At 68.0% G+C, this 54,855-nt stretch carries 58 protein-coding genes and 4 tRNA genes (2 of these 62 running past the window's edge); 25 read left to right on the forward strand and 37 right to left on the reverse strand.

Translation table 11 applies throughout. From position 1 onward, the window contains the following. From INQ48_23065 to INQ48_23085, 5 genes are all read right to left on the reverse strand, one after another. Window positions 1–3,490, reverse strand: the 5' portion of a protein-coding gene (locus INQ48_23065; GenBank protein QRF60852.1) for an amino acid adenylation domain-containing protein. The gene continues 1,811 nt to the left of window position 1, outside the view; the window shows 3,490 of its 5,301 coding nt (coding positions 1–3,490); it begins with the start codon at window positions 3,488–3,490; its stop codon lies beyond the left edge, outside the window. 39 nt (window positions 3,491–3,529) lie between these two features. After that, the gene (locus tag INQ48_23070; GenBank protein ID QRF56224.1) at window positions 3,530–4,273 is read right to left on the reverse strand and encodes a thioesterase; all 744 of its coding nucleotides are present in this window, start codon (window positions 4,271–4,273) and stop codon (window positions 3,530–3,532) included. Between the two features lie 4 nt (window positions 4,274–4,277). After that, window positions 4,278–4,517 (reverse strand): MbtH family NRPS accessory protein, encoded by a 240-nt coding sequence (locus tag INQ48_23075; protein ID QRF56225.1) that lies wholly within the window; start codon window positions 4,515–4,517, stop codon window positions 4,278–4,280. A gap of 174 nt (window positions 4,518–4,691) precedes the next feature. Then, the gene (locus tag INQ48_23080; protein QRF56226.1) at window positions 4,692–4,925 is read right to left on the reverse strand and encodes a DUF4880 domain-containing protein; all 234 of its coding nucleotides are present in this window, start codon (window positions 4,923–4,925) and stop codon (window positions 4,692–4,694) included. Between the two features lie 34 nt (window positions 4,926–4,959). Beyond that, window positions 4,960–5,484: a sigma-70 family RNA polymerase sigma factor gene (locus INQ48_23085; protein ID QRF56227.1), complete on the reverse strand. Its 525-nt coding sequence runs from the start codon at window positions 5,482–5,484 to the stop codon at window positions 4,960–4,962. A gap of 219 nt (window positions 5,485–5,703) precedes the next feature. Between INQ48_23085 and INQ48_23090 the strand changes: the two genes are divergently transcribed. Continuing rightward, complete coding sequence (locus tag INQ48_23090; GenBank protein QRF56228.1) at window positions 5,704–6,540, forward strand: plasmid replication/partition related protein; 837 nt, start codon at window positions 5,704–5,706, stop codon at window positions 6,538–6,540. Window positions 6,541–6,562: 22 nt separating this feature from the next. Here the strand turns inward: INQ48_23090 and INQ48_23095 are convergent, their stop codons facing one another. Beyond that, window positions 6,563–7,147 carry a twin-arginine translocation pathway signal gene (locus tag INQ48_23095; GenBank protein ID QRF56229.1) on the reverse strand — a complete coding sequence of 195 codons (585 nt, stop codon included), beginning with the start codon at window positions 7,145–7,147 and terminating at the stop codon, window positions 6,563–6,565. A 116-nt stretch (window positions 7,148–7,263) separates the two neighbouring features. Then, window positions 7,264–8,025, reverse strand: coding sequence for an SDR family oxidoreductase (locus tag INQ48_23100; GenBank protein ID QRF56230.1), 762 nt, complete (start codon window positions 8,023–8,025; stop codon window positions 7,264–7,266). A 99-nt stretch (window positions 8,026–8,124) separates the two neighbouring features. Here INQ48_23100 and INQ48_23105 point away from each other — a divergent pair, with 99 nt between their 5' ends. Then, on the forward strand, window positions 8,125–9,021 hold the full coding sequence (locus tag INQ48_23105; protein QRF56231.1) for an AraC family transcriptional regulator: 897 nt from the start codon (window positions 8,125–8,127) through the stop codon (window positions 9,019–9,021). Window positions 9,022–9,354: 333 nt separating this feature from the next. Here the strand turns inward: INQ48_23105 and INQ48_23110 are convergent. From INQ48_23110 to folC, 9 genes are all read right to left on the reverse strand, one after another. Beyond that, window positions 9,355–9,431: transfer RNA gene (locus INQ48_23110), tRNA-Asp, on the reverse strand. A 69-nt stretch (window positions 9,432–9,500) separates the two neighbouring features. Beyond that, window positions 9,501–9,576, reverse strand: a tRNA-Glu gene (locus tag INQ48_23115). Between the two features lie 55 nt (window positions 9,577–9,631). Next, window positions 9,632–9,707: transfer RNA gene (locus INQ48_23120), tRNA-Ala, on the reverse strand. A 72-nt stretch (window positions 9,708–9,779) separates the two neighbouring features. Beyond that, window positions 9,780–11,171: a glutamate--tRNA ligase gene (locus INQ48_23125; GenBank protein QRF56232.1), complete on the reverse strand. Its 1,392-nt coding sequence runs from the start codon at window positions 11,169–11,171 to the stop codon at window positions 9,780–9,782. An 11-nt stretch (window positions 11,172–11,182) separates the two neighbouring features. Beyond that, window positions 11,183–12,400: an O-succinylhomoserine sulfhydrylase gene (locus tag INQ48_23130; protein ID QRF56233.1), complete on the reverse strand. Its 1,218-nt coding sequence runs from the start codon at window positions 12,398–12,400 to the stop codon at window positions 11,183–11,185. A gap of 44 nt (window positions 12,401–12,444) precedes the next feature. Further along, on the reverse strand, window positions 12,445–13,944 hold the full coding sequence (gene purF / locus INQ48_23135; GenBank protein ID QRF56234.1) for an amidophosphoribosyltransferase: 1,500 nt from the start codon (window positions 13,942–13,944) through the stop codon (window positions 12,445–12,447). A gap of 12 nt (window positions 13,945–13,956) precedes the next feature. Next, the gene (locus tag INQ48_23140) at window positions 13,957–14,442 is read right to left on the reverse strand and encodes a CvpA family protein (GenBank protein ID QRF56235.1); all 486 of its coding nucleotides are present in this window, start codon (window positions 14,440–14,442) and stop codon (window positions 13,957–13,959) included. 22 nt (window positions 14,443–14,464) lie between these two features. Further along, a complete protein-coding gene (locus INQ48_23145; protein ID QRF56236.1) occupies window positions 14,465–15,367 on the reverse strand; it encodes an SPOR domain-containing protein in 903 nt (300 codons plus the stop codon). Window positions 15,368–15,439: 72 nt separating this feature from the next. Continuing rightward, window positions 15,440–16,759, reverse strand: coding sequence for a bifunctional tetrahydrofolate synthase/dihydrofolate synthase (gene folC / locus INQ48_23150; GenBank protein ID QRF60853.1), 1,320 nt, complete (start codon window positions 16,757–16,759; stop codon window positions 15,440–15,442). Between the two features lie 35 nt (window positions 16,760–16,794). On the opposite strand from folC, the gene INQ48_23155 reads away from it, so the two are divergent. The 4 genes from INQ48_23155 to argG all read left to right on the forward strand — a co-directional run bounded on the left by INQ48_23155 (window position 16,795) and on the right by argG (window position 19,758). Beyond that, window positions 16,795–17,166: an ArsC family reductase gene (locus INQ48_23155; protein QRF56237.1), complete on the forward strand. Its 372-nt coding sequence runs from the start codon at window positions 16,795–16,797 to the stop codon at window positions 17,164–17,166. A 131-nt stretch (window positions 17,167–17,297) separates the two neighbouring features. Further along, the gene (locus tag INQ48_23160; GenBank protein QRF56238.1) at window positions 17,298–17,945 is read left to right on the forward strand and encodes a hypothetical protein; all 648 of its coding nucleotides are present in this window, start codon (window positions 17,298–17,300) and stop codon (window positions 17,943–17,945) included. A gap of 128 nt (window positions 17,946–18,073) precedes the next feature. Beyond that, entirely contained in the window at window positions 18,074–18,397 is a 324-nt protein-coding gene (locus INQ48_23165; protein QRF56239.1) for a pyrimidine/purine nucleoside phosphorylase, read from the forward strand. A 20-nt stretch (window positions 18,398–18,417) separates the two neighbouring features. Further along, window positions 18,418–19,758, forward strand: a complete 1,341-nt coding sequence (gene argG / locus INQ48_23170) for an argininosuccinate synthase (protein QRF56240.1) — start codon at window positions 18,418–18,420, stop codon at window positions 19,756–19,758. 73 nt (window positions 19,759–19,831) lie between these two features. On the opposite strand, the gene INQ48_23175 is transcribed toward argG, so the two are convergent. Continuing rightward, window positions 19,832–20,671: a hypothetical protein gene (locus tag INQ48_23175; GenBank protein QRF56241.1), complete on the reverse strand. Its 840-nt coding sequence runs from the start codon at window positions 20,669–20,671 to the stop codon at window positions 19,832–19,834. A gap of 19 nt (window positions 20,672–20,690) precedes the next feature. Beyond that, complete coding sequence (gene murB, locus INQ48_23180; GenBank protein QRF56242.1) at window positions 20,691–21,749, reverse strand: UDP-N-acetylmuramate dehydrogenase; 1,059 nt, start codon at window positions 21,747–21,749, stop codon at window positions 20,691–20,693. A gap of 45 nt (window positions 21,750–21,794) precedes the next feature. Between murB and INQ48_23185 the strand changes: the two genes are divergently transcribed. Together INQ48_23185 and INQ48_23190 are read left to right on the forward strand one after the other, a co-directional pair. After that, window positions 21,795–22,280: a YajQ family cyclic di-GMP-binding protein gene (locus INQ48_23185; GenBank protein QRF56243.1), complete on the forward strand. Its 486-nt coding sequence runs from the start codon at window positions 21,795–21,797 to the stop codon at window positions 22,278–22,280. A 10-nt stretch (window positions 22,281–22,290) separates the two neighbouring features. Beyond that, window positions 22,291–22,941 (forward strand): retroviral-like aspartic protease family protein, encoded by a 651-nt coding sequence (locus INQ48_23190; GenBank protein QRF56244.1) that lies wholly within the window; start codon window positions 22,291–22,293, stop codon window positions 22,939–22,941. Window positions 22,942–22,954: 13 nt separating this feature from the next. On the opposite strand, the gene INQ48_23195 is transcribed toward INQ48_23190, so the two are convergent. From INQ48_23195 to INQ48_23210, 4 genes are all read right to left on the reverse strand, one after another. Then, window positions 22,955–23,308, reverse strand: coding sequence for a RidA family protein (locus tag INQ48_23195; protein ID QRF56245.1), 354 nt, complete (start codon window positions 23,306–23,308; stop codon window positions 22,955–22,957). Between the two features lie 10 nt (window positions 23,309–23,318). Next, window positions 23,319–23,957: a glycerol-3-phosphate 1-O-acyltransferase PlsY gene (gene plsY / locus INQ48_23200; GenBank protein ID QRF56246.1), complete on the reverse strand. Its 639-nt coding sequence runs from the start codon at window positions 23,955–23,957 to the stop codon at window positions 23,319–23,321. Between the two features lie 103 nt (window positions 23,958–24,060). Beyond that, window positions 24,061–24,555, reverse strand: coding sequence for an aminoacyl-tRNA deacylase (locus tag INQ48_23205; protein QRF56247.1), 495 nt, complete (start codon window positions 24,553–24,555; stop codon window positions 24,061–24,063). A 16-nt stretch (window positions 24,556–24,571) separates the two neighbouring features. Next, a complete protein-coding gene (locus INQ48_23210) occupies window positions 24,572–25,633 on the reverse strand; it encodes an aldo/keto reductase (GenBank protein QRF56248.1) in 1,062 nt (353 codons plus the stop codon). Window positions 25,634–25,759: 126 nt separating this feature from the next. On the opposite strand from INQ48_23210, the gene INQ48_23215 reads away from it, so the two are divergent. Further along, a complete protein-coding gene (locus INQ48_23215; GenBank protein ID QRF56249.1) occupies window positions 25,760–26,689 on the forward strand; it encodes an alpha/beta hydrolase in 930 nt (309 codons plus the stop codon). A gap of 159 nt (window positions 26,690–26,848) precedes the next feature. Here INQ48_23215 and INQ48_23220 read toward each other — a convergent pair whose 3' ends face one another. Next, window positions 26,849–27,550 carry an amino acid racemase gene (locus tag INQ48_23220; GenBank protein QRF56250.1) on the reverse strand — a complete coding sequence of 234 codons (702 nt, stop codon included), beginning with the start codon at window positions 27,548–27,550 and terminating at the stop codon, window positions 26,849–26,851. A gap of 108 nt (window positions 27,551–27,658) precedes the next feature. Here INQ48_23220 and INQ48_23225 point away from each other — a divergent pair, with 108 nt between their 5' ends. Then, entirely contained in the window at window positions 27,659–28,477 is an 819-nt protein-coding gene (locus INQ48_23225) for a methionine-binding protein (protein QRF56251.1), read from the forward strand. 7 nt (window positions 28,478–28,484) lie between these two features. Then, window positions 28,485–29,843: an LLM class flavin-dependent oxidoreductase gene (locus tag INQ48_23230; GenBank protein ID QRF56252.1), complete on the forward strand. Its 1,359-nt coding sequence runs from the start codon at window positions 28,485–28,487 to the stop codon at window positions 29,841–29,843. 136 nt (window positions 29,844–29,979) lie between these two features. Here the strand turns inward: INQ48_23230 and INQ48_23235 are convergent, their stop codons facing one another. The 4 genes from INQ48_23235 to INQ48_23250 are packed head-to-tail and all read right to left on the reverse strand — an operon-like array spanning window position 29,980 to window position 32,807. Then, window positions 29,980–30,351 (reverse strand): hypothetical protein, encoded by a 372-nt coding sequence (locus tag INQ48_23235; GenBank protein QRF56253.1) that lies wholly within the window; start codon window positions 30,349–30,351, stop codon window positions 29,980–29,982. 30 nt (window positions 30,352–30,381) lie between these two features. After that, window positions 30,382–31,206, reverse strand: a complete 825-nt coding sequence (locus INQ48_23240; protein ID QRF56254.1) for a metal ABC transporter substrate-binding protein — start codon at window positions 31,204–31,206, stop codon at window positions 30,382–30,384. Between the two features lie 52 nt (window positions 31,207–31,258). Then, complete coding sequence (locus tag INQ48_23245) at window positions 31,259–31,921, reverse strand: ABC transporter permease (protein QRF56255.1); 663 nt, start codon at window positions 31,919–31,921, stop codon at window positions 31,259–31,261. After that, on the reverse strand, window positions 31,914–32,807 hold the full coding sequence (locus tag INQ48_23250; protein ID QRF56256.1) for an ATP-binding cassette domain-containing protein: 894 nt from the start codon (window positions 32,805–32,807) through the stop codon (window positions 31,914–31,916). Before INQ48_23250 ends, INQ48_23245 begins: the two co-directional genes overlap by 8 nt. 286 nt (window positions 32,808–33,093) lie before the next feature. On the opposite strand from INQ48_23250, the gene INQ48_23255 reads away from it, so the two are divergent. From INQ48_23255 to INQ48_23285, 7 genes are all read left to right on the forward strand, one after another. Beyond that, a complete protein-coding gene (locus tag INQ48_23255) occupies window positions 33,094–33,915 on the forward strand; it encodes a MetQ/NlpA family lipoprotein (GenBank protein ID QRF56257.1) in 822 nt (273 codons plus the stop codon). Window positions 33,916–34,143: 228 nt separating this feature from the next. Continuing rightward, window positions 34,144–35,248, forward strand: a protein-coding gene (prfB, locus tag INQ48_23260) for a peptide chain release factor 2 (protein ID QRF56258.1) whose coding sequence is annotated in 2 segments (ribosomal slippage) — window positions 34,144–34,224 and window positions 34,226–35,248 — 1,104 coding nt in all. Because the reading frame shifts where the segments join, the coding sequence is not laid out codon by codon here. Window positions 35,249–35,308: 60 nt separating this feature from the next. Beyond that, complete coding sequence (locus INQ48_23265; GenBank protein ID QRF56259.1) at window positions 35,309–35,995, forward strand: HAD family phosphatase; 687 nt, start codon at window positions 35,309–35,311, stop codon at window positions 35,993–35,995. Further along, window positions 35,979–38,696, forward strand: coding sequence for an aminopeptidase N (pepN, locus tag INQ48_23270; protein ID QRF56260.1), 2,718 nt, complete (start codon window positions 35,979–35,981; stop codon window positions 38,694–38,696). The genes INQ48_23265 and pepN overlap by 17 nt, the downstream gene beginning before the upstream one ends. A 43-nt stretch (window positions 38,697–38,739) precedes the next feature. Continuing rightward, on the forward strand, window positions 38,740–39,753 hold the full coding sequence (locus tag INQ48_23275) for a class 1 fructose-bisphosphatase (GenBank protein ID QRF56261.1): 1,014 nt from the start codon (window positions 38,740–38,742) through the stop codon (window positions 39,751–39,753). Window positions 39,754–39,778: 25 nt separating this feature from the next. Beyond that, window positions 39,779–39,854: transfer RNA gene (locus INQ48_23280), tRNA-Thr, on the forward strand. Window positions 39,855–39,932: 78 nt separating this feature from the next. Continuing rightward, window positions 39,933–40,421: a DUF4124 domain-containing protein gene (locus INQ48_23285; protein ID QRF60854.1), complete on the forward strand. Its 489-nt coding sequence runs from the start codon at window positions 39,933–39,935 to the stop codon at window positions 40,419–40,421. 26 nt (window positions 40,422–40,447) lie between these two features. On the opposite strand, the gene INQ48_23290 is transcribed toward INQ48_23285, so the two are convergent. After that, entirely contained in the window at window positions 40,448–41,281 is an 834-nt protein-coding gene (locus INQ48_23290) for an HNH endonuclease (GenBank protein QRF60855.1), read from the reverse strand. A 257-nt stretch (window positions 41,282–41,538) separates the two neighbouring features. On the opposite strand from INQ48_23290, the gene INQ48_23295 reads away from it, so the two are divergent. Next, complete coding sequence (locus tag INQ48_23295) at window positions 41,539–41,871, forward strand: hypothetical protein (protein QRF56262.1); 333 nt, start codon at window positions 41,539–41,541, stop codon at window positions 41,869–41,871. Here the strand turns inward: INQ48_23295 and INQ48_23300 are convergent. From INQ48_23300 to INQ48_23315, 4 genes are all read right to left on the reverse strand, one after another. Next, window positions 41,849–42,121, reverse strand: coding sequence for a hypothetical protein (locus INQ48_23300; GenBank protein QRF60856.1), 273 nt, complete (start codon window positions 42,119–42,121; stop codon window positions 41,849–41,851). The genes INQ48_23295 and INQ48_23300 overlap by 23 nt on opposite strands. Window positions 42,122–42,364: 243 nt before the next feature. After that, window positions 42,365–42,604, reverse strand: coding sequence for a hypothetical protein (locus INQ48_23305; GenBank protein ID QRF56263.1), 240 nt, complete (start codon window positions 42,602–42,604; stop codon window positions 42,365–42,367). 268 nt (window positions 42,605–42,872) lie between these two features. Next, entirely contained in the window at window positions 42,873–43,355 is a 483-nt protein-coding gene (locus INQ48_23310) for a type VI secretion system tube protein Hcp (protein QRF56264.1), read from the reverse strand. Window positions 43,356–43,563: 208 nt separating this feature from the next. Continuing rightward, on the reverse strand, window positions 43,564–44,280 hold the full coding sequence (locus INQ48_23315; protein QRF56265.1) for an NAD-dependent deacylase: 717 nt from the start codon (window positions 44,278–44,280) through the stop codon (window positions 43,564–43,566). A 117-nt stretch (window positions 44,281–44,397) separates the two neighbouring features. Between INQ48_23315 and INQ48_23320 the strand changes: the two genes are divergently transcribed. Continuing rightward, a complete protein-coding gene (locus INQ48_23320; GenBank protein ID QRF56266.1) occupies window positions 44,398–45,234 on the forward strand; it encodes a hypothetical protein in 837 nt (278 codons plus the stop codon). Between the two features lie 115 nt (window positions 45,235–45,349). On the opposite strand, the gene INQ48_23325 is transcribed toward INQ48_23320, so the two are convergent. The 3 genes from INQ48_23325 to INQ48_23335 all read right to left on the reverse strand — a co-directional run bounded on the left by INQ48_23325 (window position 45,350) and on the right by INQ48_23335 (window position 48,420). Further along, window positions 45,350–46,183 (reverse strand): carbohydrate ABC transporter permease, encoded by an 834-nt coding sequence (locus tag INQ48_23325; protein ID QRF56267.1) that lies wholly within the window; start codon window positions 46,181–46,183, stop codon window positions 45,350–45,352. A gap of 5 nt (window positions 46,184–46,188) precedes the next feature. Next, on the reverse strand, window positions 46,189–47,010 hold the full coding sequence (locus INQ48_23330) for a sugar ABC transporter permease (protein ID QRF60857.1): 822 nt from the start codon (window positions 47,008–47,010) through the stop codon (window positions 46,189–46,191). A gap of 135 nt (window positions 47,011–47,145) precedes the next feature. Then, entirely contained in the window at window positions 47,146–48,420 is a 1,275-nt protein-coding gene (locus INQ48_23335) for an extracellular solute-binding protein (protein QRF56268.1), read from the reverse strand. Between the two features lie 170 nt (window positions 48,421–48,590). Here INQ48_23335 and INQ48_23340 point away from each other — a divergent pair, with 170 nt between their 5' ends. The 4 genes from INQ48_23340 (at window position 48,591) to INQ48_23355 (ending at window position 52,716) form a co-directional block, all read left to right on the forward strand. After that, entirely contained in the window at window positions 48,591–49,601 is a 1,011-nt protein-coding gene (locus INQ48_23340) for a LacI family DNA-binding transcriptional regulator (protein ID QRF56269.1), read from the forward strand. Between the two features lie 17 nt (window positions 49,602–49,618). Then, window positions 49,619–50,575, forward strand: a complete 957-nt coding sequence (locus INQ48_23345) for a phosphate acetyltransferase (protein QRF56270.1) — start codon at window positions 49,619–49,621, stop codon at window positions 50,573–50,575. 10 nt (window positions 50,576–50,585) lie between these two features. After that, entirely contained in the window at window positions 50,586–51,041 is a 456-nt protein-coding gene (locus INQ48_23350; GenBank protein ID QRF56271.1) for a GNAT family N-acetyltransferase, read from the forward strand. 178 nt (window positions 51,042–51,219) lie between these two features. Beyond that, window positions 51,220–52,716 (forward strand): carboxylesterase family protein, encoded by a 1,497-nt coding sequence (locus INQ48_23355; GenBank protein ID QRF56272.1) that lies wholly within the window; start codon window positions 51,220–51,222, stop codon window positions 52,714–52,716. 67 nt (window positions 52,717–52,783) lie between these two features. Here the strand turns inward: INQ48_23355 and INQ48_23360 are convergent, their stop codons facing one another. Continuing rightward, the gene (locus INQ48_23360; GenBank protein ID QRF56273.1) at window positions 52,784–53,539 is read right to left on the reverse strand and encodes a helix-turn-helix transcriptional regulator; all 756 of its coding nucleotides are present in this window, start codon (window positions 53,537–53,539) and stop codon (window positions 52,784–52,786) included. Window positions 53,540–53,713: 174 nt separating this feature from the next. On the opposite strand from INQ48_23360, the gene INQ48_23365 reads away from it, so the two are divergent. Next, window positions 53,714–53,986 carry a hypothetical protein gene (locus INQ48_23365; protein QRF56274.1) on the forward strand — a complete coding sequence of 91 codons (273 nt, stop codon included), beginning with the start codon at window positions 53,714–53,716 and terminating at the stop codon, window positions 53,984–53,986. Between the two features lie 13 nt (window positions 53,987–53,999). Here INQ48_23365 and INQ48_23370 read toward each other — a convergent pair whose 3' ends face one another. Further along, window positions 54,000–54,855: the 3' portion of a dimethyl sulfoxide reductase anchor subunit gene (locus INQ48_23370; protein QRF56275.1), read on the reverse strand. 77 nt of this gene lie beyond the right edge of the window; 856 of the gene's 933 nt are visible here — the last part of the coding sequence; its start codon lies off the right edge, out of view; it ends in the stop codon at window positions 54,000–54,002.

Raw genomic sequence — 54,855 nt, forward strand, 5'->3', positions numbered from 1 at the left:
CGCGCACCCGCGCTTCGAACAGGCGGTGCACGGGCTGCGCCTGCAGCGCCTGGCGCTCGCCGACCGACCAGGCGCGCAGCCGCTGCCGTTCTTGCGCGTCGAGCAGGAGGACATCGCCCAGCGGCTGCGCGGGATCGGTCGCCAGCGCCTCCAGCAGCGCCCGGTAGTGCGCGGCCATGCGCTCGATGGTGGCGGGCTCGAACAGCTCGGCGGCATAGGTGAACACCGCGCCGGTGCTGCCATCCGCGCGCTCACGGATATCGAGCGCGAGTTCGAACTGCGCGGTGCCCTCGGCCATGCGCTGCTCGCGCGCCTCGAGGCCCGGCAGCAGCCGCAGCGCATCCACGTCCTCGCGCAGATGGTTGAGCATCACCTGGAACAGCGGGCTGTGGCTCAGGCTGCGCCGCAGCTGCAGCGCCTCGACCAGTTGTTCGAACGGCAGGTCCTGGTGGGCCTGCGCGCCGAGCGCGGCCTCGCGCACCTGCGCCAGCAGTTGCGCGAGGCTCGTGCGGCCCCGCAGCGTGGCGCGCAGCACCTGGGTGTTGACGAAGAAGCCGATCAGGCCCGCGGTCTCGGGGCGATGACGGTTGGCCACCGGAACGCCGACGCGCACATCGTGCTGGCCGGTGTAGCGGTGCAGCAGCGCCTGGAAGCCGGCCAGCAGCGCCATGAAGAAGGTCGCGCCATGCGACTGCGCGGTGGCGCGCAGTTGCGCGACGAGCGCGCCGTCGAATTCGAAGGCATGGCTGGCGGCGCGGTAGTTCGCCACCGCCTGCCGCGCATGGTCCGTGGGCAGCGCGAGCACGGGATGCTCGTCGCCGAGCTGTACGCGCCAGTAGGCGAGCTGGCGCTCGGCCTCGCCGGCGGCGAGCCATTCGCGCTGCCACAGCGCGTAGTCGGCGTACTGGATCGGCAATGCCGCGAACTGCGGCGCCTTGCCGGTCGCATGCGCCGCATGGGCGGCACCGAGTTCGCCGACCAGCAGCTGCAGCGAGGCGCCATCGGACACGATGTGGTGCGTGACCACGACGAGCAGATGCCGCGCCTCGTCGACCCGGATCAGCGCCGCGCGCAGCAGCGGGCCTTCGCCGAGGTCGAACGGTTCCTCGTGGCACTGCCGTGCGCGCACGGCCGCGGCGGCGTCGCGCGCCGACGCGGGCAGCTCGCGCAGATCGATCTGCCGCAACGCGAAGCGCGAAGCGGGCTGGATCCATTGGCCGACCGCCCCATCCGCGCCCGTGCGGAACACGGTACGCAGGCTCTCGTGGCGCGCGACCAGTCCGTCGAAGGCCGCGCTCAGCGCAGCGGCATCGAGCGGCCCCGAGAGGTCCAGCGCGATGCCGACGTGATAGGCGGTGCTCTTCGGATCGAGCTGCCACAGGAACCACTGGCGCTCCTGCGCATGCGACAGCGCGAGCGCTTTGCTGCGGCGCTCGGCCGGCAGCACGCGGATCGGGTTGCGCGGCCTGCGCAGGCCGGTGGCGCGCACGCGGCGCACTTCGGCGGCGAGCTCCTGCAGCCGCGGCTGCTCGAACAGCAGGCGCACGGGGAACTCGATGTCCCAGGCGTCGGCGACCCGGGCCGCCACCTGAGTGGCGGCGAGCGAGTTGCCGCCGCTGAGGAAGAAATGGGCATCGCGTGCCAGCGCGGGCTGCTGCGCGCCGCGGCGCAGCACCTCGCTCCAGATGGCGGCCAGGGCCTGTTCGAGCTCGTCCATCGGCAGTGCTGCGACGGATGTCTTCGCGACGGTGCCGCCGCGCACGAAGGCGCCATGCGCATGCATCGCATAGGCATCGGCCGTGCGATCGATCCAGCCCTGGCGGCAGGCGCCGCGCTGCAGCTTGCCGCTGGTGGTCTTGGGCATGCCGCCCGGATTGAGCAGCATGACGACGGACAGCGGCTCGCCGAACTGCTCGCTCACGGCGGCGCTGAGCGTCTCGACCAGCGCCTCGGGACCGACCAGCTTCTGCACGCTGCGCGACACCTCGGCGGCCAGGCCGATGCCCTCGCCGGCGGGGCCATCGACCGCGAACGCCGCCACGCGGCCCTTGCGCACCACGTCGACCTCGAGTTCGATCATCCGTTCGATGTCCTGCGGATACAGGTTGTGGCCGCGCACGATGATCATGTCCTTGATGCGACCGGCCACGTAGAGCTGGCCGTCGTGCACGAAGCCGAGGTCGCCGGTGCGCAGCCAGGTGGCGCCGTCGCGATCGACGAAGGTCTGCCGCGAGATCTCGGGCTTGTTCCAGTAGCCGCTTCCGATGCTCGGGCCGGTGGCCCAGATCTCGCCGACGCGGCCGGCGTCGCAGGCCGACAGCGAGACCGGGTCGACGATGCGCACGGCATGGCCGGTGACCGATCGGCCGCAGCCGACCAGCACGGTTCCGCCGGTCTCGGCCTGCACCAGGCCGCGTGCCAGGGCAGCGCCCGCGAACTCGCGCGCGACCATGCCGTTGCCGCGCCGTCCGCCCGTCACGAACAGCGTCGACTCGGCCAGGCCGTAGCAGGGGTAGAAGGTGCGGGTGGAGAAACCGGCGGGCGCGAAGCGGCGCTCGAATTCGCGCAGCGTGTCGGCGCGCACCGGCTCGGCACCCGAGAACGCGAGGCTCCAGCGCGACAGGTCGAGCTGGCTCAGCTGCGCATCCGACACCCGCTCGAGGCACAGCCGGTATGCGAAGTCGGGGCCGCCGCTGACGGTCGCTCGCAGCCGCGAGATCGCTTCGAGCCAGCGCACGGGGCGTTCGAGGAAGTAGCGCGGCGACATCAGCGCGACGGGCGCACCGCGGTACAGGGGCTGCAGCAGGCCGCCGATCAGGCCCATGTCGTGGTTGAGCGGCAGCCAGGTCACGAAGCGATCGTCGGACCGAATCGAGAGCCCCTCCTCGATGGCGCGCATGTTCGCCATGAGGTTGCCGTGCGCGATCATCACGCCCTTGGGCGCGGAGGTCGAACCGGAGGTGTACTGCAGGAAGGCGATATCGGCCGCAGCGGGCACGTACGCCGTCCATCGGTCGGCGCCCTCGGCACCGATGCGGTCCACCGCGAGCAGCGGCACGCGGGCGAAGGCGTCCGCCGCATCGGCGAACGAAGCCTGGATGGCCGCATGGGTCAGCACGCAGCTGGCACCGGCATCGGCGGCGATGCCTTCCAGCTTGGCGAGGTGCCGCTTGCGCGTCGACTCGGGCGGGAACACGGGCACCGCGATCAGGCCCGCATAGAGGCAGGCGAAGAAGCTCACGACGTAGTCGTCGCAGTTGTCCAGCATGATCATCGCGCGCGCGCCGCGATCGAAGGACTGCTGCAGGTGCGCCGCCAGGGCGCGCACGCGCGTGTCGAGTTCGCGGTAGGACACGGGCGTGTCGAACGCCACGCCATCGCGATCGGTCACGCCGATCAGCGCGATGTCATCGGGCCGGCGCGCGGCCAGGTCGCGCAGGTGGCTCACGAAGTCCACGGGGTGCGTCGGGGTCACATCGATTCCTTGAATGGCGAAGCCGGCTCGGCCACGAGACCCGGCGATGACGGCTCAGGCGATGGCGGGCAGCACATCGGCCTCCCCCGCCGCCATGGATTGAGGCAGGCGCCGCATCAGGGCGGCCAGCACCTGGGCCTCGTGCTGCCGGATGAAGAAGTGGCCGCCCTCGAACCAGTCGAGCGAGAAGCCGGCGTCGAGGGTCTCCGCGGACCAGGCCTCCACGCGCCAGCGCTGGATGTCGTCCTCGCGGCCCGCGAACACATGCAGCGGAACGGGCAGCGGCGCGGCGCCGCGATGCGCGAAGCCCTCGCAGACGCGGTAGTCGGCCGCCAGCGTGTCGAGCGTCATGCGCAGCAGTTCGGGACTGGCGAACAGCGCCTCGGGCGTTCCGCCCTGCTTGCGCATGTCGGCGATCAGCGCCTCGTCGTCATCCATGTCGACGAAGCGATCGGGATCGCGCTGCGAAGGCGCGGCACTGCCCGAGACGAGCAGGGCCCGCGGCAAAGGGCGACCCGTCGCGCGAAGACGCTGCGCGATGCCCCACGCCAGCAAGGCGCCCATGCTGTGGCCGAAGAGCGCGAAGTTGCCGCGCAGCGCGGCCTCGTGCTCGCTGCACAGCAGCGAGACCAGTGCATCGAAGTCCTCGACGAAGTCCTCGCCCAGGCGGCTGCCTCGGCCCGGCAATTCCAGCGGCACGACCTCGATCCAGCGCGGCAGCAGGCGCCGCCAGCGCAGGTACATGGTGGCGCTGGCGCCCGCGCACGGCAGGCACAGCAGGGAGAGGGGCGCCGGCATGCGTTCAGGCGGAGGCCGCGGTGCCTTCCTGTTGCGCCATCCAGTCGCGCAGCGACTTGGGACGCATGTCGGTCCAGGTCGTCTCGACGTACGCGAGCACCGTCTTCTTGTCGCCCTGGACGCCCTCGACGGCCTTCCAGCCGCCGGGCACGGCCTTCCATTGGGGCCAGATCGAGAATTGCTCTTCGTGGTTGACGAGCACGATGAAGGTCTCGTCCTCACGGTCGAAGCAGCTGGTAGACATGTGCGGTCCTCTTGGGATGGTGGAGTTCGACGAACGGCAGGCGCCAGGCGCCCGTCCTTGCGATACATGACGGCGCGGGCGGGCGGCTGTTTAGTCGCCGAGGCATGGGCGATCGGCGCAATCGGGGCATGGCTGCGCCGCCACGCGAGCGGCACGAATCGCGGGGTGCGAGGGTCAGTGGCCTGCGGTGTCGCCCGGCAACGGGACGTCGTTGGCGGGCGGAACGAGGCCCACGAGCAGCCAGAGGCGGGCCGCTTCGTCGTGGGTCTTGCGGTGCACGGGGTCCGCGGCCAGCCAGCGCGCGAACTCGTCGCGCGCGGCTTCGTCGAGACCGCCACGCTCGTGCTGGCGGCGCACCCAGGTCCAGGCAGCCTGCCAGACCGGGTCGCGCTCCTTGTCCTTTGCCATCGGCCGATCGTAATCGCCGATGGGCCGCGCGCGATCAGTTGCCTTGCACGAGGTAGCGGCAGCTTTCGAGGGCGGCGTCGGCGTCCTTGATCATGAAGTTGACCAGCGTGGCGGAACAGCCGAGCCGCGCGGCGATCTCGCGCTGGGTCATGCCGCTCAGGCGGTTGAGTTCGAAGGCCAGCCGGGTGCGCGCCGGCAGCGCGCCGAGCACGCGGTCGATCACCGCGAGCGCCTGGCGACCGTCGAGCACGCGTTCGGGCGCATCGTTGCTCGGCGGACTGACGAGTTCGACGTCCTCGCAGTACGTGCGGTAGCTGGCCTCGACCGACTGATGGCGGTGATAGTCGAAAGCCACGTTGCGCACCACCTGGCAGCAATAGCCCAGCGGCTTGCGCACATCGCGCACGGCGGCGCCGTCGGCGAGCTTGAGATAGGCGTCCTGCAACACTTCGTCGGCAAGATCCGCGGTGCGCACGATCTTCTGCGCGACGCGCTGGAGCTGGGCGCGGTTGGCGATGAAAACCTCCCCCAGCGTGGGTTCGGATGAGTGCATCAACATGTCCACGGAGACTCCTGGTGTACGGATGTATTCAGTTCAACCGAATGCAAATGAGAACTATTACTACTTTCAGATGAAGAAAGGCCGCCCGCGCGATCAATCCTTTCCTGTTTCTTACCCCTTAGACGTTTGAACGGCGAAAACCGAGACAGGCCGGCGCCATCGAGGACGAGCCGGCCGGACCTCTAGAATTCCGCCCCTCAGTCCGATCGCGCATCCATGAACATCGTCGTCAACGAAGAACTCAAAGCCTATATCGACCCCCTCACGCCCGAGGAGCACGAAGCCCTCGAGCGCAGCATCCTCACCGAAGGCTGCCGCGATGCGCTGGTGCTGTGGGGCGACGTTCTCGTCGACGGCCACAACCGCTATGCGATCTGCCAGAAGCATGGCCTGCCGTTCCAGACCGTGCAGAACACGCGCTTCCAGTCGATCGAGGACGTGCACCTGTGGATGATCGACCAGCACCTGGGCCGGCGCAGCATCTCGGACTTCGTGCGCGGCGTGCTCGCGCTGCGCAAGAAGGACATCGTGACGGAGCGCCGCGCGCGCACCGCGAACGCGTCGTCCGCCACCGCGGATGCCGATGCGCCCGCGAGCTCAGCCGCGAGCAGCGACGATGCAAGCGTGCCGCCGCCCGCGCCGCTCAACAGCCGCGAGGCCATCGCCAAGGCCGCGCGCATCAGCAGCACCCAGGTGCAGATGATCGAGAAGATCCAGAAGCAGGCCGCGCCCGAAGTGGTGGCCGCGGTGAAGTCGGGCACCATCTCGATCAACGCGGCCGCTGCCGTGGCGAGCCTGCCCGCCGAGGAGCAGGTGGCCGCCGCGAATGCTGGCAAGGACGAACTGAAGCTCGCGGCCAAGCGTGCGCGCGAAGCGAAGCGCAAGCCGCGCGAGGACGAAGCCGAAGCCTCGTCCGACAGTGAATCGCCTTTCGAGGCCCCCGATTCCGAGCAGGTTCAGGCGTTGAAGCAGCGCGTGGCGGCGCTCGAAACCGAGAACAAGGCGCTGCGCGAGCAGATCGCCACGCTGCAGTTGCAACTGGCCGCCGCCTGAGCGCGCGGCGGCCGGCACCGCATCAGAGCGCGATCTCGGTCACCTTCGCGCCCTGCACCGAAACGCCGGCCTCGAGCCCCACGTTCGTCAGCACGAAGCCCACCACGGGCTGGCGGATCGTGTTGGTGTCGATGCTGCCGTTGGCACCGATCGTTGCGACGGCCACGGTGGCATCGGCACCGGCCGTCCATCCCTTGCTGCCGCGGAACTTGTCGAGCGCGGCCTGCGTGGTGAACAGGTAGATCACCGCCTTCGACTGCGCGCCCGCCTGGAAGCCGATCGATCCCGAGGTGGTGCTGTAGTAGGACTGCGTGCGGCCGTTCACGCGCAACGCGCCGCGGCCGTATTCGGCGCCCACGCCCATGCTCGCGCCGACCACCGCCGGGAACACCAGCACGCCGCTCGACTTGGCGACGAGTTCGCGCGAGCCGCGCACCGAGTCGTAGAGCTTGGACAGCGAAGCATCGACCTGCGCGTCGATCGATGCACGCGAAGACGCACTGCTGGCCTGGTTGTCGGGACGCGTGGTCGTGCAACCGACGAAGGCGAGGCTGCTCGCGGCCACTGCACAGGCGACGGCCACCGTACGAAGCGAAGAGATGGGCATGGCGAACTCCTTTGCTGAAAACATGACGCAAACCGCGCCCGCGACGATGCGGGCGTGGTCATGCTACGGCGCGCACTTCACCCTATCGCGCGCTGTGGAAGCCCGCCTACGCCAACTCAAGCCGATGCAGAAGGCGCCTTCGCGCGGGCCAGCGCCACCGCGTCGGCGCCCGCGGGGAAGCGCAGTTGCCCCGACTCGTCGTGCACGGCGCGCCACACGGTCTCGGCCACGTCCGATGCCGTGGTCACCTCCGAGATGCCTGCGAAGGACTCGAAGACCTGCTGCGCATAAGCCTCGTAGGCCGGCGGGATCAGGCCTGCCATGCGCGACTGGCCGTTGCTCGTGAAGTTCGTGCTCGGTGCATAGCCGGGCTGCACCAGCTTCACGCGCACGTCGAAGGCCGCGAGCTCGTGCGCCAGCGAGTCCGTGAATCCTTCGATCGCCGTCTTGCTGGCCGTGTAGACCGCGACCAGCGGCATCGGCGCCAGCGTGGCGCTCGAGGTCACGTTCACCACCACGCCGGCACGGCGCGCGCGGAACTGCGGCAGCACCGCCTGCGTCATCGCCATCACGCCGAAGGTGTTGGTCTCGAAGACTTCGCGCGTGGTGGCCATGGGCGTCGCCTCGAAGGCACCGAGCAGCCCGATGCCCGCGTTGTTGACGAGCACGTCGATGGGTCCGCTCGCCTCGAGCGCGGCGGTGATGCTTCGCGGATCGGTGACGTCGAGGGCCACGATGCGCAGTCGCTCGTCGCGCGGCAACAGGTCTTCGCGCGGCGTGCGCATGGTGGCGATCACGCGCCAGCCTTGCGCGAGGAAATGGCGCGCGGTCTCGAGGCCGTAGCCGGACGAGCAGCCGGTGATGAGGACGGTTTTCATGGAGGTTTGCTGAGGGGTCGACATGGAAGCGAACGATATCCATGGATAACCGGACTATCTACAATGAAAAGTCCACGATTCATTTGCAAACGTCCAGCCATGAGCGATCCACTTTCGGAGGTCATCGCGCTGCTCAATCCGCGCGCCGTGTTCTCCAAAGGCATCAGCGGCGCCGGCCGCTGGGCGGTCCGCTATTCGGATTTCGGCCAGCCCAGCTTCTGCGCGGTGATCGATGGCAGTTGCCGCCTCGCGGTCGAGGGACAGGAAGCCATCGCCCTCGAAGCGGGCGACTTCGTGCTCATGCCGGCAACGCCGAGCTTCACGCTGTCGAGCTTCGAGGCGGCCGCTCCCGTTCACATCGATCCCAAGCTCGCGCCCGCCCCCGAAGGCGAGGTGCGCCACGGCATGCGCGACGGCCCGCCCGACGTGCGCCTGCTCGGCGGCTATTTCGTCTTCGATTCGCCCGATGCGGCCTTGCTGGTCTCGCTGCTGCCGACGCTGGTGCACGTGCGCGGCGTCGACCGGCTCTCGGTGCTGGTGCGGCTGGTCGGCGAGGAGTCGAGCGAGGAGCGCTCCGGGCGCGAGTTCGTGCTCACGCGCCTGGTGGAAGTGCTGCTCGTCGAGGCCCTGCGTTCATCCTCCGGCGAGGACGCGCCACCCGGCCTGCTGCGCGGACTGGCCGATGCGAGGCTCGCGCTCGCGATGCGCCAGTTGCACGCCGATCCCGCGCGGCCATGGACCGTGACGCAACTCGCGCAGAAGGCCGCGCTGTCGCGCTCGGCCTTCTTCGATCGCTTCACGCGCGCCGTCGGACTGCCACCGATGGAATATCTGCTGGCCTGGCGCATGGCGCTCGCGAAGAACCTGCTCGGCGATCGCGAGCTCGCGATCGCCGAGGTCGCCGAACGCGTGGGCTACAGCTCGGCGAGCACCTTCAGCACAGCGTTCAGTCGGCATGTGGGACTGCCGCCGGGACGCTTCGCACGCCGTGCGTGATCCCTTGCGCGGGGTCGTATGCGCGTGCCTGCTACAATCCGGTCTCGCTCGGGCCATCCGGGCGTTGCCTGGCCAGGCAAGCTGAATCTCACACCAGCGCGTCGAAGTCACTACGACGAGAAAAACAACAATGACTTCCGCAAGGGAATCTTTGCCGTAGCGTGGACCGCGTAAGAGTTCACGACCATATTTCCAAAGCCCGCCTCGTGCGGGCTTTGTTCGTTTGGGGGTCTTGCGCGATGACCGCGTTGCACGAAGTCCGAGCAAGCAAGAAATCGAAGGTGGAAATGACAAACGGGCTACGCGATCGCTCGCGTAGCCCGTTGCTTTATGTGGCGGAGTGGACGGGACTCGAACCCGCGACCCCCGGCGTGACAGGCCGGTATTCTAACCAACTGAACTACCACTCCTGGTAGACAACGTTCACTCCTTGCGGAGTCGAGTGTTGACGACTCGTGCCTGCTTCACTTGCATGAAACTGGCGACCCTACGGGGATTCGAACCCCGGTAGCCACCGTGAAAGGGTGGTGTCCTAGGCCTCTAGACGATAGGGTCAAAACCTTAGGAACCGTGCTGCGATCAGCACTTCTTCTCTTCTCGACACTTTTGATGGTGGAGGTAAACGGGATCGAACCGATGACCTCTTGCATGCCATGCAAGCGCTCTCCCAGCTGAGCTATACCCCCTCTTTGACATTCCAGTGCTTCTTTTCAGAATCACCTTGTGTCGGTGTCGAGCCTCAAATTATAGACCGATTTTTAGGCCACTTTCAAACGCTCGATGATTTTTTCTTTAGAAAAAATCGCGAGGACCGCATCGAGCGATGGCGTCTGTGGGGTTCCCATCACGAGAACACGCACCGGCATCGCCAGAGCAGGCATCTTGAGCGAATGCGCAGCCAGGGTTTCCTTGATGGCCGCGGCGATCGTCGCCTTGTCCCACGTCGGAAGGGTGGAGAGTTTATCCGCAAGCGTGGCCACCGCCGGCTTCACCGCATCAGTGATGTGCTGCGCACGATCCGCGTCGCTCGCGTGGACGTCGGCATAGAAGGCCGCGGCCCAATCGGCCAGCGCGACCGTGGTCTCGCAGCGGTCCTTGAACAGCGCGCAGATCGCGACGAGCCGATCGTCGGCCTCGATGCCACGCTTCTTCAGTTGTGCGGCCACCAGCGGCGCGAGCGCGTCATCGGGCTTGGCCTTGATGTACTGCGCGTTGACCCACGCGAGCTTGGCCGCGTCCCATTGCGCCGGGCTCTTCGACAGGTGCGAGCCGTCGAACCAGCTCACCATCTGCTCGCGCGTGAACAGCTCGTCGTCGCCGTGGCTCCAGCCGAGGCGCGCGAGGTAGTTGAGCATCGCCTCGGGCAGATAGCCGTTGTCTTCGTAGGCGGTCACGCTCACGGCGCCGCGGCGCTTCGAGAGCTTCTGGCCGTCGTCGCCGAGGATCACGGGCACATGGCCGAACTGCGGCAGCGGCGCGCCGAGCGCGTGGAAGATGTTGATCTGCCACGGCGTGTTGTTGATGTGCTCGTCGCCGCGGAACACGTGCGTGATGTTCATGTCCCAGTCGTCGACCACCACGGCGAAGTTGTAGGTGGGCACACCGTCGGGCCGCAGGATGATCAGGTCGTCGATCTCGCGATTGTTGATGGTGATCTCGCCCTTGACGAGGTCGTTCCAAGTCACGTCGCCTTCGGGTGGATTGCAGAAGCGCACCACCGGCGGCACGCCCTCGGGCACGGGCGGCAGCACCTTGCCGGGCTCGGGGCGCCAGCGGCGGTCGTACAGGGTCTTCTCGCCGCGCGCCTTCTGCGCCTCACGCATCTCGTCGAGCTCGGCGGGCGTGGCGTAGCAGTGGTAGGCCGTGCCGGCTTCGAGCATCTGCGCGATCACGGCGCGGTAGCGCTCGAGGCGCTGCATCTGGTAGATCGGGCCCTCGTCGTAGTCGAGGCCGAGCCAGTGCATCGACGCGAGGATCTGGTCGGTCGAATCCTGCGTGGAGCGCGCGACGTCGGTGTCCTCGATGCGCAGCACGAACTCGCCGCCATGGTGGCGCGCATAGGCCCACGAATAGAGCGCGGTGCGCGCGGTGCCCAGGTGCAGGAAGCCGGTGGGAGACGGAGCGATGCGGGTGCGGACTTTGCCGGTCATGGAGGCGGGATTCAGAAATTCAGGGTGGAAAGGCCGCGCGACAGGTCGGCCTTGATGTCGTCGACGTGCTCGAGGCCGACCGCGAGGCGGATCAGGCCCTGGCCGATGCCGGCCGCCTGGCGCTGGTCCTCGGACAGGCGTCCGTGCGAAGTGGTGGCCGGGTGCGAGATGATGGTCTTCACGTCGCCGAGGTTGGTGGCGATGCTCACGACCTCGGTGCTGTTGATGACGTGGAAGGCGTTGGCGCGCGCGGTCTCGGGATCGCCGCCCTTCACGATGAAGGACACGACCGCCCCGCCCTGCCCCGCCTGCTGGCGCATCGCCAGTTCATGCTGCGGATGCGAGGCGAGCCCCGGGTAGTACACGCGCTCGATGCCCGGCTGGGCCTCGAGCCATTGCGCGACGGCCAGCGCGTTCGCGCAGTGCGCCTGCATGCGCACGTTGAGCGTCTCGAGCCCCTTGAGCACGACCCAGGCGTTGAACGGCGACAGCACCATGCCCGCGGTGCGCACCACCGGGCCGAACACGTCGACGATCAGCTTCGAGGGACCACAGATCGCGCCCGCCATCACGCGGCCCTGGCCGTCGAGATGCTTGGTGCCCGAATGGATGATCAGGTCGGCGCCGAGCTCGGCGGGCCGCTGCAGCGCGGGCGAGCAGAAGCAGTTGTCGACCGCGAGCAGCGCGCCCGCCTCGTGCGCCACGTCGGCCAGCGCGCGGATGTCGCAGACCTCGGTCAGCGGATTGGTCGGCGTCTCGGCGAACAGCAGCCTGGTGGTGGGCCGCACCGCGGCGCGCCACTCCGCCACGTCGGTCTGCGAAACGAAGGTGGTCTCGACACCGAACTTGCCGAACTCGCGCCCGATCAGGTTGATGGTCGAGCCGAACATCGAACGCGAGCACACGACGTGGTCGCCGGCCTTGAGCAGGCCCATGCACATCATGAGGATCGCACCCATGCCGCTGGAGGCGGCGATCGCGGCCTCGGTGCCTTCCATCGCGGCGAGCCGGCGCTCGAAGCTGCTGACGGTGGGGTTCGAGGTGCGCGCGTAGGTGAAGCCTTCCTCGGTGCCGGCGAAGCGGCGGGCCGAGGTCTCGGCGTCGGGCTGCACGAAGCCGCTGGTGAGGTAGAGCGCTTCGGAGTGCTCGCCATGCACGCTGCGTTCGAGCGCGGTGCGCAGGGCCAGCGTGTCGCGGTGCAGGCCGGGAGGCAGGGGTCGATCGGTCACGGAAACTTTCGGGCGCGAGGCCAACGAGGAATGTCGGAAGGAGATCAGCTCAGGTTGGGCAGCGCGAGGCGCGAGGAGTCCTCTTCGGTCTCCTCGATGCGCGGGCGGTTGCCGTTCATGCGCGAGATGGCTTCGGTGTCGATGTCGCCGGTGACATAGACGCCGTCGAAGCACGAGGCATCGAAGCCGTCGAGCTTGCCGTTGAGCGAGCCGATGGCGCGCTTCATCGCGTCGACGTCCTGATAGATCAGCGCGTCGCAGCCGATCAGCTCGCGGATCTCTTCCACGGTGCGGTCGTGCGCCACCAGCTCGTCCTTGGTCGGCATGTCGATGCCGTAGACGTTGGGATAGCGCACCGGCGGCGCGGCGCTCGCGAGGTAGACCTTGCGCGCGCCGGCGTCGCGCGCCATCTGCACGATCTCGCGGCTGGTGGTGCCGCGCACGATCGAGTCGTCGACCAGCAGCACGTTGCGGCCCTTGAACTCGCTCGCGATCACGTTGAGCTTCTGGCGCACCGACTTCTTGCGCACGCCCTGGCCCGGCATGATGAAGGTGCGGCCCACGTAGCGGTTCTTGACGAAGCCCTCGCGGTACGGAACGCCCAGCAGGTGCGCGAGCTGCGTGGCGCTCGGGCGGCTCGATTCGGGGATCGGGATGATCACGTCGATCTGGTTCGGCGGCACGGTCGAGACCACGCGCTTGGCCAGCGTCTCGCCGAGGTTCAGGCGCGCCTGGTAGACCGAGATGCCGTCGAGCACCGAGTCGGGACGCGCCAGGTACACGAACTCGAAGATGCAGGGATTGAGCGTGGGCGCATCGGCGCACTGCATCGAATGGAGCTGGCCCTGCATGTCGACGAACACCGCCTCGCCGGGCAGCACGTTGCGTTCGAAGGTGTGGCCCGAGCCCTCGAGCGCCACCGATTCGCTGGCCACCATCACGGTGCCGTCGGCACTGCGGCCGATGCACAGCGGGCGGATGCCGTAGGGATCGCGGAAGGCCAGCAGGCCGTGACCCGCGATCAGCGACACCACGGCGTACGAGCCGCGCAGGCGCTTGTGCATGCTGCGCACCGCGGCGAAGACCTCGGCCGGGTTCAGCGGCACGCCGTGCGATGCGTGCTCGAGCTCGTTGGCGAGCACGTTGAGCAGCACCTCGGAGTCGCTCTCGGTGTTGGTGTGGCGGTGGTCGGTCGAGAACAGCTCGGCGCGCAGCGCGTGGGCGTTGGTCAGGTTGCCGTTGTGCACCAGCACGATGCCGAAGGGCGCGTTGACGTAGAAGGGCTGCGCCTCTTCCTCGCTGTAGGCATTGCCCGCGGTCGGGTAGCGCACCTGGCCCAGGCCCACGCTGCCGGGCAGCGCGCGCATGTTGCGGGTGCGGAACACGTCGCGCACCATGCCCTTGGCCTTGTGCATGAAGAACTTGCGTTCCTGCAGCGTGACGATGCCGGCGGCATCCTGGCCGCGGTGCTGCAGCAGCAGCAGCGCGTCATAGAGCAGCTGGTTGACGGGTGCGTTGCTGACAACGCCGACGATTCCACACATGAAGCGATCCTCTCAGGGCAGGTAGCTTGCCAATTTTTCGGGCAATGCAGGCTTCAGGCTCTGCAATGCCGCGTCGAGAACAACGGCGCTGCGCGATTCGTGCCACCAGGCACTGTCGCTCAACGCCAGCAAATGAACAACCACTGCCAACACCAGCAGCGCCACCGCGCCCCGGGCCGCGCCGAAGGCACCGCCCAGGATCCGGTCGACCGGACGCAATCCCACGGCGGCGATCAGCTTGCGCGTGAGCGAGGCCACCAGGCCCACGCCGAACGCGACCGCCACGAACAGCAGCACGAAGGCCAGCGGATAGCGCCAGGACGCCTGCGGATCGCCGCCCGGCAACCAGGCCGCCACATCGGACGCGAACCACTGCGCCACCACGAAAGCCACCACCCAGCCGACCAGCGAGATCACTTCGAACACCAGCCCGCGCACGAGGCCGAACAGCATCGACACCACGATGAGCGCGACGGCGATCCAGTCGAGCAAGGCCACGGCGGCTTCAGGCGGTGGCGAATTACAAGGTGAGGATCGCGGCCGACAAAGACAAGGCCTTCACCCGCTCGGCGGCCTTGTCGGCCTCGGCACGCGAGCCGAAGGGACCGACACGCACACGCGTGCGTTCGCCGTCGGCCGTCTTCGCCACGTTCACATAGGTCTTGAGGCCGGCCTTCTCGAGCTTCTGCCGCACCTCGCGGGCCTTGTCGGCATCGGCGAAGGCACCGACCTGCACCACGAAGCGGCCGTTGTCGTCGGACGCGGCGGCGGGCTTGGGCGTGGCCGGCGCGGCGGCGATGGGCTTGCCTTCGAGCAGCGCGCGGGCACGCGCGCCATCGTCGACCGCGGCGGGCTTGGGCGCGGGCTTCGGTTCCGGCTTGGCCTCGGGCTTGGGTTCGGGCTTCGGCTTGGGCTCGGGTTTGGGTTCGGGCTTGTGTTCCGGCTTGGGCTCCGGTTTCGGCTCGGGCTTGGGTTCGGCCGGCCTGGCCGGCGCGGGAGCAGGCGCCTGCGCGCTGTTGACCGGCTTGCCCGAGGCATCGATCTCGGTGCCGTCGGCGGTCTCGGTGATGATGCCGCCGCTCGATGCGGCCGGCGGACGCGACGGCGTCGCGGCGGCCACGCGGGTGTCGCCGTTGTCGCTGCCGCTGGTGGCGGCCGGCGCGGGCGCCTGGGGCACCGGCAGCGGCTTGACCTTGTTGCGGTCGGGAATCTCGATCGGGATGTCGACCGACACCGGGCGCGGCTGGGTGTCGAACAGCAGCGGGAAACCGATCACGCCCAGCAGCACCAGCACCGCGGCGCCCAGCAGGCGGTGGCGGGCGCGACGGCGCATGGATTCGACACTTTCCGCCGGTACCGCAGCCGGTGCGCTGCGTCCTTCGTTGCCTTGTGGGCCGCGCGCGCGGAACTTGAAAAACGCCATGAAGTTCGGTCCCTGAAGGAGTGCTGCGAGTGATGCGGGAAGCTGCGGAATCCGGCGCGATCGACCTGCGAATCAGCCGCCGGGCGACAAGGTTGAGGACAGGTGTTTGGCTTGCAGCCGGGGGGTGCCATGCTCGAGCACGCCGCCCACGGTGAAGAACGATCCGAAGACCACGATTCTATCAGCGGGGTCCGCGCGCTCGATGGCTGCCTGGAGCGCCTGCATGGGGCCGGCGAAGACCTCGCCGGTGGCGTCCTTGCGCGTGTTCTGGGCCTGCCATGCGGCCAGCAGGTCGGCCGCCTTGGCGGCGCGCGCGGTCGGCAGGTCGGTGAAGTACCAGCGGTCGATCAGCGGGCCGATGCGCGCGAGGATCGGCGCCAGGTCTTTGTCCGCCATCACGCCGAACACGGCATGGGTGGTCGGATAGAAGCCCATCGCGTCGAGGTTCTCGGTCAGCGCGGCCACGGCATGCGCGTTGTGCGCCACGTCGAGCACCAGCACCGGCTGGCCCGGCACGATCTGGAAGCGCCCCGGCAGTTCGACCATCGCGAGGCCGCTGCGGATCGCCTGCGCCGTCACCGGCAGCTGCTGGCGCAGCGATTCGAGCGCCGCCAGCACGCCGGCCGCATTGACCAGCTGGTTGGCGCCGCGCAGCGCCGGATAGGCCAGCCCGCTGTAGCGCCGGCCGCGGCCGCTCCAGCCCCATTGCTGCTTGTCGCCCGACACGTTGAAGTCGCGCCCGAAGCGCCAGAGGTCGGCGCCGATGGCCTCGGCATGGTCGACCACGCTCTGCGGCGGCATCGGGTCGCTCACGATGGCCGGCTTGCCGGCGCGCAGGATGCCGGCCTTCTCGAAGCCGATGCTCTCGCGGTCGGGGCCGAGGAATTCCATGTGGTCGAGGTCGATGCTGGTGATCACCGAGCAGTCGGCGTCGATGATGTTGACCGCGTCGAGCCGGCCGCCCAGGCCGACCTCGAGGATCGCCACGTCGGGCTTCTCCTCGATCATGCAGCGCAGGATGCCGAGCGTCGTGAACTCGAAATAGGTCAGCGGCATGTCGCCCCTGGCCTTTTCCACGGCTTCGAAGTTTGCTATCATTTTGGAAGCATCGACCGACTGGCCCGAAAGGCGCAGCCGCTCCTCGAAATGCACCAGGTGGGGCGAGGTGAAGACCGCCGTGCGATAGCCGGCGTGTATCAGGATCGACTCCAGCATGGCGCAGGTCGAGCCCTTGCCGTTGGTGCCGGCCACCGTGATCACGGGGCAGTCGAAGCGCAGCGCCATGCGCTGGGCCATCTCTCTCGCGCGCTCGAGTCCGAGCTCGATGTTCTTGGGATGCAGTCGCTCGGCGCGCTCGAGCCAGTCGTTCAGGGTTTCCATGGAGGCCGGGATTGTCGCCCACCCGCCGCTCGCGCATCATCGGCGCCATGACAACCCCTTCGACCACTCTGTACGGCATTCCGAACTGCGACACCGTCAAGCGCGCCCGCGCCTGGCTAGCCGACCACGACGTGGCCTACGCCTTCCACGATTTCAAGAAACAGGGCGTGCCCGAGGCCGAGCTCGACCGCTGGCTGGCCGCGCTGGGCTGGGAAACGCTGGTCAACCGCCGCGGCACCACCTGGCGCAAGCTCGACGACGCCACGCGCGAATCGGTGGTCGACGCCGCCTCGGCGCGCGCCGTGCTGCTCGCCAACCCCAGCCTGATCAAGCGACCGGTGGTGGACTGGCGCCAAAAGGCGCGCCAGGCCGACATCACGGCGGGATTCGACGCCGAACAATGGGCCATGACGCTGTAAGCGACTGTGAAAACCGTGCTGTGAACGCCGTGTAAATGCCGGAACCCGCCTGGCGGGCCGGCGTCGAACCGGACCGGGCGCAGCCGGGCTTCCTCCCAGCGCACAGCGCCCGATCCGCAGGAGTCTCCAACATGAATACCCAGACCATCCGTACCGTCCTCGGCCTCTCGCTGGCCGGCGTCCTCGCCGCCAGCGCGGGCCTGGTGCATGCCCAGTCGGGCCAGACCGTGCAGGCGCGCGTGCTCTCGGCCACGCCGGTGCGCGACGGCGCCGGCACCAGCTACAACGTCACCTACGAGTACAACGGCCGCCGCTACACCACGCGCACCGACTACCAGCCCGGCGCCACCATCCCCGTCGAGGCCAACGCCTATGGCGTGACCACCGCGCCGGTGACGCCGCAGAACCAGCTCACGCCCTACCCGGTCGAAACCGAAAACCGCGGCTATGCGCAGCAACCGCCGCAGCAGCAGCAAGGCCAGCAGTACGCCACGGGCTCGCCCTGGGACGACGTCGTGCCCGAGCCGGGCGTGGTGGTGTCGGGCACGCAGCCGGCCCCGGTCTATGGCCAGCCCGCCTATCCGGCCGCGGTCTATCCGGCGCCGGTCTACGTGCAGCCGGCCTATGCCTATCCGCAGCCCTACGTCTACCCGCCGGTCGGCATCTCGCTGAACCTCGGCTACTCGCGTGGCTGGGGCGGCGGCTACCGGGGCTACGGCGGTTACCGCGGCGGCTACGGCGGCTGGCGCGGCGGCGGCTACCACGGCTGGCACCGCTGAGGCGGCCGGCCGGCCAGGCGCCTCCGGCCAAGCCCCTAAAATCGAGGACTTCTCCAACCCCTGAGGGGTGCGCCGCCTGCGCGGTGCCGTCCTCGACCAGCCGAACGCTCCGGCGCCGGCGCCATTCCATGACGATTACCGACACCCTGAACAGCGCCGCTGTGGCCACCAAGGCCAATGTCTACTTCGACGGCAAGTGCGTGAGCCACAGCCTCACGCTGGCCGATGGCACGAAGAAATCGGTCGGCGTGATCCTGCCGTCCACCCTGACCTTCAACACCGGCGCCCCCGAGATCATGGAAGGCACCGCCGGCAGCTGCGAGTACCAGCTCGCGGGCACCACCGAGTGGATCGCCTCCGGCCCCGGCCAGAAGTTCGACGTTCCGGGCAACTCCAGCTTCCAGATCCGCGTGAGCGGCGAGCCCTACAGCTACATCTGCCACTTCGGCTGAACCGCACGGAGCCTCCCAGCATGTCGACCATCCTCCAAAACGTTCCCGCCGGCCAGAAGGTCGGCATCGCCTTCTCGGGCGGCCTCGATACCAGCGCGGCGCTGCACTGGATGCGCAACAAGGGCGCGATCCCCTACGCCTACACCGCCAACCTCGGCCAGCCCGACGAGCCCGACTACGACGAGATCCCGCGCAAGGCAATGCTGTACGGCGCCGAGAACGCGCGCCTGATCGACTGCCGTGCGCAGCTCGCCAACGAAGGCCTGGCCGCGCTGCAGGCCGGCGCCTTCCACGTCACGACGGCCGGCGTCACCTACTTCAACACCACGCCGCTGGGCCGCGCGGTCACCGGCACGATGCTGGTGTCGGCCATGAAGGAAGACGACGTCCACATCTGGGGCGACGGCAGCACCTACAAGGGCAACGACATCGAGCGTTTCTACCGCTACGGCCTCTTGACCAACCCGAGCTTGAAGATCTACAAGCCCTGGCTCGACCAGGTCTTCATCGACGAGCTCGGCGGCCGCGCCGAAATGTCGGCCTTCATGCAGCAGGCCGGCTTCGCCTACAAGATGTCGGCCGAGAAGGCCTACTCGACCGACTCCAACATGCTCGGCGCCACGCACGAAGCCAAGGACCTCGAGCACCTGAACAGCGGCATCCAGATCGTGCAGCCGATCATGGGCGTGGCCTTCTGGAAGGACGAGGTCGAGGTCAAGCGCGAAACCGTCTCGGTGCGATTCGAGGAAGGCGTGCCGGTCGCGCTCAACGGCGTGAGCTACCCCAACCTGGTCGAGCTGATCCTCGAGGCCAACCGCATCGGCGGGCGCCACGGCCTGGGCATGAGCGACCAGATCGAGAACCGCATCATCGAGGCCAAGAGCCGCGGCATCTACGAGGCCCCCGGCCTCGCGCTGCTGTTCATCGCCTACGAGCGCCTGGTGACCGGCATCCACAACGAGGACACCATCGAGCAGTACCGCGACCACGGCCGCCGCCTGGGCCGCCTGCTCTATCAGGGCCGCTGGTTCGACCCGCAGGCCATCATGCTGCGCGAGACCGCCCAGCGCTGGGTGGCGCGCGCGATCACCGGCGAGGTCACGGTCGAGCTGCGCCGCGGCAACGACTACTCGATCCTCAACACCGAGTCGCCGAACCTCACCTACAAGCCCGAGCGCCTGAGCATGGAAAAGGTCGAGGGCGCGTTCACGCCGCTGGACCGCATCGGTCAGCTGACGATGCGCAACCTCGACATCGTCGACACGCGCGAGAAGCTCGGCATCTACACCAAGACCGGCCTGCTGGCCTCGAGCCAGGGCGCGGCGCTGCCGAAGCTCGCGAACGACGACAGCGGCAAGTAAGCCCCAGCGGCTTCCAATGAAGAAAGCAGGCCTCGCGCCTGCTTTTTTCTTGGGTGCCACCGGCGCGAGGCGCTCAGTCCCCGCCGCCTCCGCCGCCGCAGCCCCCACCGCAGCCGCCGCCATCCGCGCCGCCGCCAGAAGAATCGCCGCCGCCGCCATCGCCGCCGCTCGATTCGCTGCCGCCGAAGCCGCCCGCGTCACCGCCACAGCCACCGCTCGACGAGCCGCCTTCGCCGAAGCTCGTGCCGCAGTGGGCATCGGAGCCGGCCTGCCGGTCGATGTCGCGGCAGTCGGGCACGTAGTTGAAGCCGCCCTCGATGCCGAACTTGACGTCGAGCGCGAACAGGAGCGGCAGCCGCGCCGGCTTGCGCGGATCGATGCTCTCCTCCTTGCAGGCCCAGTACCAGCTGCGGCGCAGACCGTCGTTGCGCTTGGGATCGCGCCCCAGCACCTCGGCCGGCGTGTGGTGCAGCAGGCCGCCGAAGGCCGCCTGGCACCAGTGCTGGTAGCCCTGGGTATGGAGGATGAATTCGTGCCAGGCGGTGTCGGCCACCTTCGAGGGCATGCCGACGAACTTGCGCCCGCTGCGCAGATGCGCCATGAAGAACTGGCGCAGGCCGCGCAGCACCAGCTCGGCGTCGCGCCGGCTCAGTTGCGGGTGGGCCGCGATCAGCTTGTGGACCAGGAAGGGCGGTAGCCGCGCCTCGCGGATGAACTGGCGGCGCAGGCTGGTCTCGAACCAGCCCATCACGGCCACCAGCAACCCGGTGCCGATGAATCCCAGCGCCACGCTCCACCAGCGCCCGCGCGAGAACACCAGCGCGGCGATCGCCGCCAGGATCACGAGCCGCCGCAGCCACACCAGCGCGGCAATGCGCCGGCGGTAGTTCAGGTGCAGGAAGTCGAGATCCATGCGGCCGGGCGATGCCGGGTCAGACGACCACCGGCTCGGGCTCCAGCCGGATGCCGAAACGTTCGTACACGCTGGTCTGGATCGCCTTGGCCAGCGTCATCACCTCGCCGCCGGTCACCGGGTTCTCGTTGCCGCCGCGGTTGACCAGCACCAGCGCCTGCTTCTCGTAGACGCCGGCATTGCCCACCGACTTGCCCTTCCAGCCGCAGGCGTCGATCAGCCAGCCGGCCGCGAGCTTGATGCTGCCGTCGTCCATCGGGTAGTGCACGATCTTCGGCTCGCGCGCGATGATGTCCGCGCACTGCTCGGGCGTGACGGTCGGGTTCTTGAAGAAGCTGCCCGCGTTGCCCAGCACCCGCCAGTCGGGCAGCTTGGCGCGGCGGATGGCGCAGATCCAGTCGAAGATGTCGTTCGCATCGGGCGTGAAGTTGCCGGTTTCCTCCATCCTGCGTTCCAGGTCGAGGTAGCCCGCCACCGCCTTCCAGGGCTTGGGCAGCCGGAAGCGCACGCGCGTGATCAGCGCGCGGCCCGCCAGGCCGAAATCGTTGGCGCCGCCGGCGCCGCGCACGTGCTTGAACACCGAGTCGCGGTAGCCGAAGGCGCATTGCGCCGCGTCGAGCGTGAAGCTGCGGCCGGTTTCCAGGTCGAAGGCATCGAGCGAGTCGAAGCGGTCCTGCAGCTCGACGCCGTAGGCGCCGATGTTCTGCACCGGCGCGCCGCCCACCGTGCCCGGGATCATCGCGAGGTTCTCGAGCCCCGGATAGCCCTGCGCCAGGGTCCACTGCACGGTGTCGTGCCAGACCTCGCCCGCGCCGGCCTCCACGATCCAGGCGCGCGGCGTCTCCTCGACCAGCCGGCGGCCCTGGATCTCCACCTTCAGGACCAGCGGCTTGACGTCGCCGGTCAACACGATATTGCTGCCGCCACCCAGCACGAAACGCGGCGCGGCGCGCCATTCGGTGTCGGCATGCAGCGCGGCCAGGTCGGCCTCGCTCGCGATGCGCACCAGGTGCTGCGCGCGCGCGACGATGCCGAAGCTGTTGTACGGCTGCAGCGGGACGTTGTGCTCCACGATCATGGGAGAATTGTCGCATCCAGCTACCGTGACATCTGAGGAGAGCCCATGCCGTCTTTCGACACCGTCTGCGAACCCAATCTGCCCGAGGTCAAGAACGCCGTCGAGAACACCGCCAAGGAAATCGCCACCCGTTTCGACTTCAAGGGCACAGCGGCTGCCGTCGAGCTCAAGGACAAGGAGATCACCATGACCGGCGATGCCGAGTTCCAGCTCGTGCAGGTCGAGGACATCCTGCGCAGCAAGCTCACCAAGCGCAGCGTCGACGTGCGTTTCCTCGACAAGGGCGACGTGCAGAAGATCGGCGGCGACAAGGTCAAGCAGGTCATCAAGATCAAGAACGGCATCGAGGGCGACATCGCCAAGAAGATCCAGCGCCTGATCAAGGACAGCAAGATCAAGGTGCAGGCCGCGATCCAGGGCGACGCGGTGCGCGTCACCGGCGCCAAGCGCGACGACCTGCAGGCCGCCATGGCGCTGATCAAGAAGGACGTGCCGGATACCCCGCTGTCCTTCAACAACTTCCGCGACTGAGTCCCGGCCCATGAAGGCTTGCGCCGTCGCCGCGTTCGTTCTGGCCGCGGCGGCGGCATCGTCGGCGCTCGCGGCCGACTCGGTGATGCTGACCGGCACCATCGGCAGCCGCGCGATCCTGATCGTCAACGGCAGCGCGCCCAAGACGGTGGCGGTGGGCGAAACCTTCCAGGGCGTGAAGCTGGTCTCGCTGCAGTCCGAGCAGGCGGTGGTCGAGTCCGAGGGAAAGCGCGTCACGCTGCGCATGGACACGCCCGTGAGCATCGGCGGCGGCGGTCCCTCGGGCGGCAGTGGCAACCGCATCGTGCTGCCGGCCGACAGCCGCGGCCATTTCATGACCCAGGGCCTGATCAACGATCGCCCGGTCACCTTCATGCTCGACACCGGCGCGACCACGGTCGCCATGTCGGTGGCCGACGCGCAGCGCATCGGCCTCGACTACAGCAAGGGCCGGCCGGTGCAGGTCAACACCGCCAACGGCGTGGCGCCCGGCTATCTGCTGCGGCTGCGCTCGGTGCGCGTGGGCGACGTCGAGGTCTACGACCTCGATGCCATCGTCTCGCCGCAATCGATGCCCTTCGTGCTGCTGGGCAACAGCTTCATCAACCGCTTCTCGATGCGGCGCGACGCCGACCAGATGGTGCTCGAGAAGCGCTACTGAAGCGAAGCGCGAATCAGGCCTGCGCGGCCGTCACCACGATCTCGATCTTGTAGCCGGTGTTGGCCATCTTGGCCTGCACCGTCGCGCGCGGCGGCGTGTTGCCGGCCGGGATCCAGGCGTCCCAGACCTCGTTCATCGCCGTGATGTCGGCGATGTCGGCCAGGAAGATCTGCGTCATGAGGATGCGCGACTTGTCGCTGCCGGCCTCGGCCAGCAGGCGGTCGACCATGGCCAGCACCTGCTGGGTCTGGCCGCGGATGTCCTGCGTGGTGTCGTCGGGCACCTGGCCCGCGAGGTAGATGGTGCCGTTGTGCACCGCGGTCTCGGAAAGACGCGGTCCGACGTGGAAGCGGGTGATGTTGCCCATGGTGATTCCTTCAGTCCTTCTTCTTTTTGGAGCCCAGCTTGGACTCGGTGCCGGCGGCGAGCCGGCGGATGTTCTCGCGATGCCGCCAGATCAAGAGCAGGCTCATGACGATGATGGCGACCAGCGCCGTGCGGCTCAGCGGCCACGCGATGCCGCCGCCGATCAGGTAGTAGGCCGGCGCGAAGAAGGCGGCGACCAGCGAGGAGAGCGAGGAGTAGCGGAAGAACACCGCGATGATCAGCCAGGTGGCGCCGGTCGCGAGCCCGAGCCAGGGCGCGATGCCGACCAGCACGCCGGCCGCCGTCGCCACGCCCTTGCCGCCCTGGAAGCCGAAGAACACCGGGTACAGGTGGCCGAGGAAGGCGGCCACCCCGGCCACCGCGGCCACGCCGTCGTCCAGGCCCCATTGCGCGCCCCAGTGGCGGATCACGAACACCGGCACCCAGCCCTTGACCGCGTCGAGCAGCAGCGTGGCCAGCGCCGCGCCCTTGTTGCCCGAGCGCAGCACGTTGGTCGCGCCGGGGTTCTTGCTGCCGTAGCTGCGCGGGTCGGCCATGCCGAGCGCCCTGCTCACGATGACGGCGAAGGACAGCGAGCCGAGCAGGTACGACGCCACGATGGCGATCAGGGTAGGCAGGTGAAAGGTCAAGGCGGGTCTCCGCGGATCGGTGTTGTTCTTCGGGGGACGCATCGCCGCGCCGATGCGCCCCGGGCGGGACGCGCAGCGCCGACGATCGAATCGCAGGAGCCGGCTATTCTGCCAGCGCGCACTCCACCGGCGTCGCGCCCAGCAGCTGCACGCACACCTGCGGGTCGATGCCGATCAGGTAGCCGCGCCGCCCGCCGTTGAGCACGATGCGCGGCAGCGCGAGCACCGTCGCCTCCACGTACACCGGCATCTCTCGCCTGGTGCCGAAGGGCGAGGTGCCGCCCACCATGTAGCCGCTGTGGCGCTGCGCCACCTCGGGCTTGCAGGGCTCGACCGACTTGGCGCCGATCTGCCGCGCGAGGTTCTTGGTCGACACGGTGCGGTTGCCGTGCATCAGCACCACCAGCGGCCTGGCGTCCTGGTCCTGCATCACCAGCGTCTTGATCACCATGAACGGATCGAGCCCCAGCATCTCGGCGCCGCGCTGGGCGCCGCCGTGCTCCATGTATTCGTAGGGGTGCTCGGTGAACGCGACCTGGTGGGCGCGCAAGAGCTGGGTGGCGGGCGTCTCGGAGACGTGGGCATTCTTCCTGGCCATGGCGGGCGAGGCCGGCTCAGGCCGCCGGGTCGCGGATCTCCCAGCGGATCGCGTCGATCTGCGCCAGCAGTTCGGGCGACAGCGTCGTGCCCCAGGCATCGATGTCCTCGTCGAGCTGCTCGACCGTGCGCACGCCGATGATGGTGCTCGCCACCTGCCACTTGGTGTAGCAGAAGGCCAGCGCGAGCTTCACCGGCGTCAGGCCGTTGTCGAGCGCGAGCTGGTTGTAGCGGCGCGCGGCCTTGAGCGCGTCGGGCCGGCCCCAGCGCAGCTTGCGCACCGATTCGTAGCGCGTGATGCGCGCTTCCTGCGGCGCGTTTGGGCCGGTGATGCCGCTCTGGTCGTACTTGCCCGTCAGCAGGCCATAGGCCAGCGGTGAATAGGCCAGCAGCGACACGCCGAGCCGGTGCATGGTTTCGTCGAGGCCGTTCTCGGCGCCGCGGCTCGCGAGGTTGTAGACGTTCTGCACCGTCGCCACGCGCGGCAGGCCGTGTTCCTCGGCCAGGCGCACGAACTCGTGCACGCCGTAGGGCGTCTCGTTCGACAGGCCGATGGCGCGGATCTTCCCGGCCTTCACCAGCCCGGCCAGCGCCTCGAGCTGTTCGCGGATCGGGGTCTGCGAGACCTCCTTGGCCGGGTCGTAGTAGATGTTGCCGAAGGCCGGCACGTGGCGCTCGGGCCAGTGGATCTGGTAGAGGTCGATCACGTCCGTCTGCAGCCGCTTGAGGCTCGCCTCGCACGAGGCCACGATGTCCGCGCCCGTCATGCCCACGCCTTCGCGCACCCAGGGCGTGTTGCGCAGCGGGCCCGCGACCTTGCTCGCCAGCGTCAGCTTCTGGCGCGCGCCGGGGTTGGCCGCGAACCAGTTGCCGATGATGGTCTCGGTCGCGCCGTAGGTCTCCTGGCGCGTGGGCACCGAGTACATCTCGGCCGTGTCGATGAAGTCGACGCCGCGCTCGAGCGAGCGCGCCAGGATGGCATGGGCCGTGGGCTCGTCGACCTGCTCGCCGAAGGTCATGGTGCCGAGGCAGATGGGCGTGACGTGAAGGTCGCTCTGACCGAGTCTGATTTTTTGCATGCGCGGAAATGTACCGCCGGGCTCCGCAGCGCGCTGGCGGCGGCGCCAAACCCGAGCGGCACGGCCGTCACGCGGCTGTCGTCTGGCGGACTGCGTGCGCCGACCCGGCTCCTTATCATCGGTGCCATGTACCACGCCCTCCGTCCCTCGCGCAGCGAATTCGTGCCCGTGCGCAACCTCCGCTACCACGTGCGCCTCTGGGGCCAGCCCTCGGCCGAGCGCCCGCCGCTGGTGCTGGTGCACGGCTGGATGGACGTGGCCGCCTCCTGGCAGTTCGTGGTCGACGCGCTGGCCGAGGAACGCTTCATCGTCGCGCCCGACTGGCGCGGCTTCGGCCTCACCGACGGCGGCGGGGTCGACAACTACTGGCTGCCCGACTACCTGGCCGACCTCGAATGGCTGCTCGACCACTACGCGGGCGAAGGCGAGGCCGCGCGCCCGGTCGACCTCGTGGGCCACAGCATGGGCGGCAACGTCGTCATGCACTACGCGGGCGTGCGGCCCGAGCGCATCCGCCGGCTGGTCAACCTCGAGGGCTTCGGCATGCCCGCGCGCCAGCCCGAGGAAGCGCCCGCGCGCTACGGCCAGTGGATCGACGAACTCAAGCGGCTGCACCGCGGCGAACTCGAACTCGCGGGCTACTCGGCCGTCGACGGCGTGGCGCGCCGGCTCATGAAGACCAACCCGCGCCTGTCGCAGGACAAGGCCGACTGGCTCGCGAGCCACTGGTCGGCCAGCCGCGCGCAGCCCGACGGCAGCGCGCGCTGGCAGATCCTCGGCGAGGCCGCGCACAAGGTCATCAACGCCAACATCTTCCGCGTCGACGAGGTGCGCGCGCTCTATGCGCGCATTGCCGCGCCCACGCTGATGATCGAGGCCGCCGACGACAGCCTGCAGGGCTGGTGGAAGAGCCGCTACACGCTCGAGGAATTCCACCAGCGGTTGGCCTCGGTGCCCTCGGTGCGTATCGAGCAGCTGGCCGATGCCGGCCACATGCTGCACCACGACCAGCCGCAGCGGGTGGCGAAGCTGATCGAGGATTTCCTCGCGGATTGAACGATTCCGTTCACACCGAGCTTGTCGAGGCTGCACCCCGCCTTCGACAAGCTCAGGCCGAACGGATCAGGGCGAGCAGTGCTTCACAACCGTTCAGGCTGAGCCTGTCGAAGCCCGCGCCCCGCCTTCGACAAGCTCAGGCCGAACGGTAGCGGGCACTCAGCCCTCGCGATTCACCGCCCGCCGCAGCGCCGCGCGCGCCAGCAGCCGCGTCGAATCGAGCGTCGGCAGCGCCGAGTTCGCATCGCTGATGATCAGCGGGATCTCGGTGCAGCCCAGCACCACCGCGTCGCAGCCCTCCTGCGTCTTCATGCGCTCGATCACGCGCTGGAAGCTCGCCACGCCCTCGGGGCTGAAGATGCCGTTGACCAGCTCGTCCATGATCACGCGCCCGGTCTCGTCGCGCTCTTGCGCGTTGGGCCTGCGGTACTCGAGGCCGCGCGCCGCGAGCCTGGACGGATAGACCTCGCTGTCGACCAGCCAGCGCGTGCCCGTGATGCCGATGCGCCGGAAGCCGCGCCGCACGGCCTCGTCGGCCGCCACCTCGGCGATGTGCAGCCAGGGCAGCGGCGAACGCGGCGCAACATAGTCGAAGGCCTGATGGATCGTGTTGTCGGGGCAGATCAGGAAGTCGGCACCCGCGGCCTGCAGCTTGCGCGCCGAAGCGAGCATCAGCTCGCCCACGCCGGCCACGTCGCCCGCATCGAGGCAGCGCACGTAGTCCGCGAGCGAGGGCGTGTGCATCGACACCTCGGGGTGTGCGTGCGCACCGAGCAGCGCGGCGCCCTCCACGCAGATGGTCTTGTAGCAAAGGGCCGCGCCTTCGGCGGAGCAGCCCACGATTCCGATGTGTTGTGTCATGCCAGCGATCCTATGACCGCTGTCCGCATATGCAAGCTTACGAATATTCGTTCGCATGCGCGGCAGCGGCTCCTAGAGTGCCCGGTTCAGTTCTGGAGCCCCTCTCTCATGCGCCCTCTCGCCCTTTCCCGCCGCCTGGCCCTTGCCGGCGGTCTCGCCCTCGCGCTGGGCCTCGCCAGCGCGGCCCAGGCCGCCGACCTGCGCGTCGGCTTCATGCCGGGCCCGTACCGCGACGCCTTCACCAAGGGCATCGAGCCCCAGCTCGCCAAGCTCGGCTACACCGTCAAGTACGTCGAGTTCAGCCAGGGCGTGCAGCCCAACGACGCGGTCGAGCGCGGCCAGATCGACGCCAACATCTTCCAGCACACGCTCTACCTCAACGCCACCAACCAGCAGCAGAACTTCGACCTGGTGCCGATCGTCCACGTGCCGACGCCGCCGATGGGCCTCTATTCGCAGCGCCACAAGTCGCTGGCCAGCGTGCCCGACGGCGCCACCGTCACGCTGCCGGCCGACCCGGTGAACGCAGCGCGCGCGCTCAACATCCTCGCGGCCATCGGCTGGGTGCAGCTCAAGACCGGCGTGAACCCGCTGAGCGTGTCCGAGCGCGACATCTCGAGCAACCCCAAGCGCCTGAAGCTGGTGCCGCTCGATGCCGCCCAGGCACCGCGCTCGCTGGCCGACGCCGACCTCGCCGCCGTGCAGGGCAACTTCGCCGTGGCCTCGGGCCTCAAGCTCACCGAGGCGCTCAAGCTCGAGGACATGACCCTGCCCTACGTCAACGTGGTGGCGGTCAAGCGCGGCAACGAGAAGGCGAAGTTCGCGCAGGACATCGTCGCGGCCTACCAGTCGCCCGAGTTCCAGCGCGTCTTCCTCGCCAATCCCGTGTGGGCCGGCTACCGCCTGCCCGACTACTTCTCGAAGTGATCGCCCGATGAGCGGCTCCGCCACCCGCGGCGCGCCTCCCCGGCGGCTGCACCTGAACGTCAACATCCTGCACTCGGGCTTCGTGCCCTCGGCCTGGCGCCTGCCCGAGGCCGACCCCTGGGCCTTCGCCGACATCCAGCACTACATCCGCACCGCGCAGATCGCGGAAGCGGGCAAGCTCGACGCGATCTTCCTGGCCGACAACGCGGCCATCGTCGACCAGATCCACTTCCGCCCGATCACCGCGCTCGAGCCCACCATCCTGCTGGCCTGCGTGGCCGCGGCCACCACCCATATCGGGCTGATCGCCACCGCCTCGACCAGCTACAACGAACCCTACAACATCGCGCGCCGCTTCTCCACGCTCGACCACGTGAGCAATGGCCGCGCCGGCTGGAACATGGTGACCACGGCCGACCTGCCCTCGGCGCGCAACTTCGGCCTCGAGGCCACGCCCGACCACGCGAAGCGCTACGCGCGCGCCTCGGAGTTCGCCGACATCGTGAAGGCGCTGTGGGACAGCTGGGAAGACGGCGCCTTCGTCGGCGACAAGGCCTCGGGCAGCTTCGTCGACGCCGCCAAGGTGCACCCCATCGCGCACCACGGCGAGCACTTCGCGGTGCAGGGCCCGCTGAACCTGCCGCGCGCGCCGCAGGGCCATCCGGTGCTGGTGCAGGCCGGCGCCTCGGCCGATGGGCGCGAGCTCGCCTCGCGCCATGCCGAGGCCGTGTTCTCGGCCTCGCAGTCCTTCGAGGAATCGCTGGCCTATGCACGCGCCCTCAAGACCCGCGCGGCCGAACTGGGCCGCGGCCCCGACGCGGTGAAGGTGCTCGCGGGCCTCACCACCATCGTGGGCGGCACCGAGGCCGAGGCGCTGCGCCGCCGCGACGAGCTGGTCGACCTGATCCCGTGGGACTACAGCCTGACGCGCATCGCGGGCACGCTGGGCATCACGCCCGATCGCCTGAAGCTCGACGAGCGCCTGCCCGAGAACCTGCCGCTGCCCGGCAATGGCAACGGCAACCACACCTTCTTCAATGCGGTGGTGGCGGCGGGCCGCACCCACGGCTACACGGTGCGCCAGCTGATCCGCGAGCTCGCGGGCGGCGGCGGCCACCGCGTGATCGTGGGCACGCCCGAGCAGATCGCCGACGACATCGAACACTGGTTCAAGGGCGGCGCGGCCGACGGCTTCAACCTCATGCCCGATGCGCTGCCGCACGGGCTCGAGCATTTCGTCGACGGGGTGGTGCCGATCCTGCAGAAGCGCGGGCTGTTCCGCACGGAGTACGAGGGGCGGACCCTGCGCGATCACCTGGGGCTGGCGCGGCCCGAAGGGCGGACGGCGCAGCGGTTGGCGGCTTAAGAGAGGCGTTCGGGGCTGGCTTTGACAAGCTCAGCCCGAACGGTCGGGGAGAAACGGTTGAGGAGGAAAACGGTTGGGAGCGCTTTCCCCCACCGTTCGCCCTGAGCTTGTCGAAGGGCAGCCACCGCCTCGAAACTCAGCCCTCGTCGGCGTCGTTCCCCGTCAGCGACAGCACCTCTTCGACGAAGGCCTCGAACCCCGGCAGCGCCGCATGCGGCAGCGCGTCGTCCGCGCCCTCGCCGTCGTCGAAGCACACCCGGGCCCGCCCCACCGGCAGCGCGACCCATTCGCCGGCCTCGAGCAGCAGGCCCAGATAGCCCTCGCCCTCGGGCACATAGAACAACCCGGCCTGCCCGAGCACGCGAACCTCCTCGCCCGCGAGCGGCGCGGGTGCGTCCTCGCGCCCCCATCGCACGCCCTGCGCGGCCAGCCGGTCGGTGATCCAGCCGTCGCACACATGGGTGTCGCTCCAGCTCGCTTGCGCATCGAACACGGCCAGCACGGGCATGGGAAGGTCCCTCTCAGGAAAATGGTTGGTTTATTGCAGGAAGCTGGGCTTCGCGTAGCCCTGGAACTTCGTGTCGACCACCGCCTTGAATTCCTTCGAGTGGTAGGCCTCCACGAGGTCCTTGGCCCAGGCGGTGTTCTTGTCCGCGGTCTTCACGGCCACGACATTCAGGTAGTAGTCGGGCGTCTTCTCGAGCACCACCGCTTCGGTGAGCTTCAGGCCCGAGGAGATCGCGAAGTTGCCGTTGATGATCGCGTACTCGGTGTCGCCGAGCGAGCGCGGCAATTGTGCAGCCTCGAGCGGAATGAACTTCAGCTTCTTGGGGTTGTCGGCCACGTCCTTCTCGGAAGCGCGCAGCGGATCGACGCCTTGCTTGATCGTGATCAGCTTGTTCTGCTCCAGCAGCACCAGCGCGCGCGCCAGGTTGCTCGGGTCGTTCGGCAAGGTCACGCGGTCGCCTTCCTTCAGGTCGGCCAGCGTCTTGCGCTTGGTCGAGTACACGCCCAGCGGCGCGATCGGGCCCTGCACCAGCTCGGCCAGGTCCAGCTTCTGGTCGGCCGCGAATTTCTTCAGGTAGACCTGGTGCTGGAAGAAGTTGGCGTCGAGCGAACCCTGCGCCAGCGCGAGGTTGGGCTGCACGTAATCGTTGAACTCGACCAGCTTCACCTTGTAGCCCTTCTTCTCGAGGATCGGCACGATGCCTTGCTTGAGCTGGTCGATGTTCGAGCCGGCGGTGCCGCCGATCGTGAGGTTCTTCTTGGCGTCCTGCGCCTGCGCCGGCAGCGAGAGGCCGCCGAGCGACAGCGCGGCGAGGGACAGGGCGAGGACGGAACGGCGCAGCAGTGCGGTGGTCATGACAAGAGGCTTTGCAGGAAAGAAAGAGAAAAGGAACGGGAGAAAAAACGAATCAACGCTTGTCGAGCCTGCGCGCCGCGGTGTTGCCGACGAATTGCAGGATCTGTACCAGCACCACGAGCAGCGCCACGGTGAGCACCATCACGTCGGTCTGGAAGCGGTAGTAGCCGTAGCGGATGGCCAGGTCGCCGATGCCGCCGCCGCCCACCACGCCGGCGATCGCCGAGTAGGAGAGGAAGCTCACCGCGAGCACCGTGAGCGCCAGCACCAGGCCCGAGCGGGCCTCGACCACCAGCACGCGCCAGACGATCTGCAGCTCCGAGGCGCCCATCGCATGGGCGGCCTCGATCACGCCGCGCGGCACCTCGCGCAGGCACTGGTCGACCAGCCGCGCGAAATAGGGAATGGCCGCGAACGACAGCGGCACCGCCGCGGCCAGCGGCCCGATCGAGGTGCCCGCGATGACGCGCGTGAACGGCACCAGCGCCACCAGCAGGATGATGAAGGGGAAGGAGCGCACCGTGTTCACGAGCCAGTTCAGGATCAGGAACGCGGGCCGGTTGGCGAGCGACTGGCCCGGGCCGAGCAGGAACAGCAGGATGCCCAGCGGCCCGCCGATCAGCACCGCGGCCGACAGGCCGATGGCCAGCATCATGAAGGTCTGGCCGGTCGCGACCCAGAGCTCGGGAAGGATGGGGGCGATGTTCTCAAACATAGGCCACCTCCAGCGCGCTGCGTTGCGTCGAAATCGGGGCGCCGGCCGAGGCGCCTTGCTCCGCCTCGCGGGCTTCGCGTGCATCGCGTTCGCGGCGCCGCACCAGCTCGTCGATCTCGCGGCCCAGCGCGGTCTTGCGCGCCTCGCTCGGCGCGGCGTCGACCTCGAACTGCTCGACCAGCCGGCCCTTCTCGAGGATCGCCACGTTGCGGCACAGCACCTCGACCACCGACAGCTCGTGCGTCACGATCACGATGGTCACGCCGATCTTCTGGTTGATGTCGCGCAGGGTCTCGAGCAGCGAGCGCGTGGTCTCGCTGTCGAGCGCCGAGGTGGGTTCGTCGCACAGCAGCACCTGCGGGCGCGGCGCCAGCGCGCGGGCGATCGCCACGCGCTGCTTCTGGCCGCCCGAGAGCTGGGCCGGGTAGGTGTCGATCTTTTCCGACAGGCCCACCAGCGCCAGGCATTCGCGCACCCGGGCATCGATCTCGGCGCGCGAGTGGCGGCCGTGGATCTTCAGCGGGAAGGCCACGTTGTCGAACACCGTGGCGTTCTGCAGCAGGTTGAACTGCTGGAAGATCATGCCGATGTTCTGGCGCGTGTCGCGCAGCTCGCGGCGCGACAGCGTCGTGAGGTCGCGCCCGCCGACCAGCACGCGGCCCGCGTCGGGCCGCTCGAGCAGGTTGATCAGGCGCAGAAGGGTCGACTTGCCGGCGCCGCTCTTGCCGATCAGGCCGAACACGTCGCCCTGCTGGATGTCGAGCGACAGCGAATGCACGGCGTCGAAGACCTCGCCGCTGGGCAGCGCGAAGGACTTCTGCACCGACTGGAGGCGGATGACCGGTTCCGCGCTGCCGCGGGCCGGGTCGGACGATGGGTTGCTCATGTCTGGGGGAACCAAGGAACGGATGCGTGCGGCCGCCAGGAAAAACCATCGGCCACGGATTCGCAAAAAGGTGCCGAGTATGAAAAGAAAGGCTTCGAAAGGGAACGAACAAATCGGGCGATGCTTATTCCCGAAACCACATAAAGAAGCACCAGCGTTCAACCGCATACACCATAAAGCGAGCAGGGGCTCCCCATATGGATATGCGCATTGGTTCGTTCCCATCGCGCCCGCCTGCTGCCACATTCGCGCCTTTCTTTTTCGAGCGCACAGCGCCACCCCAACCATGCACAGCATCCTTCGCCGCCGCGGCCTCCTTGCCGCCACCCTGGCGGCTTCCCTCCTCGGCGGCATCGCCGGCGGCGCCCAGGCCCAGGACAACAAGAACACCGTCAAGGTCGGCATCTCGGTCGGCAACGCCGAGCAGATCTTCGAAGTGGTGAAGAAGGTCGCCGCCAAGGACGGCCTCACGGTCCAGGTCGTGGTCTTCAACGACTACCAGCTGCCCAATGCCGCGCTCGCGGCCGGCGACCTCGACGCCAACGCCTTCCAGCACCAGCCCTTCCTCGACAACCAGATCAAGGCGCGCGGCTTCGACCTCGTGCCCGTGGGCCTGACCATCACCGCGCCGCTGGGCTTCTATTCGAAGAAGCTCAAGAGCATCGACCAGCTGCCCGAGGGCGCCGCGGTCGGCATCCAGAACGACCCGTCGAACGGCAACCGCGCCTTGCTGCTGCTGCAGCAGGCCGGCCTGATCACGCTCAAGCCCGAGGCCGTGAAGAACAACACCGCCACCCCGCTCGACGTGGTGACCAACCCCAAGAAGCTCAAGCTGGTGCCGCTGGACGCCGCGCAACTGCCGCGCTCGCTCGACGACCTCGCGATCGCCTCGATCAACAACGACTACGCCGAGAAGGCCGGCCTCTCATTCAACAAGGACGCCGTCATCAAGGAATCGCCCAAGGGCCCCTACGCCAACCTGATCGCCGTGCGCCGCGCCGACAAGGACAAGCCCTGGGCCAGGCGCCTGGTGGCGGCCTACCAGTCGCCCGAGGTCAAGAGCTTCATCGAGACCCAGTTCAAGGGCGCATTGGTCCCCGCGTTCTGACGACTTGATCCCTCCCCCTCTGGGGGAGGGCCGGGGTGGGGGCACCGGGCCTGTGCATCGGCCGGGCAAGGGCAACCGCCCGGCGCCCCCATCCCGACCTTCCCCCAGCGGGGGAAGGAGACAGGCCCTCATTCCCCGCGCGCCGAGGCGCAATCCAGGGCCTCTGCCGGCCCCCATCCCCGTCCATGAGAAAATCGTCGGTTTCCCCTCACACAGTCAGGACACCCCATGGACGCAGAACAAATCAACCAGATCGGCGCAACGCTTGCGGACCTGAGCGTGCGGACGGTGGATCTCCGGAGGTATCTTTGACTACGATGCCAAAGCCGAACGTCTGAGGACGGTCAACGCATCGCTCGAAGATCCCAACGTCTGGAACGACCCCAAGAAGGCCCAGGAGCTGGGCAAGGAAAAGAAGTCGCTCGACGACGTCGTCGTCACGCTCGACCGCCTCACCAGCGGCCTGTCGGACAACACCGAGCTCTACGAGATGTCGAAGGAAGACGGCGACGTCGACGGCCTGCAGGCCATCGCCGATGACGCCGCCACGCTCGAAGCCGACATCAAGCAGCTCGAGTTCCGCCGGATGTTCAACAACCCGGCCGACCCGCTGAACGCCTTCGTCGACATCCAGGCCGGCGCCGGCGGCACCGAGGCCTGCGACTGGGCCAGCATGCTGCTGCGCCAGTACACCAAGTACGCCGAGCGCAAGGGCTTCAAGATCCAGCTCGAGGACGAGACCCCGGGCGACACCGCCGGCATCAAGAGCGCGACCATCAAGGTCGAGGGCGACTACGCCTTCGGCCTGCTGCGCACCGAGACCGGCGTGCACCGCCTCGTGCGCAAGTCGCCGTTCGACTCCTCGGGCGGGCGCCACACCAGCTTCGCGAGCATCTTCGTCTACCCCGAGATCGACGACTCCATCGAGATCGAGATCAACCCGGCGGACGTGCGCACCGACACCTTCCGTGCCAGCGGCGCGGGCGGCCAGCACATCAACAAGACCGACTCGGCCGTGCGGCTCACGCACATCCCGACCGGCATCGTGGTGCAGTGCCAGGACGGCCGCAGCCAGCACAGCAACCGCGACGTGGCGTGGAAGCGCCTGCGTTCGCGCCTGTACGACCACGAGATGCGCAAGCGCCAGGAAGAGCAGCAGAAGCTCGAGGACAGCAAGACCGACGTGGGCTGGGGCCACCAGATCCGCAGCTACGTGCTGGACAACAGCCGCATCAAGGACCTGCGCACCAACGTCGAGATCTCGGCCACCCAGAAGGTGCTCGACGGCGACCTCGACGTGTTCATCGAAGCCTCGCTCAAGCAGGGCGTCTGATCGCTCGCCGGTCGCATCCCTTCCTTCTCGTCACCACCGCAACCACCCGCGCAGCCCCGCATGAATCTCAACGGCAAGGTCGAAGCCCTTATCTTCGACATGGACGGCACCATGATCGACTCCATGCCCTGGCATGCGCGCTCGTGGGTCGAGTTCGCGCGGCGCCACGGCGTCGACCTCGATGTGAGCGAGATCCTCGCCCGCACCACGGGCCGCACCGGCGTGGAGAGCATGTGCGAGCTGTTCGAGCGCGAGCTCGCCGACGACGAAGCGCGGGCCATGGTGCACGAGAAGGAAGAGATCTACCGCGCCCTGTTCACCGACAACTTCACCGAAGTGGCCGGCTTCACCGCCTTCGCCAAGGCCGCCGTGGCGCGCGGCCTGAAGGTGGCCGTGGGCACGGCCGGCGACCGCCACAACATCGAGTTCGCCATGTCGCGCCTGAAGATGGACCCGCTGCCGCTGGCCATCGTCGGCGGCGACGAGGGCTTCAGCGGCAAGCCCACGCCCGCCATCTTTCTCGAGGCCGCCCGCCGCATCGGCGTGGCGCCCGAACGCTGCATCGTGTTCGAAGACGCCCCCTTCGGCATCGAGGCCGCGCGCCGCGGCGGCATGCGCGCCGTGGCCGTGTGCAGCACCCACAGCGCCACCGAACTCGCCGGCCCCCACGTGATCGCCGCCGTGCGCGACTACAACGAACTCGCCCATTCGAATTTTCTGGAGACCCTCGATGCCGTTGCTGCCTGATTTCAGCGGTGCCCAAGCCGCACCGAACGCCATCCGCCGCGAAGACTACGCACCGCCGGCCTTCTGGATCGACACCGTCGACCTCACCTTCGACCTCGACCCGGCCAAGACCCGCGTGCTCAACCGCATGCGCCTGCGCCGCAACCCCGACGTACCGGCGCAGCCGCTGCGCCTGGACGGCGACGAGCTCAACCTCGCGCGCGTGCTGGTCAACGGCCAGGGCGCCTCGTTCCGCATGGAAGGCGACCAGCTCGTGCTCGACGGCCTGCCCTCGGCGGAAGACGGCTCCTTCGAGCTCGAGCTCTTCACCACCTGCTGCCCCATCAAGAACACCAAGCTGATGGGCCTGTTCGTGAGCGAGGACACCTTCTTCACGCAGTGCGAGGCCGAGGGCTTCCGCCGCATCACCTACTTCCTCGACCGGCCCGACGTGATGGCGATGTACACCGTCACCCTGCGCGCCGCCAAGGCCGCCTACCCGGTGCTGCTGTCGAACGGCAACCTGGTCGAGCACGGCGACCTGCCCGAGGGCCGCCACTTCGCCAAGTGGGTCGACCCCTTCAAGAAGCCCAGCTACCTGTTCGCGCTGGTCGCGGGCAAGCTGGTGGCGCGCGAGCAGCGCATCAAGGCGCGCAGCGGCAAGGAACACCTGCTGCAGGTGTACGTGCGCGCCGGCGACCTCGACAAGACCGAGCACGCGATGAACTCGCTGATCAACTCGGTGCTGTGGGACGAGGCCCGCTTCGGCCTGCCGCTGGACCTCGACCGCTTCATGATCGTGGCCACCAGCGACTTCAACATGGGCGCCATGGAGAACAAGGGCCTGAACATCTTCAACACGAAGTACGTTCTGGCCAACCAGGCCACCGCCACCGACGCCGACTACGGCAACATCGAGAGCGTCGTCGGCCACGAGTACTTCCACAACTGGTCGGGCGACCGCGTGACCTGCCGCGACTGGTTCCAGCTCTCGCTGAAGGAAGGCCTCACCGTCTTCCGCGACCAGGAATTCAGCCAGGACCTGTGCGCCGACGCCTCGGCGCGCGCCGTCAAGCGCATCGAGGACGTGCGCGTGCTGCGCACCGCCCAGTTCCCCGAAGATGCCGGCCCCATGGCCCACCCGGTGCGGCCCGACAGCTACATCGAGATCAGCAACTTCTACACCGTCACCATCTACGAGAAGGGTGCCGAGGTCGTTCGCATGATGCAGACCCTGGTGGGCCGCAAGGGCTTCGAGAAGGGCATCACCCTCTACTTCGAGCGCCACGACGGCCAGGCCGTGACCTGCGACGACTTCGCCCAGGCCATCGCCGACGCCAACCCCGACTCCGAACTCGCGCGCCTGCTGCCCCAGTTCAAGCGCTGGTACAGCCAGGCCGGCACCCCGCGCCTGAAGGCCAGCGGCGTGTACGACAGCGCCAACCGCAGCTACACCCTGAGCGTGCTGCAGAGCTGCCCGCCCACCCCGGGCCAGCCCAACAAAGACCCGTTCGTCATTCCGCTCAACCTCGGCCTGCTCGACGCCAGCGGCCGCGAGCTGCCCGTGCAGCTCGAGGGCGAGGCCGAAGGCAGCGCCGGCACCCGCACCCTGGTGCTGTCGCGCGCCGGCGAGCAGTTCACCTTCACCAACCTCGACGCCGAGCCCGTGCCCTCGATCCTGCGCGGCTTCAGCGCGCCGGTGATCCTCGACTTCGAATACAGCGACGCCCAGCTGCTGACCCTGCTGGCCAACGACCCCGATCCCTTCAACCGCTGGGAAGCCGGCCAGCGCCTCGGCCTGCGCGCCGCGCTGCAGGGCATCGCCGCGCTGGCCACCGACACCACCCCGGTGCTCGGCGAGGCCTACCTCGAGGCCATGCGCAGCGTGCTGCGCCATCCGCAGCTCGACCCTGCCTTCAAGGAGCTGGTGCTCACCCTGCCGTCGGATACCTACATCGCCGAGCAGCTCGACGTGGTCGATCCGCAGCGCGTGCACCTCGTGCGCGAAGCCATGCGCGCCCAGCTCGCCACCGCCCTCTTCGGCGACTGGCAGCAGGCCTACGAGGCGCACCACGACACCGGCGCCTACAGCCCCGATCCGCTGAGCTCGGGCCGCCGCGCCCTGGCCGGCATGGCGCTCAACTTCCTGTGCCTGGCCGCGCGCTCCTCGGGCGACACCGTCTGGCCCGGCAAGACCCTGCAGCGCTTCAAGGACGCGGGCAACATGACCGACCGCTTCAACGCGCTCAACGCCCTCGTCTCGTCGGGCCACACCCTGGCCGCGCAGGCGCTCGCGCGCTTCCATGCCCTGTTCAAGAACGAGGCCCTGGTCATCGACAAGTGGTTCTCGCTGCAGGCCGGCGCCAGCGACCGCGGCGGCGACATCCTGCCGCTGGTGAAGCAGCTCATGAAGCACCCCGACTTCTCGCTGAAGAACCCCAACCGCGCGCGCAGCGTCATCTTCAGCTACTGCAGCGCCAACCCCGGTGCCTTCCACCGCCCCGACGCCGCCGGCTACGTGTTCTGGAGCGAGCGCGTCATCGAGCTCGACGCCCTCAACCCCCAGGTGGCCGCCCGCCTCGCGCGCGCCCTCGACCGCTGGAGCAAGCTCGCCGAGCCCTACCGCAGCGCCGCGCGCGAAGCCATCGCGCGCGTGGCCGCCAAGCCCGACCTGAGCAAGGACACCCACGAGGTCGTGACCCGCGCCCTGGCCGGCAGCTGACCGGCACCACCGCAACGCATCGAAGAGAAACAGAAGAACCCTCATGGCTCAACAGAAGATTTCCCTCACCCGCTACCTCGTCGAACAGCAGCGCGCCGACGGCCTCATCCCCGGCCAGCTGCGGCTGCTGCTCGAAGTGGTGGCCCGTGCCTGCAAGAGCATCAGCCAGGCCGTCAACAAGGGCGCCCTGGGCGGCGTGCTCGGCACCGCCGAGAGCGAGAACGTGCAGGGTGAGATCCAGAAGAAGCTGGACATCATCGCCAACGAGGTCCTGATCGAGGCCAACGAATGGGGCGGCCACCTCGCCGCCATGGCCAGCGAGGAGATGGACAGCATCTACGTCGTGCCCAACCGCTACCCGCAAGGCGAGTACCTGCTCATGTTCGACCCGCTCGACGGCAGCAGCAACATCGACGTCAACGTCAGCATCGGCACCATCTTCAGCGTGCTCAAGAAGCCCGACGAGCACCCCGGCGTGCAGGAGGGCGACTTCCTTCAGGCCGGCACCCAGCAGGTGGCGGCCGGCTACTGCATCTACGGCCCGCAGACCACCCTCGTGCTGACCGTAGGCAACGGCGTCGCCATGTTCACCCTCGACCGCGAGCAGGGCAGCTTCGTGCTGACGCAGGAAGACATCCAGATTCCGCCCGACACCAAGGAATTCGCGATCAACATGAGCAACATGCGCCACTGGGACGAGCCCGTGAAGCGCTACATCGACGAATGCCTGGCCGGCAAGGAAGGCCCGCGCGGCAAGGACTTCAACATGCGCTGGATCGCCAGCATGGTGGCCGACGTGCACCGCATCCTGATGCGCGGCGGCGTGTTCCTGTACCCCTGGGACAAGCGCGAGCCCGAGAAGGCCGGCAAGCTGCGCCTGATGTACGAGGCCAACCCCATGAGCTGGCTGGTGGAACAGGCTGGCGGCGCCGCCACCAACGGCAAGCAGCGCATCCTGGACCTTCAGCCCACCAAGCTGCACGAGCGCGTCAGCGTGATGTTGGGTTCGCGAAACGAAGTCGAGCGCCTGACGCAGTACCACGCTCAAAAGCCCTGAAAACCTGGCTATAATCGCAGGCTTCGCCGGTGTAGCTCAGTCGGTAGAGCAGCTCATTCGTAATGAGAAGGTCGGGTGTTCGATTCATCTCTCCGGCACCAATCTAAAAAGCCCCGCTATTGAAAAGATAGCGGGGCTTTTTTCCTTGTGGCAGCCTCATGTCTCGTCGCTCGATTCATATGACGCGCGTGTTTCACACCTCCTTGCCCAAGAGCAAGCGCCTCGTCGGTGTCATCGCCGTCGCCCTGCATCTGCTCAGCGCTTCGCCGGCTTACGCCCAGCCCAAGGTCTACCGATGCGAGGCAAACGGCAAAGTCTCCTACTCAGACGCTCCCTGTGTAGGCGCCAAAGTCATCGACGCAACGCCGACCCAAGGCATGGACAAGATGGGCGGGAGCTCTCGCAAGGGCCGCGAAGTTCAGCAAGATGAGTTTCATCGACAGTTCGACAAGGCTCTGCGCCCCTTGCACGGGCGCTCACACGAAGAGATGAACGTTGCACGCCGCCGCGTGCACCTTCCGGCGGGCGATCAGGCGCAGTGCAGCCATCTTGATCGACAACTGACCGCCCTGGAAGCCGACGCAAGTCGTGCGACTGGAGAGGCAAAACCCAAAGCAGACGTAGAGCTCTACAAGGCGCGCAAGCGCTTTTTCAACTTGAAGTGCTGAGCACTGCAAGTGCATCGAGACTCCCACTAAGGCTCGATGGTGCGCAGTTTCTCGACCAACCCATCGTTTTTCAGCTTGGCGTGCTCACCGTAGTGCACTTCACGGTGGCACGTCGGGCAAAGCGCCGCGACGAATCGAGGATGGTCAGGACCGCCATCTGAAACGCGGGTGGTGTGGTGGGGTTCCAAGTAGTGATCCCCGCCCTTCCGTTTGAACGGCGCGGGCTGCTCACAGAGCTCGCAGCACCCGGCGGCGCGCAACAGAACGTAGTCTCGAACCGTGCGGCTGCGTTCATAGACCGCCCGCGATCCACTCTTACTGTTGATCGAGCCATCGACCTTGGCAGCAGCAATCGCTCTGCGTCGTGCCTCTTCCAACGAGAGATCCTCCGACGCATCGATCTCATCCAGGAGTTCTCGATGCTCCAGATGGCCAATTGGCACCAGCCTGAACACAATCGCATTTCGATCCAAGCCATCCGTGTCTGGCTTCACGATCCACTCGTGCCCGCCATAGACAAACTCGCCGACGTAACGCTGCGCCCCCTTCTTCAACGTGCGGAAGAGATGGAGCGCCTTCGCGTTCATTGAGTGCTGCAGGATCGCTAGGTTGCCACGCGTCATCTTCATGTCACCGCGCTGTCCCTCGCCCGTATAGAGAAACGTGCCGTCGTCCTCGGGGTGATCAGCGTACCCATGACGGGTACCGCTATGCCCTGCGAACAAAAAGATCAACGGATAGAGCGAAGACGATGAGATGCCACTTTGCCAGCCGCCGCCATACGGCTTGTGAAGCTCCGATCGTCGGTCGTAGATTTCACCGATCACAAAAGACGGCGACACATGGCTTGGATCGGGCACAGACACGTCTTTCTACGGCGGCGACTCGTGGCAGAGAAGGTTGATAACGTTTATGAATATACGTTAACTAAACCTTTCCAACCTCGAGGCCCCCTACGCATCTTCCCCTTGAGGCATTGCGGTCGCGTACCTCAAGCCCGCTTGACGCTAAGGTTCGTGAACACTCCCGCGACAAATGTCAATCACCCGGAGTGACGTTCACCTCTCCGCCTCGCCCTCCTACGATCCTCCCAAGCAAAGGGGCCAAGAGGATCGAAATGCCACAGTACTGCGTCAACAAGACCGCACAACTCAATGGCGACCATGAGGTACACGCACAGGGGTGCATTTTTTGGCCGCATCCGGTGAACACGCTGTCGCTCGACTGGCACGAGGACTGCCGTTCGGCGATGCAGACGGCGCGGGCGTTCTATCGGCAAGTCAACGGCTGCCGATACTGCACGCCGGCCTGCCACACGGGGCCACGCGCGTCGAACGACGACATCGGGCCGATCAGCTATCGCGGTGCATCCAAAGAAGATTCGGGGCCGGAATTTGTCTCGGCCCAATCGCTGCGTTTGCGTGAGATCAAGCAGCGCCTGGGCTGCTGAGCGCGCCCGGGCCGCGAAGGACCTGAGGCGCCACCTCCTGCAGCAGGCATTCAGCGTCGCGTGTGAGGTCGCTGGCGATCCACAACATCATGTCGCGCCGCCGCGGGCCTATCTCCTCGAACCATTCGCTGCCCATGCCGTAGCAACTGCTCAGCAGCGCATGCAGTTGGGACAACTTGTTCTCGAGTAGATCGAATGCATCCGGCGTGGTGGGCGGGATGAACGCGGAGGGCGCGGGGGCGCCGGCCATAATCTCTTCAGCCATTTGGTGTGCTGCCTTTCCAAAGATGTGCACGTCACTTGGTTAGACGGCCGGGGTGTTAGCGCACCTCGGCCGTCGCCTTTTGTGCCTCGCCTTTGCGCTTGCTAGGGGAGCTTGCGCGGGGCGTGACCCCTTGGAATGTAGGGAGAGAACGAGGACCAGGCTAGGCCCTTGGGGTGAACAATTGTGGACCCGGCGATTTGGTTGGCGCGGTCGTGACAAGCGCGCAACTCAGCGCGACATCAACGCCCGAAACCGCTCGAAGTAATCCCCACTCCACCGCCCATAAACCTCCGCATCGAGGTTCTCGATCCTGTAGAGATCGTTCGCATCGAAGTGCGAGAACAGACAGCGCAACATGCCCAGCATCACCCAGTGCGCGAGCCGGCGGTCCTCGGGGCTCACCTCGTCCTGGCCCAGCACGCATTCGATGTCGGCGATGAGCGGCACGAGCAGGGCCTCGTCGAACACGCGGTCCTTGAACAGCGCGTGGCAGAAGGTGCCTTCGATCTCGTCGTTCTAGTTGTTGCGCAGGCTCTCGCGCGCGGCCTCGATATCCGAGCCCCCTGTGCCTGGCGGCTTTCCGGCCCGTGGATTCATTCCTGGTTCCGCCCGGATGGAACGCGCCCTTCGACGCGTTGTTCTTCGAGAAGACTGGCCGTGGTTGCCTTGCAGATTGGCGAGGTGCCCTGCAAAGTTTCGCCGGCGCGCCACGCACGCCGGCCTGCACGCGCGGTGCTCAGGCTTCCTTGTTTTCCTTGATGTTCCAGCCGAGCTGGGTTTCGGCGCCCTTGCCGCCCTTGTCGGTCTGTTCCCAGTACTGCTGCTTGACCTTGGCGGCCTGGAACGCGTACTGCACGAACACCGCGTCGCTGCCCTGCTCGGCCGTGTACTGCACCGAGGTGACCAGCACTTCCTCGAGCGTCACGCGCGTGTATTCGATCTGCGAGCCGCCGGCCTTGCATACCGACACTTCCACCTTGCTCAGGTGCTTGCCGCTGGCGCAGTTCTTCAGCACGGCCGGTGCCGCCTTGTCGATGCGCGCGAGCACCTGCAGGTCGTTGAAGCTGGCCTTGCCCACGCCGCCACCGCCACCGCTGACCATGTTGCCGGGCTGGGTCGCGCCCCATGCGAAGGACCTGATGTCCGTCCAGTCCTTGTGGTTCGCGTCCTTCGATTCACCATTCGCGCCTTCGACGCGCATGAACATGTCTACCGCCATGAGCTGCTCCCGTGTTGCGTTGAAACCGCCCGAACGGTAGGTGAAGCGCGACGGGCTCGCCAGTGCAGAAGGTCACGGCGAAAAAAGCACTACGCGCTCGGAACCTGAAGACCAATCGATTCTTTCAGGGGCTTTGCGCGCGAAGGCCGAAACGAGGCGACACAAAAAAGCCCGTCATCTCACGATGACGGGCCTGCGTTGGCGACAGCTAGTTGCCGGTTCGCTGCGCCTCCGCGAGCCAGCGCGCGACGAGCGCCGGCACCTGCTCGGTCGCCTTGCCGCGCATGAAGACGAAGCCGCGCGGCACCTGCTCCATCTCGAGCGACACCAGCACCTTCTCGGCACTCTGGTGCGCATAGCGCGCGAGCGAGGCGGCCGGTTGCACCGCGAGCGAGGTGCCCACCACCAGCACGCGCGCGGCGGTGGTGACGTGCATCAGCGCCTCGTCGAAATGCTGCACCGATTCGCCGAACCACACGATATCGGGCCGCAGTTGCGTGCCGTCTTCGCACAGCCGGCCCATCTCGATCGGCGCGCCGTCGATGCGATAGCGATGACGACGGGGCGAAGTACCGCGCGCATACGCGAGCTCTCCATGGATGTGCAGCACCTGCGTGGAGCCCGCGCGCTCGTGCAGCGCATCGACGTTCTGCGTGACGATGACCACCTCGTAGGCCGGCTCGAGCGAGGCGATGGCCGCGTGCGCCGCATTGGGCTGGGCCGCCCAGGCCTTCTGGCGGCGCTCGTTGTAGAAGGCCTGCACGGTCTCGGGATGGCGCTGCCAGCCCTCGGGGCTCGCGAGCTCCTGCCACGGGTGGTTGTTCCACAGGCCGTTGGCATCGCGGAAGGTGGGCAGGCCGCTTTCGGCGCTCACGCCCGAGCCCGAGAGCACGACGATCTTGCGGGGTTGAACGGTGGTTGTCATGAAGAGGACTCCGAGGGGAACAAGAAGAGCACGACGGCATCGAACGCTCGCCGTGAGAATGCCAGAAGCACGCCGCGGCGCCCTCGCACCGGCCGCACACGCACCTCCACACACGCCATGAACCGCACCACCCCTTCGACCCGACCGCTGCAGCGCTTCTACCTTCTCGCCGTCGCCCTCGTGGTGCTCCTCGGTTGCTGGGTCGCGCCGATCGACACACCCGCGCGCGCACAGGTCGAGGACGGACTCAAGCGCGCCCTCACCACCTTCGCCGCCGCACGCGCGCTCGGCGCGGTGGTGTCGGTGGCGCAAGGCACGCAGGTCGACGCCACGCCCGGCGGCATCGGCGTGAGCCTCGCGCCGGGCCAGGCGCTCAAGCCGCTCAACGAACTGATCGAACAGTTCGCGGCCATCATGCTGGCGGCCAGCGTGTCCTTCGGCATCCAGCTCGTGCTGCTCAAGATCGGCGCGCATGCGTACATGTCGGTGCTGGTCTGCGCTGTGGCACTGGCATGGATCGCCTGGCGCTGGCACAGCGGTCGTTCGCCGCGCTGGCTGCAGTCGCTGTTGATCGGGCTGCTGCTGGTGCGCTTCGCGGTGCCGCTGTCGGCCATGGCCAACGAGGCTCTGTACCGCGTCTTCATGGCCGACGAGTACCAGTCGGCGCTCGCGCTGATCGAGAAGTCTCCGGCCGCCGTGGTCGACACCACGCAGGAGGCGCAGCCCAATGCGCAGGAGGGCTGGAAGGAACGCATCGAACGCTGGCTGCCGAAGCTGCCGAACCTCAAGGCCACCTACGACCAGATCATCCGCTCGGCCTCGGACTGGGCCGAGCGCATCGTGAAGCTGATCGCGCTGTTCGCGCTGCAGACGGTGGTGCTGCCGATCGCGCTGTTGTGGATGGCATGGCGGGTGGCGCGGGCGCTGGTGCGCGAGCCGGCCCGGGCCGCATGAATTGCCCCACGTGCACGACTCGAACGTGCAACCTCCTGCCGATCTAAGAAATTTTCGACCGGGCGACGCTCGAGGTCTGCATCGCCCTTTCAGGCCTCGCGAGCGCGGGCCCGCCTCAGCCCTTGAGCACGCCCGCCATCATTCCCTTGACGATCCGCTCCTGCCCGATCGCATAGGCCGCCAGCAAGGGCAGCGAGGTGAGCGTCGCCACCGCGAGCATCGCGGGGATGTTCGACGAGAACTCGCCCTGGTAGTCCCACAGCGCCAACGGCAGGGTGCGCATGCCGGGCGAACTGGTGAGCACGTAGGCGAAGATGAATTCGGTCCACAGGTGGATGCCGTTGTAGATCGCCACCGTGGCGATGCCGGGGCCGGACAGCGGCAGGAAGATCTGCCCGAAGATCGCGAACGGACCGCTGCCGTCGATCTCGGCGGCCTCCTCGAGTTCGCGCGGGATCTGGCGCATGAACTCGGTCAGGATGACGATCGACACCGGCAGGCTGGTGGCGACGTAGGGACCGATCAGCGCGAACAGCGTGTCGTAGAGGCCGAGGTTGCGCGTCATCAGATAGACCGGCACCAGCGTGACGTGCAGCGGCACCACCATCGCCGCGACGATCAGCCCGAGCAGCGCATGGTTGAAGCGAAACCGCAGGCGCGCGAGCGCATAGGCCGCCATCGTCGACGCCGCGATCACCAGCAGCACCGAGGCGCCGACCACCAGCAGGCTGTTTCGCAGATAGCCCGCATAGCCGCCGCGCAGCACCGACAGGTAGTGGCTCCAGTCGAAGCGCTCGGGCCACGCCCAGAGGCTGCCCGAGAACATGTCCTGTTGCGACTTGAGGCTGGTCAGCAGCATGAAGGCGATCGGCAGCAGCGTGACCGCGAGCCAGGCCAGGGCCAGCAGCCAGACCAGGCCGCGTGTCGGGGCACGAGAGCGAGCGAGCATCGATGTCACACCGGGGTCGCGAAGCGCCGCGTCAGGCGCAGGCCGAGCGCGGCGATCAAGGTCACGACCAGGAACATGGCCGAGGCGATGGTGCTGCCGTAGCCGAGCCGGTAGGACGAGAACACGGTGCGGTACATGTAGGTCGCCATCAATTCCGAGGCGCCTTCGGGGCCGCCGCCGGTCATCACATAGACCAGGTCGAAGTAGCGCAGCGAGCCGATCACGGCGAGCATCGCGGCGACGCGGAGGGTGCCGCGCAGCCAGGGCAGCTGGATCGTCCAGAACACCTTGGCCGGGCGCGCGCCGTCGAGGCGCGCGGCCTCGGCGAGTTCGCGCGGAAACGAGGCCAGGCCGGCCATGAACAGGATCATGTGGAACGGGATGTTCTGCCAGCAGACCACGAGCGCCACGGACAGCAGGGCCAGGCGCGTGTCGCCGAGCCAGTCCTGCGCCAGCCATGGCAGGTCGATGGCCTGCAGCAGCGCGTTGAGCGGGCCGAAGTTGGGATCGAGGATGTTCTTGAAGACCACGCCCAGCGCGACGCTGGAGAACAGCAGCGGCAGGAAGTAGAGGATCTTCAGCCACTGCGAACCACGGCCCGCGCGCTCGAGCAGCAGGGCCAGCGCGAGCGCGATGGGCAACTGGATCAGCACCGAGAGCAATGCGAGCAGCAGGTTGTTGCGCAGCGCGTGCCGGAACTGCGTGTCGTGCAGCAGTTCGGCCCAGTTGCCGAGGCCGACGAAGACGCGGCCTGCGCCCAGGCCGTTCCACTCGAACAGCGAGAGACGGAAGCTGTCGACGAGCGGATAGACCAGGAACACGAGCATCAGCAGCACGGCCGGCGCCAGGAACACCACCGGCGCGAGCCGCCGCGCCAGCGCGGTGCGGCGCCGCGGCGTCGGTGCGAGGACGGTGACGCGCGAATTCACGATGAAGGCTCCTGGCCGGTCACGGGCCGGTGCTCAGCGCGGCATCCGCGCCGCCAGCGCCTCCATTTTGAGCGCGGCCTGCTCGGGGGTCATCGAAAGACCGAACAGCGCCTGCACCGTGTCCTTGTGCAACTCGGCGAGCTGCGGCGGCAGTTCCTGGTCGTACCACAGCTGCACCGACGGCGCGCTCACCACCGTGCTCATCAACCGCTGCAGCAGCGGATCGGCGACCTTCAGCCCCTTGACCGGCACCATGCGGCTGTTGGCCAGCCGGGCCCGCACGGCTTCGTCGTCGACCATGGTCTTGATCAGCGCGTACGCGGCCTCGGGCGACTTGCAGGCGCTGGAGATGCTGTAGAAGTTGGTGCCGATCGAACCGATGACGGCATCGCTCGCGCCCTTGCCGTTCGGCACGGTGGGAAAGGGAAAGAAGTCGACCTTCTTGCGGAACGCCGGGTTCTCGTTCTGCATGTTGCCGAGCTCCCAACTGCCCATCAGCGTCATCGCGGCCTTGCCCGCATAGAGCAGCCGGCGCGAGGCGCCGGTGTCGTGGTCGAGCCCGTTGAAGCCCGGCGCGAAGGCACCCGCCTTCACCAGCTCCTGCAGGTAGCGGCCGGCCTCGACGAAGGCCGGCGCGGCAAAGCCCTCCCCGCCCGTGCGCGCCGCCGCCTTGCGAAAGGTGTCGGGGCCGCCGATGCGGTCGACCAGGTACATGAAGTACATCGAGCCGGGCCACTTCGACTTGTTGGCCAGCGCGAAGGGCGCGATGCCCAGCCCCTTGAGCGTACCGACCAGCGCCATCAGCTCGGGCCAGGTGCGCGGCGGCTTCAGCCCGTGGCGGCGAAAGAGCTCGGCGTTGTAGAAGACGACGGCCGCGGAGGTCTCCTCGCCGGGCAGGCCGTAGACCTTGCCGTCGAAGGTGGTGGCGTCGAAGGCCCGCGGAAGAAAGCGCGCGCGGAAGGCCTCGTCCCGCGCCAGGTAGGGCGAGAGATCGAGCACCTGCCCGGCCTTCACGTACTCGCGCAGCAGGCCACCGCCCCAGTTGGCGAACACGCACGGCGGCTGGTTGGCGCCGAAGGCGATCTTGAGCTTGACCTTGTAGGCCTCGTTGGCGATCGGCGAGCGCTGCACCGTGTAGCCGGCATGGCTGCTCTCGAAGCGCTTGCCGGCGTCCTGCAGCACCCGCGAGACGCCAGGCTGGGTCTGGATGTCCCAGGCCGTGATGACCGGCGCGCCCTGCGCCGCGACGTAGCCGAAGATGCAACCAGCGGAGATGGCCCAGCCGCCGGCGACAGACCGAGGTTTCATTGCCTTGCCCACTCCTGAAGAAGATCGAGACGTCATAACGATATTGTTAACGTTAATTATCTCAATGCTGGGAAATACCATGTAATCTATAGCGAAACCGTGAATAACGTTACAGAAGAACGTTACCTGAACGTTATGATGCTCCCAGTACAACGCTTCACTTCCAGCACATGGCGCGGACCCACATCACCTTGGCCGACATCGCGGCGGCAGCCGGCGTGTCGGTCATGACCGCTTCGCGGGCCGTCAACAACCAGCCCGGCGTTTCCTCCCAGACCCGCGACGCTCTGCTGAAAGTCGCTTCCGAACTCGGCTACGAGGGTCACCGGGCCGCCCCCAAGTCCGGTGGGCGCCCCCGCCTCATCGGACTGATCGCCACGCGCCTGAATCATCCCTTCGTCGGCGACATCGTCGCCAGCGTGGTCGAAACGGCGGCCGCCGCCGGCATCGAGGTGCTGGTCTATTCGCGCGGCCCGAACGAGCGGCCGCCCTCCGCCGAGGTGCTGCAGTTGCTGCGCCAGTCCACCGAGGGGCTGGTGGCGCTGCTGCCGTACCGGCTCGACCCGATGGCCGAGATGGCGGCGGAGCGCTTCCCGGTGGTGATGATCGACAGCCCCGGCGAGCCGGGCGAGCTGCCCTGCGTCGCGTCCGACAGCTACGGCGGCGCGCGCGCCGCGATGAAGCACTTGGCCGAACTCGGGCACCGCCGCATTGCCTTCGTCGCCGGCGCCGAGAAGTTCGAGTCCGCGCTCGAGCGGCGCCGCGCCTACGACGACGCGATCGCGGTGCACGGACTGGAGCGCGACCCGGCGCTGGTGGTGCCCGGCGAGTACGACTTCGAGGGCGGCCGCAACGCGGCACGCCAGCTGCTCGCGCTGCCTCGACGTCCCAGCGCCGTCTTCGCCGCCAACGACCTCAGCGCCTTCGGCCTGATGGGCGTGTTCCAGGAGCATGGGCTGCGGATCCCCGAGGACGTCTCGGTGGTGGGCTTCGACGACGTCGCCGCCGCGGCCCAGGTGCACCCCGCGCTCACGACCGTGCGCCAGCCGCTGGCCGACATGGGCCGTGCCGCGGTCAGCACGCTGCTGGCGCAGATCGCCGGCGTCGGCGCCGGCACCACGCGCGTCACGCTGCCCGCCGAACTGATCGTGCGCCGCTCCACCGCGGCGCCGGCACGCTGAGAGAGAAGGAATCCCGCATGAGCTCGCCGACACCGACCGCCACGCATCCGCACTACGACCGCCTGATCGCCACCGCGCGCGGCCTGCCGCCGCTGCGCGTGGCGGTGGTGCATCCGGCCAATGCCGTGTCGCTCGAGGCCGCGCTCGCCTCGGCCGCGCTGGGCCTGATCGCGCCCACGCTGGTGGGCCCGCGCGCGAAGATCGAAGCGGCGGCGCGCGAGATCGGCATCGACCTCTCGGGCATTGCCATCGTCGATGCGCCGCACAGCCATGCCGCGGCCGACGCGGCCGTGGCGATGGCCCTGCGCGGCGAGGTCGATGCATTGATGAAGGGCAGCCTGCACACCGACGAGCTGATGGGCGCGGTGGTACGCCGCGAAGGCGGCCTGCGCACCTCGCGGCGCATCAGCCATTGCTTCGTGATGGACGTGCCCGGCCATGCGCAGCCGCTGGTCATCTCCGACGCGGCGATCAACATCGCGCCCACGCTCGAGGAGAAGGTCGACATCGTGCAGAACGCGATCGACCTCGCGCATGCGCTGCTGATGCCGGCCGTGCGCGTGGCCATCCTGTCGGCCACCGAAACGGTCAACGCCAAGGTGCCCTCCACGCTCGACACGGCCGTGCTCTGCAAGATGGCCGACCGCGGCCAGATCACGGGCGCGCAGCTCGACGGCCCGCTCGCGATGGACAACGCGATCGACGCCGAGGCCGCGCGCATCAAGGGCATCGTCTCGCCCGTGGCGGGCCGCGCCAACGTGCTGATCGTGCCCGACCTCGATGCCGGCAACATGCTCGCGAAGAGCCTCACCTTCCTCGGCGGTGCCTATGCGGCCGGCATCGTGCTCGGCACCAGGGTGCCGGTGATCCTCACGAGCCGCGCCGATTCGGAAGCGGCGCGGCTGGCCTCGTGCGCCGTCGCGTCGATGCTCGCGAAGGCGGGGCGCGACCGGCTCATCAAGGCCGTGGGTTAGCCTTCGGCCCATGACCATCGCGCCCGAATCGCCCGACCAGCCCGAGGTGATCGCCCTGATCGCCGAGCTCGATGCCTACCAGGACACGCTCTATCCGCCGGAGAGCCGGCACCTGCTCGACCTCGCGTCGTTGAAGCGATCCAACGTGCTGTTCTTCGTCGCACGTGATGACACGCGGCGGGCCATCGGTTGCGGCGCGGTGGTGCTCGGCGCCGCGCAGGGCGAGATCAAGCGCATGTACGTCGCGCCCGAGTTCCGGGGCCGGGGCATCGCGCGCCGGCTGCTCCAGGCACTGGAGTCCGCATCCATCGCCGCGGGCTGCCAGCTGCTCCAGCTCGAAACAGGCCCCTTCCAGCCCGAGGCCATCGCCCTCTATGCATCGCTCGGCTACGAGCGGCGCGGTCCCTTCGGCAGCTACGCCGACGACCCGCTCAGCGTCTTCATGCAGAAGACGCTCCACGCGTAGACACTCAAGCACGTTCCCATCGCTCGCGCTTGTACCGAGTTGCTGTTGTCGCGCCAGCGTCAGCACAGCATCTCGGTACAAGCGTGCGCGCACCCGCGTTCCTACGATGCCGACTCACTCAACAACCAGGTGTGGAGACATGAAACGTCAGGACAGAGGTACGGGGATGAAGTGGCTCATGGCCTTCGCATTGAGCGCGGGCCTGGTGGCATGCGGCGGCGGTGGTGGTGGCGGCAGCGGATTCATTCCGCTGCCACCGCCCTCGGGCGACGGCGGCAATCCACCGCCACCCGCGGTGGATGCGAACGCCTACGCCGATCCGATCCAGACCGCCTCGGGCAAGGTGTCGGGCAGCACGGTCGGCGAAGGCGACACGCAGGTGCACCAGTACAAGGGCATCCGCTACGGCGCGCCGCCGGTCGGCAACCTGCGCTGGAAACCGCCGCAGCCGCCGGCCGCGTGGGACGGCGTGTATGCCGCCAACAGCTACAGCAAGATGGCGCCGCAGCCCTTCCCCGCCTCGCCCGTGTACGACGCCGTGCCCGAGTCGGGCATGGGCGAGGACGTGCTGCGCCTCAACATCACGACGCCCGCGAAGAAGAAAGGCGAGAAGTTGCCGGTGATGGTGCTGTTCCATGGTGGCGGCCTCACCACCGGCTCGGTGAACCGCGCGAGCGACAACCTGCCGAACCTGCCCAACCACGGCGTGGTGTCGGTCACGGTACAGCACCGCATCGGCGCGCTCGGCTACATGGCGCATCCGGCGCTCACGGCCGAGTCGACCCACAAGTCCTCGGGCAACTACGGCCAGCTCGACCTGATCGCGGCGCTCGAGTGGGTGCAGGCGAACATCGAGGGCTTCGGTGGCGATCCGGGCAACGTCACCATCTGGGGCCACTCGGGCGGCGGCATGAAGACCAACTGGCTCGTGGCCTCGCCGCTGGCCAAGGGGCTGTTCCACCGCGCCATCGCCGAAGCCGGCTGGACCACCGCCGGCACGCCGCTCGCGCAGACCGAGCAGTACGGCGTGAAGCTGATGGCCAAGGTGGGCGCGGCCGACATCGACGCGCTGCGCAAGAAGCCGTGGCAGGACATCGTCGCCGCCTCGTTCGCGAGCGGCAGCGGCTACACCACGGCCTTCACGGTCGACGACTGGTCGCTGCCCGACACCATCGGCAACCTGATCCTCGACAACAAGCACAGCGACGTGCCCTTCATGGTGGGCAACGGCGGCGCCGAGATCACGGCCGCCAACCCGCTGCGCGGCAACTTCCTCAAGCAGATGGTGAAGGTGCAGAAGTCACCGATCTACACCTACATCTTCACGCACGTGCCGGTGAACTGGGCCAATGCGGGCGTGGCGGCCTACCACGGGCTCGAGGTGTCCTACCAGTACGGCTCGCTCGCCACGGTCGGGCGCATCTACGGCACCTCGCTGCTGCCCGCGAGCCCCGACATTCCGGCCGACCCGGGCGTGAGCGATCGCGACCACAAGCTCAGCGACGAGGTGATGAGCATGTGGACCCGCTTCGCCACCACGGGCGATCCCAACGTCGCCAAGGTCGGCGTGACCTGGCCGAAGTACGACGATGCCGACCAGTACCTCGACATCGGCATTCCCTCGATCGTGAAGACCGGCTTCTCGACCGTGACGACGAAGCAGATGCCGCGCTGAACGCGCCGCCATGAAGAAGACAGCCGCCGCGGGTTTCGCCCCGCGGCGGCTTTTTGGGTGGGCGCGTTCAGGAGAAGAACTTCACCGACTCGCGATCGCGCGAGTACGACGGGCTCTGCCCGTACCAGTGCCGGTAGAAGTGCGAGAGATGCGCCGAGTCGCTCAGGCCCGCCTCGTGCGCGATGTCGGTGAGCGAGCGGCCCGAGTACAGGAGCTTGCACACGCGCACCTGCTTGCGCCAGGCCTGGTAGGCACGGAACGACAGCCCGAGCGAATCGGAGATCAGGTGCGACATGCGGTGCGGCGACAGCTCGAAGGCACGCGCGAGTTCGACCAGCGTGGCCTCGGGCGCCTCGTCGAGGTAGCGCAGCACCTCGAGCACGCGCGTGTCGATGCGCTGCGCGCGCGGCAGCTGCTCGACCGCCGTCGTGACCAGGTCGTGGAAGATCTCCTCGGCCTGCGCGGGCTTGCGCGCGCCCTCGTGCATGCCGGCGAGGAAGCCGTCGAAGAGCCTGAAGGCCTTGCGCTCGAGCACGTGCGCGCCCGGCGGCACGATGCTGCTGAAGGCGCTGAAGAACGGCGACGAGGGCGGCAGGTTGATGCTCACCAGGCCCGCGTTCGACATGCTCAGCGTGCGCAACGTCTGCGGCGCCACCGCGATCGCGCCGCCCACGAACTGACCGCGCGGCGTGCGCAGCGTGAGCGGCGTGCCGTCGACGGAGAACAGCAGCACCGCGTGGGGTCTGGAGGTGGCGGGGAAGTCGTCCTTGCGCGAGGCGTAGACGTAGGAATTCGCACTGAAGAAATACAGGTGGTCGGTCATCGGAGGGGGCAACCTGTCGTTCGGAATGCAACGCGTGTTTTTGCATCACCACCCGGCATCCGGCCAGCGTGCTAACCCTAGCGCCTGCATGCGTGCGCGCCGCCGTCCGACAGGCGGCCCGCGCGTGGCATTGCAACTTGAAGTCGTTCCAGGCATCTTCGAAAGGAAGCGACCATGAGAATCGAACAGGCCAGAAACGACGAGCGCGACAACAAGCGGGTGTTCCGCTGGGCCATTGGCGCGGTGATCGTGGTGCTGCTGCTGGTGGCGGGCTACAACGTCATGTCGCATCGCCGCAATGACGCCGCGACTGCGGGCTCGCAGGGCATGACGCAGCCCGCGCCGAGTTCGCAAGCCGCGAGCCCGGGCGGCGGCGGCACGGCGGGCGTGGGCGGCGTCACCGGCAATGGTGGTGGCGGCGGCCAGAGCCAGACCGGCACACAGTAAGCAGTCGCCGCGGCTACGACACGACCTGGTAGTACAGGTTCTGCGGATGCCGCGCCTGCGCGAAGAAGAACCAGCGCTCGGCCAGCAAGCCCGGCGCCTGCACCAGCACCGCGAGCAGCCAGGGGAGCGCGGCCGCGCTCGCGAGGCCCCAGGCCAGCAGCAGCGCGGGCAGCGCGAAGGCCAGCAGCAGGAAGCCCAGCTTGACCTGGCGCAGCGCGAGCTGCGAGGCGCCATGGAAGAACTCGCGCGTATTGAACGAGCCCGCCGACATGCCCATCGACTTCTGCACCAGCTTGTGCGTGCGGATGCCCGTGGCCGACTGCAGGGTGGAGCGTGGGCGCAGCCGCGCATTGCGGCGCAGGCTGAACGCACGCACGGCCCAGGCCACGAGCGTGAGGGCCAGCGCCCATGGGCCGAAGGCCTGCACGAAGCGCACCTCGCCGGCCCCTGCCGCGAGCGCGCAGGCCAGCACCAGGCCCGACGACAACCCGATCAGCATGAAGTTGGCGATGGTCAGCGGATGCGCCCATTCCTGGATGAAGCGCAGGCAGGCGTAGATCATCGCGGTGCAGTACCAGAGTGCGACGGCGCCCCCCAGCACGAGCACGGGCAGCAGCACCGACCAGGGCGCCACGACCTCGAGCCGCAGCGCGAGCCACCACAGCGCGACCAGCGCGATGAAGGCCGGCAGCACGATCACCTCGCGCGACATCCACGAGGTGCGCCACATCAGCACCGCGCGCCAGGCGCGCGTCTTGCGGCCCAGGTGCATGAACGAGGCCGCGAGGCCCGCGACCAGCAGCACTTCGGCCAGCGCCAGCGCGCTGCCGAGGAAGCCCGGCGACAGCCCGAGGCCGAACAGCACGGCC

This window comes from Variovorax paradoxus, assembly GCA_016806145.1.
In the GTDB taxonomy this organism is placed as follows: domain Bacteria; phylum Pseudomonadota; class Gammaproteobacteria; order Burkholderiales; family Burkholderiaceae_C; genus Variovorax.

Coding starts and splice junctions, on each gene's coding strand:
- INQ48_23355 (QRF56272.1), top strand. CDS start 51,220: ATGGCCTTCGCATTGAGCGCGGGCCTGGTGGCATGCGGCGGCGGTGGT.
- INQ48_23145 (QRF56236.1), bottom strand. CDS start 15,367: ATGGCGTTTTTCAAGTTCCGCGCGCGCGGCCCACAAGGCAACGAAGGA.
- INQ48_23105 (QRF56231.1), top strand. CDS start 8,125: ATGAGCGATCCACTTTCGGAGGTCATCGCGCTGCTCAATCCGCGCGCC.
- INQ48_23295 (QRF56262.1), top strand. CDS start 41,539: ATGCCACAGTACTGCGTCAACAAGACCGCACAACTCAATGGCGACCAT.
- INQ48_23320 (QRF56266.1), top strand. CDS start 44,398: ATGAACCGCACCACCCCTTCGACCCGACCGCTGCAGCGCTTCTACCTT.
- INQ48_23265 (QRF56259.1), top strand. CDS start 35,309: ATGAATCTCAACGGCAAGGTCGAAGCCCTTATCTTCGACATGGACGGC.
- INQ48_23075 (QRF56225.1), bottom strand. CDS start 4,517: ATGTCTACCAGCTGCTTCGACCGTGAGGACGAGACCTTCATCGTGCTC.
- INQ48_23285 (QRF60854.1), top strand. CDS start 39,933: ATGACGCGCGTGTTTCACACCTCCTTGCCCAAGAGCAAGCGCCTCGTC.
- INQ48_23230 (QRF56252.1), top strand. CDS start 28,485: ATGAGCGGCTCCGCCACCCGCGGCGCGCCTCCCCGGCGGCTGCACCTG.
- INQ48_23300 (QRF60856.1), bottom strand. CDS start 42,121: ATGGCCGGCGCCCCCGCGCCCTCCGCGTTCATCCCGCCCACCACGCCG.
- purF (QRF56234.1), bottom strand. CDS start 13,944: ATGTGTGGAATCGTCGGCGTTGTCAGCAACGCACCCGTCAACCAGCTG.
- INQ48_23095 (QRF56229.1), bottom strand. CDS start 7,147: ATGCCCATCTCTTCGCTTCGTACGGTGGCCGTCGCCTGTGCAGTGGCC.
- INQ48_23340 (QRF56269.1), top strand. CDS start 48,591: ATGGCGCGGACCCACATCACCTTGGCCGACATCGCGGCGGCAGCCGGC.
- INQ48_23350 (QRF56271.1), top strand. CDS start 50,586: ATGACCATCGCGCCCGAATCGCCCGACCAGCCCGAGGTGATCGCCCTG.
- INQ48_23315 (QRF56265.1), bottom strand. CDS start 44,280: ATGACAACCACCGTTCAACCCCGCAAGATCGTCGTGCTCTCGGGCTCG.
- murB (QRF56242.1), bottom strand. CDS start 21,749: ATGATCGTGGAGCACAACGTCCCGCTGCAGCCGTACAACAGCTTCGGC.
- INQ48_23185 (QRF56243.1), top strand. CDS start 21,795: ATGCCGTCTTTCGACACCGTCTGCGAACCCAATCTGCCCGAGGTCAAG.
- INQ48_23085 (QRF56227.1), bottom strand. CDS start 5,484: ATGTTGATGCACTCATCCGAACCCACGCTGGGGGAGGTTTTCATCGCC.
- INQ48_23125 (QRF56232.1), bottom strand. CDS start 11,171: ATGACCGGCAAAGTCCGCACCCGCATCGCTCCGTCTCCCACCGGCTTC.
- INQ48_23360 (QRF56273.1), bottom strand. CDS start 53,539: ATGACCGACCACCTGTATTTCTTCAGTGCGAATTCCTACGTCTACGCC.
- INQ48_23190 (QRF56244.1), top strand. CDS start 22,291: ATGAAGGCTTGCGCCGTCGCCGCGTTCGTTCTGGCCGCGGCGGCGGCA.
- INQ48_23165 (QRF56239.1), top strand. CDS start 18,074: ATGACGATTACCGACACCCTGAACAGCGCCGCTGTGGCCACCAAGGCC.
- INQ48_23330 (QRF60857.1), bottom strand. CDS start 47,010: ATGCTCGTGTTCCTGGTCTATCCGCTCGTCGACAGCTTCCGTCTCTCG.
- INQ48_23325 (QRF56267.1), bottom strand. CDS start 46,183: ATGCTCGCTCGCTCTCGTGCCCCGACACGCGGCCTGGTCTGGCTGCTG.
- INQ48_23245 (QRF56255.1), bottom strand. CDS start 31,921: ATGTTTGAGAACATCGCCCCCATCCTTCCCGAGCTCTGGGTCGCGACC.
- INQ48_23365 (QRF56274.1), top strand. CDS start 53,714: ATGAGAATCGAACAGGCCAGAAACGACGAGCGCGACAACAAGCGGGTG.
- INQ48_23160 (QRF56238.1), top strand. CDS start 17,298: ATGAATACCCAGACCATCCGTACCGTCCTCGGCCTCTCGCTGGCCGGC.
- INQ48_23100 (QRF56230.1), bottom strand. CDS start 8,025: ATGAAAACCGTCCTCATCACCGGCTGCTCGTCCGGCTACGGCCTCGAG.
- INQ48_23080 (QRF56226.1), bottom strand. CDS start 4,925: ATGGCAAAGGACAAGGAGCGCGACCCGGTCTGGCAGGCTGCCTGGACC.
- INQ48_23310 (QRF56264.1), bottom strand. CDS start 43,355: ATGGCGGTAGACATGTTCATGCGCGTCGAAGGCGCGAATGGTGAATCG.
- INQ48_23335 (QRF56268.1), bottom strand. CDS start 48,420: ATGAAACCTCGGTCTGTCGCCGGCGGCTGGGCCATCTCCGCTGGTTGC.
- INQ48_23275 (QRF56261.1), top strand. CDS start 38,740: ATGGCTCAACAGAAGATTTCCCTCACCCGCTACCTCGTCGAACAGCAG.
- INQ48_23155 (QRF56237.1), top strand. CDS start 16,795: ATGACAACCCCTTCGACCACTCTGTACGGCATTCCGAACTGCGACACC.
- INQ48_23210 (QRF56248.1), bottom strand. CDS start 25,633: ATGCAAAAAATCAGACTCGGTCAGAGCGACCTTCACGTCACGCCCATC.
- INQ48_23240 (QRF56254.1), bottom strand. CDS start 31,206: ATGACCACCGCACTGCTGCGCCGTTCCGTCCTCGCCCTGTCCCTCGCC.
- INQ48_23175 (QRF56241.1), bottom strand. CDS start 20,671: ATGGATCTCGACTTCCTGCACCTGAACTACCGCCGGCGCATTGCCGCG.
- INQ48_23090 (QRF56228.1), top strand. CDS start 5,704: ATGAACATCGTCGTCAACGAAGAACTCAAAGCCTATATCGACCCCCTC.
- INQ48_23070 (QRF56224.1), bottom strand. CDS start 4,273: ATGCCGGCGCCCCTCTCCCTGCTGTGCCTGCCGTGCGCGGGCGCCAGC.
- INQ48_23220 (QRF56250.1), bottom strand. CDS start 27,550: ATGACACAACACATCGGAATCGTGGGCTGCTCCGCCGAAGGCGCGGCC.
- pepN (QRF56260.1), top strand. CDS start 35,979: ATGCCGTTGCTGCCTGATTTCAGCGGTGCCCAAGCCGCACCGAACGCC.
- INQ48_23250 (QRF56256.1), bottom strand. CDS start 32,807: ATGAGCAACCCATCGTCCGACCCGGCCCGCGGCAGCGCGGAACCGGTC.
- INQ48_23235 (QRF56253.1), bottom strand. CDS start 30,351: ATGCCCGTGCTGGCCGTGTTCGATGCGCAAGCGAGCTGGAGCGACACC.
- INQ48_23255 (QRF56257.1), top strand. CDS start 33,094: ATGCACAGCATCCTTCGCCGCCGCGGCCTCCTTGCCGCCACCCTGGCG.
- INQ48_23345 (QRF56270.1), top strand. CDS start 49,619: ATGAGCTCGCCGACACCGACCGCCACGCATCCGCACTACGACCGCCTG.
- argG (QRF56240.1), top strand. CDS start 18,418: ATGTCGACCATCCTCCAAAACGTTCCCGCCGGCCAGAAGGTCGGCATC.
- INQ48_23215 (QRF56249.1), top strand. CDS start 25,760: ATGTACCACGCCCTCCGTCCCTCGCGCAGCGAATTCGTGCCCGTGCGC.
- INQ48_23225 (QRF56251.1), top strand. CDS start 27,659: ATGCGCCCTCTCGCCCTTTCCCGCCGCCTGGCCCTTGCCGGCGGTCTC.
- INQ48_23195 (QRF56245.1), bottom strand. CDS start 23,308: ATGGGCAACATCACCCGCTTCCACGTCGGACCGCGTCTTTCCGAGACC.
- INQ48_23205 (QRF56247.1), bottom strand. CDS start 24,555: ATGGCCAGGAAGAATGCCCACGTCTCCGAGACGCCCGCCACCCAGCTC.